General features: G+C 74.5%; 51 protein-coding genes (2 of these 51 running past the window's edge). 16 read left to right on the forward strand and 35 right to left on the reverse strand.

All coding sequences use genetic code 11. From position 1 onward, the window contains the following. The 13 genes from ACFVXH_RS03845 to ACFVXH_RS03905 all read right to left on the reverse strand — a co-directional run. A protein-coding gene (locus ACFVXH_RS03845) for a LysM peptidoglycan-binding domain-containing protein (RefSeq protein ID WP_387820009.1) crosses the window boundary here: on the reverse strand, positions 1–340 show its start. The gene continues 3716 nt to the left of window position 1, outside the view; only the first 340 of its 4056 coding nucleotides appear in the window; its start codon is at positions 338–340; its stop codon lies beyond the left edge, outside the window. After that, positions 340–789, reverse strand: a complete 450-nt coding sequence (locus ACFVXH_RS03850; protein WP_049658128.1) for a hypothetical protein — start codon at positions 787–789, stop codon at positions 340–342. Before ACFVXH_RS03850 ends, ACFVXH_RS03845 begins: the two co-directional genes overlap by 1 nt. Before the next feature lie 160 nt (positions 790–949). Continuing rightward, entirely contained in the window at positions 950–1327 is a 378-nt protein-coding gene (locus tag ACFVXH_RS03855) for a pilus assembly protein (RefSeq protein WP_143204636.1), read from the reverse strand. Between the two features lie 104 nt (positions 1328–1431). Further along, the gene (locus tag ACFVXH_RS03860; protein WP_234348625.1) at positions 1432–1806 is read right to left on the reverse strand and encodes a TadE/TadG family type IV pilus assembly protein; all 375 of its coding nucleotides are present in this window, start codon (positions 1804–1806) and stop codon (positions 1432–1434) included. 38 nt (positions 1807–1844) lie between these two features. Next, on the reverse strand, positions 1845–2144 hold the full coding sequence (locus ACFVXH_RS03865) for a hypothetical protein (RefSeq protein WP_049658132.1): 300 nt from the start codon (positions 2142–2144) through the stop codon (positions 1845–1847). Between the two features lie 59 nt (positions 2145–2203). Continuing rightward, positions 2204–3082, reverse strand: a complete 879-nt coding sequence (locus tag ACFVXH_RS03870) for a type II secretion system F family protein (protein ID WP_049658133.1) — start codon at positions 3080–3082, stop codon at positions 2204–2206. Continuing rightward, a complete protein-coding gene (locus ACFVXH_RS03875) occupies positions 3079–4044 on the reverse strand; it encodes a type II secretion system F family protein (RefSeq protein WP_387820569.1) in 966 nt (321 codons plus the stop codon). The genes ACFVXH_RS03870 and ACFVXH_RS03875 overlap by 4 nt, the downstream gene beginning before the upstream one ends. Then, positions 4044–5684, reverse strand: a complete 1641-nt coding sequence (locus tag ACFVXH_RS03880; RefSeq protein ID WP_387820013.1) for an ATPase, T2SS/T4P/T4SS family — start codon at positions 5682–5684, stop codon at positions 4044–4046. The genes ACFVXH_RS03875 and ACFVXH_RS03880 overlap by 1 nt, the downstream gene beginning before the upstream one ends. Next, on the reverse strand, positions 5674–7098 hold the full coding sequence (locus tag ACFVXH_RS03885; protein WP_387820015.1) for a hypothetical protein: 1425 nt from the start codon (positions 7096–7098) through the stop codon (positions 5674–5676). Before ACFVXH_RS03885 ends, ACFVXH_RS03880 begins: the two co-directional genes overlap by 11 nt. After that, on the reverse strand, positions 7098–7949 hold the full coding sequence (locus tag ACFVXH_RS03890) for an SAF domain-containing protein (protein ID WP_117492594.1): 852 nt from the start codon (positions 7947–7949) through the stop codon (positions 7098–7100). The genes ACFVXH_RS03885 and ACFVXH_RS03890 overlap by 1 nt, the downstream gene beginning before the upstream one ends. 100 nt (positions 7950–8049) lie before the next feature. Continuing rightward, positions 8050–8997: a hypothetical protein gene (locus ACFVXH_RS03895; protein WP_049658834.1), complete on the reverse strand. Its 948-nt coding sequence runs from the start codon at positions 8995–8997 to the stop codon at positions 8050–8052. Further along, positions 8991–9614 carry a hypothetical protein gene (locus ACFVXH_RS03900; protein WP_387820017.1) on the reverse strand — a complete coding sequence of 208 codons (624 nt, stop codon included), beginning with the start codon at positions 9612–9614 and terminating at the stop codon, positions 8991–8993. Before ACFVXH_RS03900 ends, ACFVXH_RS03895 begins: the two co-directional genes overlap by 7 nt. 137 nt (positions 9615–9751) lie before the next feature. Then, positions 9752–10642, reverse strand: a complete 891-nt coding sequence (locus ACFVXH_RS03905; RefSeq protein WP_387820019.1) for a hypothetical protein — start codon at positions 10640–10642, stop codon at positions 9752–9754. Positions 10643–10759: 117 nt separating this feature from the next. On the opposite strand from ACFVXH_RS03905, the gene ACFVXH_RS03910 reads away from it, so the two are divergent. The 3 genes from ACFVXH_RS03910 to ACFVXH_RS03920 all read left to right on the forward strand — a co-directional run bounded on the left by ACFVXH_RS03910 (position 10760) and on the right by ACFVXH_RS03920 (position 13364). Next, complete coding sequence (locus tag ACFVXH_RS03910; protein ID WP_387820021.1) at positions 10760–11275, forward strand: pyridoxamine 5'-phosphate oxidase family protein; 516 nt, start codon at positions 10760–10762, stop codon at positions 11273–11275. A 75-nt stretch (positions 11276–11350) separates the two neighbouring features. Continuing rightward, the gene (locus ACFVXH_RS03915; RefSeq protein ID WP_074004323.1) at positions 11351–11803 is read left to right on the forward strand and encodes a MaoC family dehydratase; all 453 of its coding nucleotides are present in this window, start codon (positions 11351–11353) and stop codon (positions 11801–11803) included. 352 nt (positions 11804–12155) lie between these two features. Then, positions 12156–13364 carry an MBL fold metallo-hydrolase gene (locus ACFVXH_RS03920; RefSeq protein WP_387820572.1) on the forward strand — a complete coding sequence of 403 codons (1209 nt, stop codon included), beginning with the start codon at positions 12156–12158 and terminating at the stop codon, positions 13362–13364. A gap of 98 nt (positions 13365–13462) precedes the next feature. Here the strand turns inward: ACFVXH_RS03920 and ACFVXH_RS03925 are convergent, their stop codons facing one another. Then, on the reverse strand, positions 13463–16183 hold the full coding sequence (locus ACFVXH_RS03925) for a DUF6493 family protein (RefSeq protein WP_387820024.1): 2721 nt from the start codon (positions 16181–16183) through the stop codon (positions 13463–13465). Then, positions 16180–17565 (reverse strand): SWIM zinc finger family protein, encoded by a 1386-nt coding sequence (locus tag ACFVXH_RS03930; protein WP_387820026.1) that lies wholly within the window; start codon positions 17563–17565, stop codon positions 16180–16182. Before ACFVXH_RS03930 ends, ACFVXH_RS03925 begins: the two co-directional genes overlap by 4 nt. A 218-nt stretch (positions 17566–17783) precedes the next feature. Between ACFVXH_RS03930 and ACFVXH_RS03935 the strand changes: the two genes are divergently transcribed. Further along, positions 17784–18692 carry an acyl-CoA thioesterase II gene (locus ACFVXH_RS03935; protein ID WP_074004321.1) on the forward strand — a complete coding sequence of 303 codons (909 nt, stop codon included), beginning with the start codon at positions 17784–17786 and terminating at the stop codon, positions 18690–18692. Positions 18693–18804: 112 nt separating this feature from the next. After that, positions 18805–19455 carry a TetR/AcrR family transcriptional regulator gene (locus tag ACFVXH_RS03940; RefSeq protein WP_063780393.1) on the forward strand — a complete coding sequence of 217 codons (651 nt, stop codon included), beginning with the start codon at positions 18805–18807 and terminating at the stop codon, positions 19453–19455. Between the two features lie 62 nt (positions 19456–19517). Here ACFVXH_RS03940 and ACFVXH_RS03945 read toward each other — a convergent pair whose 3' ends face one another. Continuing rightward, the gene (locus ACFVXH_RS03945) at positions 19518–20933 is read right to left on the reverse strand and encodes a sulfite oxidase (RefSeq protein ID WP_387820029.1); all 1416 of its coding nucleotides are present in this window, start codon (positions 20931–20933) and stop codon (positions 19518–19520) included. Positions 20934–21652: 719 nt separating this feature from the next. On the opposite strand from ACFVXH_RS03945, the gene ACFVXH_RS03950 reads away from it, so the two are divergent. The 3 genes from ACFVXH_RS03950 (at position 21653) to ACFVXH_RS03960 (ending at position 24150) form a co-directional block, all read left to right on the forward strand. Beyond that, positions 21653–22084 carry a MerR family transcriptional regulator gene (locus ACFVXH_RS03950; RefSeq protein ID WP_387820030.1) on the forward strand — a complete coding sequence of 144 codons (432 nt, stop codon included), beginning with the start codon at positions 21653–21655 and terminating at the stop codon, positions 22082–22084. 134 nt (positions 22085–22218) lie between these two features. Next, positions 22219–23850, forward strand: coding sequence for a BCCT family transporter (locus tag ACFVXH_RS03955; RefSeq protein ID WP_387820032.1), 1632 nt, complete (start codon positions 22219–22221; stop codon positions 23848–23850). A gap of 120 nt (positions 23851–23970) precedes the next feature. After that, a complete protein-coding gene (locus ACFVXH_RS03960) occupies positions 23971–24150 on the forward strand; it encodes a hypothetical protein (RefSeq protein ID WP_049659792.1) in 180 nt (59 codons plus the stop codon). 115 nt (positions 24151–24265) lie between these two features. Here the strand turns inward: ACFVXH_RS03960 and ACFVXH_RS03965 are convergent, their stop codons facing one another. Next, on the reverse strand, positions 24266–26026 hold the full coding sequence (locus ACFVXH_RS03965) for a DUF2398 family protein (protein ID WP_387820034.1): 1761 nt from the start codon (positions 26024–26026) through the stop codon (positions 24266–24268). Between the two features lie 225 nt (positions 26027–26251). On the opposite strand from ACFVXH_RS03965, the gene ACFVXH_RS03970 reads away from it, so the two are divergent. Beyond that, entirely contained in the window at positions 26252–26971 is a 720-nt protein-coding gene (locus ACFVXH_RS03970; protein ID WP_117492605.1) for a lysoplasmalogenase, read from the forward strand. Positions 26972–27095: 124 nt separating this feature from the next. On the opposite strand, the gene ACFVXH_RS03975 is transcribed toward ACFVXH_RS03970, so the two are convergent. From ACFVXH_RS03975 to ACFVXH_RS04005, 7 genes are all read right to left on the reverse strand, one after another. After that, positions 27096–27719, reverse strand: coding sequence for a hypothetical protein (locus ACFVXH_RS03975; RefSeq protein ID WP_049654489.1), 624 nt, complete (start codon positions 27717–27719; stop codon positions 27096–27098). Positions 27720–27929: 210 nt separating this feature from the next. Further along, positions 27930–28772 carry an exodeoxyribonuclease III gene (locus ACFVXH_RS03980; RefSeq protein WP_049654497.1) on the reverse strand — a complete coding sequence of 281 codons (843 nt, stop codon included), beginning with the start codon at positions 28770–28772 and terminating at the stop codon, positions 27930–27932. 87 nt (positions 28773–28859) lie between these two features. Next, a complete protein-coding gene (gene ggt / locus ACFVXH_RS03985) occupies positions 28860–30650 on the reverse strand; it encodes a gamma-glutamyltransferase (protein ID WP_387820037.1) in 1791 nt (596 codons plus the stop codon). A 139-nt stretch (positions 30651–30789) separates the two neighbouring features. After that, entirely contained in the window at positions 30790–31896 is a 1107-nt protein-coding gene (locus tag ACFVXH_RS03990; protein WP_049654486.1) for an ROK family glucokinase, read from the reverse strand. Beyond that, positions 31893–32795 (reverse strand): ATP-binding cassette domain-containing protein, encoded by a 903-nt coding sequence (locus ACFVXH_RS03995; RefSeq protein ID WP_234348494.1) that lies wholly within the window; start codon positions 32793–32795, stop codon positions 31893–31895. The genes ACFVXH_RS03990 and ACFVXH_RS03995 overlap by 4 nt, the downstream gene beginning before the upstream one ends. A gap of 38 nt (positions 32796–32833) precedes the next feature. Next, entirely contained in the window at positions 32834–33880 is a 1047-nt protein-coding gene (locus ACFVXH_RS04000) for an ABC transporter permease (RefSeq protein WP_049654484.1), read from the reverse strand. Then, on the reverse strand, positions 33877–34896 hold the full coding sequence (locus ACFVXH_RS04005; protein ID WP_049654482.1) for a sugar ABC transporter substrate-binding protein: 1020 nt from the start codon (positions 34894–34896) through the stop codon (positions 33877–33879). Before ACFVXH_RS04005 ends, ACFVXH_RS04000 begins: the two co-directional genes overlap by 4 nt. Before the next feature lie 311 nt (positions 34897–35207). Between ACFVXH_RS04005 and ACFVXH_RS04010 the strand changes: the two genes are divergently transcribed. Next, positions 35208–36341, forward strand: coding sequence for an esterase family protein (locus ACFVXH_RS04010; protein WP_049654481.1), 1134 nt, complete (start codon positions 35208–35210; stop codon positions 36339–36341). Positions 36342–36425: 84 nt separating this feature from the next. On the opposite strand, the gene ACFVXH_RS04015 is transcribed toward ACFVXH_RS04010, so the two are convergent. After that, on the reverse strand, positions 36426–38036 hold the full coding sequence (locus ACFVXH_RS04015; RefSeq protein WP_387820041.1) for a PucR family transcriptional regulator: 1611 nt from the start codon (positions 38034–38036) through the stop codon (positions 36426–36428). 299 nt (positions 38037–38335) lie between these two features. Here ACFVXH_RS04015 and ACFVXH_RS04020 point away from each other — a divergent pair, with 299 nt between their 5' ends. From ACFVXH_RS04020 to ACFVXH_RS04045, 6 genes are all read left to right on the forward strand, one after another. Further along, positions 38336–39223 carry a xanthine dehydrogenase family protein subunit M gene (locus tag ACFVXH_RS04020; protein WP_049654028.1) on the forward strand — a complete coding sequence of 296 codons (888 nt, stop codon included), beginning with the start codon at positions 38336–38338 and terminating at the stop codon, positions 39221–39223. Continuing rightward, positions 39220–39708, forward strand: coding sequence for a (2Fe-2S)-binding protein (locus tag ACFVXH_RS04025; RefSeq protein WP_049654030.1), 489 nt, complete (start codon positions 39220–39222; stop codon positions 39706–39708). The genes ACFVXH_RS04020 and ACFVXH_RS04025 overlap by 4 nt, the downstream gene beginning before the upstream one ends. Next, positions 39705–42071 (forward strand): xanthine dehydrogenase subunit D, encoded by a 2367-nt coding sequence (pucD, locus tag ACFVXH_RS04030; RefSeq protein WP_387820043.1) that lies wholly within the window; start codon positions 39705–39707, stop codon positions 42069–42071. The genes ACFVXH_RS04025 and pucD overlap by 4 nt, the downstream gene beginning before the upstream one ends. Before the next feature lie 282 nt (positions 42072–42353). Next, entirely contained in the window at positions 42354–43853 is a 1500-nt protein-coding gene (locus tag ACFVXH_RS04035; RefSeq protein WP_074004441.1) for an NCS2 family permease, read from the forward strand. 134 nt (positions 43854–43987) lie between these two features. Further along, positions 43988–45202 carry an XdhC family protein gene (locus ACFVXH_RS04040; RefSeq protein WP_375873457.1) on the forward strand — a complete coding sequence of 405 codons (1215 nt, stop codon included), beginning with the start codon at positions 43988–43990 and terminating at the stop codon, positions 45200–45202. 100 nt (positions 45203–45302) lie between these two features. Beyond that, positions 45303–45596, forward strand: coding sequence for a hypothetical protein (locus ACFVXH_RS04045; protein ID WP_049654035.1), 294 nt, complete (start codon positions 45303–45305; stop codon positions 45594–45596). A 19-nt stretch (positions 45597–45615) separates the two neighbouring features. Here ACFVXH_RS04045 and ACFVXH_RS04050 read toward each other — a convergent pair whose 3' ends face one another. The 10 genes from ACFVXH_RS04050 to allB form a co-directional block, all read right to left on the reverse strand. Beyond that, a complete protein-coding gene (locus ACFVXH_RS04050; RefSeq protein ID WP_117492615.1) occupies positions 45616–46236 on the reverse strand; it encodes a LysE family translocator in 621 nt (206 codons plus the stop codon). 94 nt (positions 46237–46330) lie between these two features. After that, positions 46331–46528: a type II toxin-antitoxin system VapB family antitoxin gene (locus ACFVXH_RS04055; RefSeq protein WP_049654040.1), complete on the reverse strand. Its 198-nt coding sequence runs from the start codon at positions 46526–46528 to the stop codon at positions 46331–46333. 97 nt (positions 46529–46625) lie between these two features. Continuing rightward, a complete protein-coding gene (locus ACFVXH_RS04060) occupies positions 46626–48380 on the reverse strand; it encodes an SDR family oxidoreductase (RefSeq protein ID WP_387820047.1) in 1755 nt (584 codons plus the stop codon). After that, the gene (locus ACFVXH_RS04065) at positions 48377–49276 is read right to left on the reverse strand and encodes a M24 family metallopeptidase (protein ID WP_387820049.1); all 900 of its coding nucleotides are present in this window, start codon (positions 49274–49276) and stop codon (positions 48377–48379) included. The genes ACFVXH_RS04060 and ACFVXH_RS04065 overlap by 4 nt, the downstream gene beginning before the upstream one ends. Before the next feature lie 13 nt (positions 49277–49289). Continuing rightward, on the reverse strand, positions 49290–50378 hold the full coding sequence (locus ACFVXH_RS04070; protein ID WP_387820050.1) for a PDR/VanB family oxidoreductase: 1089 nt from the start codon (positions 50376–50378) through the stop codon (positions 49290–49292). 47 nt (positions 50379–50425) lie between these two features. Further along, complete coding sequence (locus tag ACFVXH_RS04075; protein ID WP_387820052.1) at positions 50426–51343, reverse strand: metal-dependent hydrolase; 918 nt, start codon at positions 51341–51343, stop codon at positions 50426–50428. 254 nt (positions 51344–51597) lie between these two features. Next, on the reverse strand, positions 51598–52377 hold the full coding sequence (locus ACFVXH_RS04080) for an IclR family transcriptional regulator (RefSeq protein ID WP_074004310.1): 780 nt from the start codon (positions 52375–52377) through the stop codon (positions 51598–51600). 251 nt (positions 52378–52628) lie between these two features. Then, positions 52629–54089 carry a catalase gene (locus ACFVXH_RS04085; protein WP_049657798.1) on the reverse strand — a complete coding sequence of 487 codons (1461 nt, stop codon included), beginning with the start codon at positions 54087–54089 and terminating at the stop codon, positions 52629–52631. Positions 54090–54204: 115 nt separating this feature from the next. Next, a complete protein-coding gene (gene alc, locus ACFVXH_RS04090; protein WP_387820055.1) occupies positions 54205–55401 on the reverse strand; it encodes an allantoicase in 1197 nt (398 codons plus the stop codon). Positions 55402–55411: 10 nt separating this feature from the next. Continuing rightward, a protein-coding gene (allB, locus tag ACFVXH_RS04095) for an allantoinase AllB (RefSeq protein ID WP_387820057.1) crosses the window boundary here: on the reverse strand, positions 55412–55625 show its 3' end. The gene runs 1193 nt beyond the window's last position; 214 of the gene's 1407 nt are visible here — the last part of the coding sequence; the start codon falls outside the window, past its right edge — the gene reads right to left on this strand; its stop codon occupies positions 55412–55414.

Consider the following 55625-nt stretch of genomic DNA (forward strand, 5'->3'; position numbering starts at 1 on the left):
TCCAGCCGACCACCACCAGCGCCCAGAGGAACAGGCTTCCGTCGTCCGGACTGGTGAGCGCCTCGCCCACCCCGCCCGAGGCGACCTCGCCCATCCCGGCGACCGCGTCGGTGCCGTACAGCAGCAGCGCGGGGACGCCGAACAGCAGCGCGAGCAGGGCGACCAGCGCGCCGAGCGCGGTGATCACGGCACGGCCGCGGCCGCGGGGTGGTCGGGGCGCCGGGGCGGCGGGCCTTCGGGCACCGCCGGCCCGATGGGACGTCCCGGCCCGGCCGTTGGGGGCCTGGCCGTTTCGGGCCTGGGCGGTACGGGCCTGGTCCTTGGCACGTGGCGCGGCCATCAGTCGGTCTCCGCTTTCTCTACTCCGTGGACGAGGGTCGCACTGCCCTTGCCCGTAACCTTCCGCTCCCCGAGGGCGCCCAGCAGGACCGGGCGGTAGTCGGCCTGCACGGTGACGGTGACGACCCTGCCGTCACCGGAGAACTCGATGCCGCCCGCCCGCAGGCCGTACAGGCCCAGGTAGGCGTCGGCGGCGTCCCGCACGTACTTCTCCTGGACCTTGAAGCCCTTGCCCTGGAGGACGGCCGCCCGGTCGAGCTGCTGGCCGCCGACCCGCGCGGCCTCCAGGGCGTAGGCGTCGGTCCGCTCGGCGACCCGCAGCCGGCCGCCGGCGTCGATCACCAGGGCGATGACGAGCACGACGTAGGCCGCGCAGATCGCCACGAAGAGGGCCACCGCGCCCCGGTCGGACCGGCGCGCCGACAGCCGTCGCCGCAGACGGCTCACCACTTCCGTCCCCTCCCCCCACTTCGCACGACGCTCTCCCCACCGGCCCCCACCGGGCGCCGCTCGGTACCGTTCCGCCATCCCCCGAGCGCTCTCCGCTTGCGTCTCCCCCGCACGGGCCGTCTCCAATCCCCTGTCTTCCCGGTGACGGCGCCGCGCGCTGTCATGTGCCCCGGTAACGGTCCACCACCGAGGTGAACTCACCGACGAGGTGCTTCGTCACGGGTATCCCGGACGGTCCGCCGAGCAGGTCGGCCAGCTCCACGTCGCAGACCACCGTGACGGTGACGGTCGTGACCGGTCCGCCGGGCAGGTTCAGCTCCCCCTTGCCGACCCGCACGTCCCCGTCGCGGCACCACACGCCCTGCTGGCGCAGCGTCGCGAGGGCGGAGTCCCTGGCCGGCTGGTCCATCCCGTCCACGCTGCGCTGCAGGGAGGCGGTCCGGGCCCCGGCCCGGGCGGCGGCCTCCACGGTGCCGGCCGTGGTCTGCACCCGTCCGGCGGCGACGGCCAGCAGGACCAGCCCGACCACCCCCGGCACGACGATCGCCGCCTCGATCGCGATCCCGCCCCGGTCCGGCCTGCGCGGTCGCGACCGGAGCCCCGACCACCGCCGCCGTGGGCCCGGTGTCCGCAGCGCGTCCGTCACGGTGTCACCGCCGGCGGTACGAAGCGCTCGCGGGGCGCCTCGGCGAACTGGGTGATGTCGGGCGCCTTGAGCCCGGGTATCAGCAGCGGCGGGGTCAGCCGCACGGTGACCCGGATGGTCTGCGCCGTGCTGCCGTCGGTCCGCACCGTGTACCCGTGCACGCCCTGCCGGTCGAGGAAGTCGCGGGCCTGCCGCTGGGCCGCCTCGTTCTTCTCGCCGTCCGTCGCGCTGCCCTGCACCCGTCCGGCGTCCACGCCCTCGCGGGCGGCCGTGAGCGCGACCTGCCGGTCGTACCACCACAGCGCGGCCTGGACGACGAGCAGGACGAGCAGCAGGACGACCGGGAAGACGATGGCGAGGCTCACGCTCATCGACCCCCGGTCGCCCCTGCGGCGGAGAGCGGCACGCATCACGGGGTGGCGCCGCCCGCGCCGCCCGCGCCGCCCGCTCCCGGCATGTTCGGGTCCTGCTCGACCTTCTTGACGACCTTGTCCTTCAGCAGGTAGAGCGCGGTCGCCACGGCACCCGCGACGAAGACCAACGCGATGATGGCGAGGGCGAGTTCGATGCTGATCGCACCGCGGTCGCCGCGCGCGCGGGCGGCCCGCAGCCGGCCGAGCCGCAGGGTGAACAGCAGGAGTGCGAACTGGACCGGTAGCAGGACGGGGCGCAGTACCCGGTCTGCCAGTTGGACGAGTCGTACGGTCATCGGGTCTCTCCGGAGGGACGTGGCGGTGTGGTGTGGTGTCGGCTGCTCTGGGACGGCTGTCAGTTGAGCATCTGGTGCAGCGCGGGGAAGACGATCAGGACGGTCATCAGCAGGGTCAGGGCGGCCCCGGGCGCGACCATCCGCTCGCTGTCGGCGTTCGCGCGGGCGAGGTCCTCGGCGAGCAGTTCCCCGCGCAGGCCCTTGGCCCGGGCCCGCAGGGTGTCGTACACGGCGGCGCCGTCGTTGCCGGACAGCCGCATGATGTCGGCCACGTCCTGGAGCGGGCTGAGCCCCAACTCCTCGGCCAGCGCGTCGAGTCCGGCCCACGGCGGGAGCCGGTCGGTGGCCGCGCGCTCCAGCGCGTCGCGGATCCGCCGGAACACCGCGCCCCGCCCGACCGCGGCGGCCCGGCGCAGCGCCTCGGCGGGGCCGCAGTCGGCGGCCCGCTCCATCGCGACGAGCTCCAGGTAGGCGGCGATGCCGTGCAGGTACTCGGTGCGCGCCTCCTTGGCCTCGCCGCGCACGACGGCGTCCGGGACGAACCAGAGCAGTCCGGCCAGCAGCGGCCCGGCGACCAGCGGCAGGGCGAACGGCAGGCCGACGCCCATCAGCACGGCCATCGCGCCCAGGTAGGCGGGCAGCAGCAGGCCGAGCGCGGAGAACAGCAGCTTGTGCACCATGAACCGGGCCGGGGTGCGGCCGATCAGGGCGAGCTCGCGGCGCGGGACGGAGACCCCGCGCAGGTGGACGGACCGCTCACCGATCCGGTCGTACCAGCGGGGCCGCTCGTCCGGGTCCTGCTCGCGGTCGGCGGGGGTGGCGTGCAGCCGGTCCAGCGCCTGGCGCAGGTCCGGTGGCGCCGGCCGCAGTTCGGCGACCAGCAGGGCGAGGCCGCCGGCCGCGGCGGCGCCGGCCAGCACGGACCAGGGGGAGATCATCGGACCTCCCCGAGCTGCTCGGCCGGCTCCGGCCCGGTCGGCGCGGCGGTGGTCCGCCGTCCGCTCCTGCTGCGCCGGTCGGGCGTCAGCAGCCGGGGCACCGGCGGGTGGGAGGCCAGCGCCCGCATCCAGGCGATGATCGCCACGAACAGGGCGGCGACCACGGCGAGCACCACCTGGCCGAGGAAGGTCCCGTACGGCCGGGTGTACTCGGTGTTGAAGGAGCCGACGGTGACGACCAGCACGATGATGCCGACCAGCCAGCGGATGGTGGTCCGGTGCTTGGCCCGGTCGGCCTCGATGGCGCGGCGCTGGCGGACCTCCTCGCGCACCGAGTCGGCCATGTCGGAGAGCGTGCGGGCCAGGCCGGGGCCGCTGTCCCCGGCCCGCAGCACGAGCGCGGCGAGCACCTTGTCGGCGGTGGCGTCGGCGAGGCTGTCGGCGAAGGCGCGCAGCGCCTCCTCGGGCCGCCAGCGGGCCTGCAGCCGGGCGGCCAGCTCGCCGATCTCGTCCTCCAGGGCGGCCGGGGCGGTGCGCCGGCTGGTGACGATGGCCTGGTTGAGGCCGACCCCGAGCAGCAGCACGTCGGCGATCCGCTGGGTCCACTCGGAGAGCGCCTCCAGCCGCTCGATCCGGTGGGTGTCCGGGCGGGTGGTGTCGAACAGCCAGGGCAGGCCGAAGACGGCCAGCGGCACCAGCAGCGCGGTCAGCGGGATGCCGGTGAACAGCCAGGCCAGCGGCGCGCCGGCGAGCGCCAGCGGCAGTTGGACGCGGCGCAGCCGCACCATCCGGTGCCCGGCCGTCCCGGGCGCGCCGTACCAGAACACGTGGAGCCGGCCGGCCAGCGGGTTGACCGCCCGCTCGGCCTCGTCCTCCTCGACGGGCTCGCTGCCGCGGGCCCAGAGCGCCAGGGCGACCATGCCGCCCGCGACCGCCAGCCCGCACAGGGCGAAGAGCAGCATCACCGGGTGCCACCGCCGATCCGCAGCTGCAGCGGGGTGGCCCAACTCCCGTACCGGGAGCCGAGCAGCGAGGCGTCGAAGCCGGCCCGGCGCAGGTCGTCCAGGCACTGCGGCGGGGTGTGCGGGACGGCCCGCGGCTCGCCGAGGTCCGGCCGGGGGCCGAAGACGGTGTTCAGCGCGGGCCGGCCGCTCTCCCCGAGGCCGGTGACCTCCAGGACGTGGGAGACGAAGCGGTGCCGGCGGCCGCCGACGGCGGTCTCGTCGACCATGGTGACGTGCACGATGAGGTCCAGGGCGTTGGCGGTGAGCCGGTAGGCGAGTGAGTCGGTCATGTGCGAGCCGTACTCCAGGCAGAGTTCGGCGATGCGGTCGACGACCATGTGCGGGCCGCGGGCGTGCAGGGTGCACATCGAGCCGCCCTCGCCGTTGGTCATCACCCGCAGCATCGGGACGACCTCGCCGGAGCGGACCTCCCCGACGATGATCCGCGAGAGCGTCATCCGCAGCGCGGCCGGGATGAGGTCGCCGAGGGTCAACTCCCCGGCCAGGCGCCCCTCGACGCGCTCGCCGTTGCCCTCGCGGGCCTCCATCGGGACGACCTGGCGCAGGTGGCCGAGGGTGTGCAGCCAGAGTTCGAACTCCGACTCCAGGGTGCCGATCCGCTCGTCCGGCGGGATCTCGGCGGCCATCGCGCGCAGCAGGCTGGTCTTGCCGACGCCCTGGGTGCCGGTGATCATCACGTTCTTCCGGGCCCGGATCGCGGCGGCCAGGAAGGCGGCCAAGGTGGCGTCCAGAGTGCCGAGTTCGACCATCTCGGGGAGCGTCGCGGAGGCCACCCGGTGGCGCCGGATCGCCACGTACGGGCGGGGCGTCACCTCGGTGAGCGCCTGGAGGCGCATGCCGCCCTCCAGCCGCAGCGCGAGGGTCGGGCTGGCGGTGGACAGGCTGCGCTCGCCGCCGCCGTGCTGGCGGGCCAGGTCCTGGAGCAGTTCGACGAGTTCGGCGTCGCTGTCGGCCACCGGCGGTACCTGGCGCAGGGGTTGGTGCACCTTGGAGACCCAGACGTCGTCACAGCCGTTGATCAGGATGTTCTCGATCTCCGGGTCGTCCAGGTAGGGCTGGAGCCGGCCGGCCCGGAACAGCAGGTCGAAGACGGCCTCGGCGAGGGCGCGGTCCTGATCCCGGGTGGGCGGGATGCCGTGGGTCTGGGCGTACGCGTCGGACCACCGGGCGACGGCCTCCTCGATCAGCGCCCGGCCGCGCTGGCGGCGGGTGGCGCGGTCCGGCTCGGAGCCGGAGGAAAGCGTCAACCGGGTGATCTGCTGGTGCAGTTCGGCCGCGACCTGGCGCTTGAGCTCGCGGGCGACCTGCGGGTCCACGACGGGCCGGGTGGCGGAGCCGCGCAGGTCCAGCGAGGGCAGCTGGGAGGGCACGGCGGTGGGCCCGGCGGCCGCACCCGGCGGGACGGGCTGCGGCGCGACGGGCTGCGCCGGGCCGGGCTGGGGCGCGACCGGGCCGGGCTGGTACCCGTGCGCCGGGGCGACCGGACCGGTCACCGGCGCGGGCCCGGGCACCGGCCCCGCCCAGGGCAGCGCGGCCGGATCGGCGGTGGGACGCTGGTGCAGGGGGCTACCGCGCACGGAGCACCTCCCCGGGGTCGTGCGGGTACGGCCCGTTCACGTTGTCCTGACTGTCTGTCACAAATGGCTGCTGGAGCGGGTACTGGTCGTCCTGATCGCCGTACGGGGCGGACTGGACGTGCGCCGGGAACGGCGCCGGTGCGGCCGGCTGCGGCGCCAGGCCGGCCAGCGGCGCCACCGGTCCGGTGGTGATCACCGGCGGGACGGGCTGCGGCGGGGCGTACGAGGGCTGCTCGCCCTCGGCCGTCCCGTAGCCGGAGCGGCCGGGCCCGGAGCGGCCGTGGGCCGCCGCACCGTACGGGCCCGGCGGGTACGGTCCCTGCCCATGCGGGGTCTGCGGGTACGGGCCCTGCGCCTGCGGGCCCGGCGCGTACGGGGTCTGGCCGTGACCGCCCTGCCCGTACCCCGGCCGGCCGCCCGGACCGTACGCCGACTGCCCGTACGGGCCCGGCGCGGGCGCGGGCATCGACGGCTGCGGCGCCATCGGCACGGGCGGGGCCGGTATCGGCGGGGCCGGGGCCTGGGCCGCCGGCATCGGAGCGGCCGGGACCGGCGGCGTCGGCACCGCCGCCGCGACCGGGCCCGCCACCGGGCCGCCCGCCGTCAGCTGGGCGGGCGCCGCGCCCGGCGCGAGCCGCTGGCGCCGGCGGCGGACCAGCAGCTGCACCTCGTCCGCCGCCGAGCGCGCCGTGCGCATCAGCTCCGAGCGGATGAACCGCCGGTCGGTGGTGTCCCCGCCGTCGGAGAGCACCTTCGCCGTCCGGGGGGCGTGCGGCAGCACCCCGAGCACCGGCAGCCCGAGCTCCCGGGTCACCTCCGCCCGGGCGTACGGCCCCTCGGCGACCAGCAGCAGCCCGAGCGCGTCCGCGCCGGTGCCGGCGGCGGCCAGGTCCTCAGTCAGGGCGGCGAGCCGGGGCCGGACCGCACTCAGCCCGCGCAGCGTGGTGCGCACGGTCGCCACCACCGCGTCGGCGCGGCGGGCCAGCACCGCGCTGTGGCCGGTGGCGCCGGAGCGGCCGAGGTCCACGATGACGTCGTAGCCCTGCTGTTCCACGCCGTGCAGCAGTTCGGCGAGCGGCTCCCAGGTGTAGGCGAGGCCGGGCGCCTGGGTGGGGTCGGTCAGCCCGGGCAGCAGCAGCCGTTCGGCGTTGCCCTCGGGCGAGAGGTCGATCAGCTGCTCCCAGATGGTCTGCGCGAGCAGCCCGCGCCGGTCGGCGACGGCCAGGTTGCGCAGCCCGTACACCGCCTCGACCCGGCCCTCCAGGGCGCCGGCGAGCACCGCGCCGCCGTCCGGGTCGGCCTCGACCAGCAGGATCCGCCGACCGGGCGGCAGCGGCCAGGACAGCAGCAGTGCCAGGGCCGTGGTGGTGGCTCCCGGTGCGCCCGGGCCACCGACCACCGCGATCACGGCCATCAGGCGCCGCCCGTCGCGGCCGGTCCCCCGGACGTGGCGGCACCCGGCGTGGTCGCCCCGGGGGTAGGAGCGGCGGGGGCGGGGGCAGCCGAGGGCGCACCGCTCGGCGCCGGGTTCGGCGCGGCGCCGCCCGCCGCCCCGCCGCGCGGCGCGAGCAGCACCTGGATCCGCCCGCTCGCCACCCACTGCGCCAGCCGGGGCCCGTCGGCGGTGCCGACCGCCACGTCGATCACCTGGCTGCCGTCGGTGTCCACCCGGCCGACGGTGATCACCGTGGCGGGCAGCGAGTCGGCCCGGCCGTTGTCGGGGGTGAAGACGACGACCAGCTGCACGCCGGGCTGGAGCCGGCTGGCGGGCAGCTGGCTGCGCTTGGCCGACACCCCGACCACGATCTGCCCGGGCTGCACCGACAGCCCCTGCGCGAGGTCGGCCCCGGTGAGCATCGCGCCACGCTTGAGGTCGGTGGCGGCCCGCATGCCGACGGCCTTCGTCCGGTCCTGGGCCGCCAGCGGGTGCAGCGCCGGGTCCCCCGCGATCCGGGCGACCACCAGGTCGTCCTCGGTGATCACCTGCCCCCACGGCACGTCCCGGGCCAGCGCCAGCACCGCGACCCGCTGGCCGGTGCTGTTGTAGAGGACGGCCCCGCCCAACCCGCCGGCCGCGATCAGCGCGACCGCCATCGCCAGCACCGCCGGGCGCCGCCGCCGCGCCCGCATGGTCCGCCCGGGCGCGTGCGGCAGCCCCCGGCCCTTGCCCGGGCCGCCCTGCTCCGGCTGCTCCGGGAGCGCCACGGACGCCGCCGCGCCCGCGGAGGTGCCGGATCCCGGCGTCGCGAACGTACGGTTCTCCACCGGGTTCCGCCCTTCCCTCGTTCGTCTCTGGCTCGTCCGGCTCGTCCGGCCGGTCTGGCTCTTCTGGCTGGTCAGTGCGCGGATCGCCGCGCCGGAGCGCTCAGTTGAGCACCTGCATCTCGGCGACCTTGAGCTCGAAGGGCTTGCTGCTCTGGTTGATGCCCGGGATGGTGAACTTCCGCGGGTTCGGCCCGCCGGTGACCACCACGGCGGCCTCCCAGTGCATCGTCACCGTGGCGCTGAAGACGCCGTTCTTCTCACGGGCCGAGCTGGTCCTGAACTCGTAGCCGCAGTCCGGGGACTTCGCGTCGCCGTACGCGGGGACGTACGGCGTGCCGGGCGTGGTGCAGGAGGTCTGGAGGTGGTCGCCGAAGCTCCAGTCCGCCTTCACCAGCCGGGGCGTGACGGTGACCGAGATGCCCGCGACCGACGCGTTGCCCGGTGCGGGCAGCGCGGCGTCGTCCGCCCAGAGCCAGACCGGGGCGTTGACCACCGCCGTTTTCTGGGGCGCGGCCCGGCCCACCGGGGGCCGGAAGCGGACCCGGTCGTAGGCCGTCTGGATGGCCGTGGCCTCCGCGTTGACGTTCTGCCCGTCCGGCGAGGTGGGCTCGAAGACGACCTCGGCGCCGCCCAGGCCCCCGTCGGTCTGCGGGCAGACCTTCGTGTAGAGCGAGCCGTCCTTCGGGTCGTGGCCGCCCCAGGCCGGGTCGCCGGCGGCCGGCGGGTTGTCCAGCGGGCGGAAGTAGCAGCCCTTGTCGCTGCTGAACCAGCCCAACTGGGGGTCGTGGCAGGCCCAGGGGACGTCGTGGTAGCTGCACAGCTGCGGGCCGGTGCCCGAACCTCCGCCACCGCCGGGCTTCGATCCGCCGGGCGTCGTGGTCGTCCCCCCGGAATTGACGTCCACGCAGATCACGTTCGGGTAGCACTGCTCGGCCCCGCCGCTCGGCGGTTCGTCCGCGGTCGCACCCACCGCCGAGGACAGCAGCAACCCGGCCGACATCGACGCGACGACCGAGATTCGCCGGGCCGGTTTCCGCGCGTTCAGCATGTCCGATCCACCTCCCGTTTGAAGTCGTAGATCAACCAATGTGCTTGGAACCAGCGCAGGGAAGCGGTTCCGACGTACCGGTTCAGGCGTGCTCCGGGATCCTTGGCGGCCCCGGTGACGGCATCGACGCGGTGCCAGCCGGACAGGTCGACGCAGTCCTCGATCACGGCGGCCTGCGGATCGGCTTTCAGGTCGACGGTCTTGACCACCGCGGAATTGCGCGGCGTTCCGGTCATCACCACTTTGGCGTCGCGCAGTTGCCGGAGGCTGACCAGACTGTCGGACAGCGCCCGACCGGAGGAGTACTGCTCCAGTCCGTAACCGTCCGAATCCGACCGTCCGAACACCTCGGCCTGGGCCTGCCACCAGTCCTGATACGCCTTCAGGGCCAGCCGTGCCATGGCCCCTTCCGGACCGCTGGTCGGCGCGATCGAATCGTTTGCCGAACCACTCGAAGGAGTTAGCGGGTTCACTCCCGCGACGGTGGGCGCGGCCGACCCGATGCGATCGACGGAACCGCCCGCACCACCGCCCGCACAAGCACCGAGCAGCAACACCAGAACCGCCCCACCGACCCCAACCGCCCCAGGGCGCAACACATTTCCGCGCTGCCGCATGGCCCCACCTCATTGCGACCGACCTGATCCGTGATCCACGGCCGCCAGGAGAATTCCGCCGTCCCACCGGTGTTTCCGCTGGGGATCGATTCTTCGCCAACCCACCCCATCACGGCAACACCTCAGGCCCCCTGACCTTACGCGGAAGGCGGTTCCGTCGGGGCACTTTCCCGCCACAGAACGGCCAACAGTTCTTCGGAAAGCGACAATCCGGCCAATGCGCCCCGAACCGCGGCCCGATTGCGCATCAGGAGCCGCCCGGCGTGCGGCGGAACGAGCAGGCGCGCGCCAGGCGCACCCGAACTACCGGCCGGTTCCCCGCCGTCCGTCAGCGCGGCCACGGCCGGCTGGAGATCGAGCGGGGAGACGGCCGCGGGGGCACCCGGGACGCCCTCGCGCAGGACGGTGGTCAGGGCCCGGCTGAACGAACCCTCCCCGCCCGGCAGGACGGCGTCCCGGCCGCGTCTGCCCGGGGCGTAGCGGCTGCCCGGGCTGTAGCGGCCGATCCGGCCCCACAGCGGGACCCTCGAGTAGCTCAGCAGTTCGCCCGCGCCGTCCTCGCCGCGCTCCAGCGCCGCCCAGGCGTCCCGGTCGACCGCCGCGTCGACCAGCAGCAGCGCCTCCTCCTGGTCCCCGTGCACCATCGCGCTGACCACCCAGTCCCAGGCCAGGCCCCGGCGGTAGGCGTTGTCGGCGGTGCTGCCGGCGGTGACCAGGGCGAGCCGGCGTCCGCGCGGATCGGCCACCAGCTGGCCGACCAGGCAGACCAGCAGCCAGCGGCCGGGGTGCAGGGCGGCGTCCCGGACGGCGGTGAGCATCACGTTGGCGTCCGCGTCCGGCGGCACCGTGGTGACCCGGCAGCCGGCCGTGCCGGTGTCGAAGCACATCCCGGGCAGCACCTCGGCGAGCAGCCGGGCACCGTCCGGCGCGAGCGCCGCACCCCCGAAGGCCCGGTCGGGCCCGCCGTCCGCCCCGATCACCACCAGATCGACCCCGCCCGCCATCCGGCCGTCCCCCTCCTGCACCATTTCTCCACCCGCCGGGCAGGCTACCGCCCCGGACGGCCGCCGACGGGGCTCCCGGCCCGTCCGCTCAGGGACCATGGGCCCTATCGATGCGGGCACCGACCGAGGACGATCGGACGCATGGAGCGTGAGGACCGTGTGGAGACCCTGAGCGAGGCCGAGTGCCTGCGGCTGCTCAGCACCGTGCCCGTCGGGCGCGTGGTGTACACCGAGCACGCGCTGCCGGCCGTCCTGCCGGTCTCCTTCGAGGTCCTGGACGGGCGGCTGGTGCTCGCCGTACGCCGGGGAAGTGCCACCGCGCGCGGGCTGGACGGCACGGTGGTGGCCTTCCAGGCTGATCTGCTGGACCCGGTCACCCGCACCGGGTGGAGCGTACTGGTGCACGGGCGGGCCGACGTGGTGAGCGACCCCGAGCAGGTCAGGCGGGTGCTGCGCTCCGGCCTGCGGCCGTGGGTGGGCGATCCGGAGCCGCTGTTCGTGGCGCTGGTGCCGGAGCTGGTGAGCGGCCGCCGGCTGTTCCCGACCGGACCGGGCACCCCGGGACTCCAGACGCGACGGCCGACGGGCGCGGGGCCGACGAGCGCGGGGCCCGTGAGGACCGGCCCCGTGAACACCGGTTTCCCGCTCGGCTCCTGACAGATACCGATGGGTAGGCATACGCTTCCGGCGTCCTGATCCCTCCCCGGGTCCGTCCCCCACCAGGAGCGCACCGTGACGACCTTCGCCTCCCTCGCCGAGCTGACCGCCGCCGTCGGCACCGAGCTGGGCACCAGCCAGTGGCACACCATCGAGCAGCGGCAGATCGACCTGTTCGCCGAGGCGACCGGTGACCACCAGTGGATCCACGTGGACCCGGAGCGGGCCAAGGAGAGCCAGTTCGGCTCGACCATCGCGCACGGCTACCTGACCCAGTCGATGATCCCGGTGCTGGCGAAGGAGTGCTACGCCGTCGAAGGCGTGCGGATGGCGCTGAACTACGGCTCCGACAAGGTGCGCTTCCCCGCGCCGGTACCGGTGGGCACGGCGGTCCGGGCCACCGCCGAGCTGCTCTCGGCGACCGAGGTGCCGGGCGGGGTCCAGGCGGTGGTGCGGTTCACCGTGACCAGTGAGCGGAGCGCCAAGCCGCACTGCGTCGCGGAGACGATCACCCGCTTCTACGCCTGACGGAGGGCGGACCGACGGGCGCTCGGGCCCGCGCTCCACTCGGCGCGGGCCCGCGCCGGGCCGAACCCGGGCACCGGCCCGGGCCGCCCTCCCCCGGGTACGCCGATTGGACCGCGCGGGGCTCTCCACCAGGTCCGGACGGCCCACGGCGAGTAATCTCCGACGAGATGGTTGTCGTATCGCAGCAGCCCCACCCGCCGCTGTGCTGCGCGCCCCGGCACGCCCGGTAGCCGTGACCGTCCCTGGAGGAGCCGTGCCCCGCCCCGCCCCGTGGTTCTCCCGCCTCGCCGGTCTGACGTCGCAGCTCGCCCCGCCGTCCGCCGGCCCCGCGGCCGAGCGCGCCGTCCCCGGGCTGGCCGGACTGCCCCGGTCCGCCTGGCACCGGATCCGGACCGACGCCTTCGGCGCCGAGCCCCGGGGCGAACGGCTGGCCCGCATCCGCCGCTCCCCGCACTTCACCGACGGCGCCTTCCGCAACCCGGTGCCGACCCGCCGCCTGGTGTACGAGCGCAGCCCGCTGGAGATCCCCCGGGCCCAGCTGACCGGGGACAAGACCCGCCGGACGCCGACCGCCGCCGTCCCGGTGCACCGGCTGCTCCCCGTCGACCTGGCCGCGCCGCCCCGGTCCGGGCTGCGGCTGACCTGGCTGGGGCACGCCACGGTCCTGGCCGAGATCGACGGACGGCGGGTGCTGCTCGACCCGGTCTGGGGAGAGCGCTGCTCCCCCTTCTCCTGGACCGGCCCCAAGCGGCTGCACCCGGTGCCGCTGCCGCTGTCCGAACTCGGGCCGGTGGACGTGGTCGTGATCTCCCACGACCACTACGACCACCTCGACATGGGCACCGTCCGGGCACTGATCGGGACGGGCGCGGCGTTCGCCGTCCCGCTCGGGGTCGGGGCGCACCTGGAGCACTGGGGCGTACCGGCCGAGCGGATCGTCGAACTGGACTGGTGGGAGTCGGCCGAGGTCGCCGGGCTGACCCTGACCGCCACCCCGGCCCGCCACTACTGCAGCCGGGGGCCGCGCACCAGCACGCTGTTCCTGTGGGCGTCCTGGGTGGTGGCCGGCGGCGGACGGCGGATCTTCCACAGCGGGGACACCGGCTACTTCCCCGGCTTCGCCGAGATCGGCCGCCGGCTCGGCCCGTTCGACGCGACGATGATGCAGGTCGGCGCGTACAGCGACTTCTGGCCCGAGGTGCACATGACCCCCGAGGAGGGCGTGCGGGCGCACCTGGACCTGGGCGGCGAGCTGCTGCTGCCGATCCACTGGTGCACCTTCAACCTCGCGCCGCACCCCTGGGAGGAGCCCGCCGAGCGGGTGGTCACCGCCGCCCAGACGCTCGGCGCCCGGCTCGCGGTGCCCCGCCCCGGCAAGCCCTTCGAACCGGCCGCCCCGCCCGCCCTGCGACTGTGGTGGCGCGCCGTCGCCGCCGGCCCGCACGGCGTCCCGCCGCTGGTCGGCGAGCGGCCGGAGGAGGCGGTGGCCGGCCCGGGGGCGGCCGGGGCGCGCGAACAGGCGACGACTTTCAGCGAACAGATTTCAAAATCTGTTCGCTGAAAGTTGTCTTCTGAAAGTTGTTCGCTGAAAGCTGTTCGCCGAAAACCGTCGACTGAGAGCTGTCAGCCGCAAGCCGCCACCCGGCCCGCGCCGCCCCCTCAGCCCGCGAGGACATCCCGCAGCGCCCGGGCCTCCTTGACCACCCGGCCCGAGCCTCCGCGTTCGGCCGCCGCTGTCACCTCGGCGACCGGCCCGCGGGCCCCGGTGCGCCGGGCGCAGTCGGCGGCCAGCGCGATCAGGTCGCCCAGCCCGCGCGCCGACTGGTCGGCCTCGCCCAGCAGGCCCGGCAGGGCCGCCCCGAGCACCGACCAGACCGTCGCCCGGGCACCGGTCTCCGCCGCCGTGGTGAGCGCCGCCCCCAGCCGGCCGGCCATCACCGTGCCGCAGGCCACCAGGGCGCCGAGCTCGCGGCCGAGCAGCGCGCCGTCCAGGTCGCCGCGCGCGGCGAGCACCAGCAGGGCGTCCACCGCCGCCGTCCGGTCCTCGGCGTGCCGGGAGCCCAGGCCGTACGCCAGCGCGAGGTGCAGCGCGAGCCCGGCCGGGCCGCCGGCCTCGGCGAGCAGCGGGAGGTAGCGGGCGGCGCCGCGCTCGTCCTGGTCGGCGCCCCCGGCGAAGGGGTCGAGCCAGCGCGCGGCCAACTCCTCCCGGTGCCAGGGGAGCATCGCGAACCAGTGCGCGACGGGCCGCCACGTCCAGCCGTACACCGTGCGGGCCCGGGCGACGCTGGGCTCGGTGCCGTCCAGCAGGGCCCGCGGCTCGGCCGGGAGCCGCTCGCCGCCCGGCCCCTTCGGTCCGGCGCCGATGCCCGGCTGGGCGACGGCGATCCGCTCGACCTCCTCCCACCAGCGGTCCCCGTGCATGTTGGTGTGCCGCACCCCCTTGCCGGGCGCGAACACCACCCGCTCGGAGGGCTGCCCGGGCAGGCCGCCGGTGCGCAGCCAGTGCGCCAGCCACCGCCCCGCCGGGGAGGTGAGCGCCCCGGCGGCCTTCAGCACCGCCTCCTGGGCCCGCACGTCGACCCGCAGCAGGGCCTGGGACAGGTCGGCCTTCCCCGGCTTGACGCCCGCCGCCTCGTACCCGGCGAGCCGCTCGACCAGTTCGGCCGCGTCCAGTGCGCCGGTGGCGTCGGTCGGGGTGGCGAGCAGGTACGGCAGCCCGGCGTGGTGGACCTGCCAGGCGGCCTCCTCCAGGCGGGCGGCGAGGACGGCCCCGTGCACGGTGGTGTGCGCCCCGCGCAGCACGGAGCGGCCCTTGCGGCCGAGGTAGTCCCAGACCTTCCACGGCGGCGTCTCCCCGGCCACCGCGGCCACCACGTAGAGGATCTCCCGGGGCGTGCAGTCGCCCACGCTGTTGGTGCCGCGCCACGGGTGCACCCGGCGGACCGGCTCCACCGCCTCGGCCAGCGCCTTCCGGTCCAGGCGGGTGAGCCGGACCAGCCCGTCCAGCACCCGCTCGAAGTCCGCCACGGCGGGCTCCTCCGAGGCGAGCAGGGCGGACAGCTCCTCCGCGAGTTCCACCGCCGAGCCGATCGGGGCGCCGAGCGGGCGCGGTTCGGGGGCCGGCGGGAGGAGGGCGTTCCACCCGGTGTCCGGGTCGTCCCCGTCGCCGCCGACCGGCGCGCCGAGCAGTTCGCCCGCGCGCTGGTGGTGGGCCGGGTTCAGCCCCTCGGCGGCGGTCCGCAGCTCCGCCACCACCGCCTCCCCCGCCGCCTTCAGGTGCCGGGCCACCACGTTCAGCGCCCGTTCCTGGAGGGCCGCGTCGGGGTGCCCGAAGGCCTCGGCCGCGGCCAGTACCACCGGGCCGGAGCGCCCGGGCGCGCGCCGGGCGGCCTTGTCCAGCCAGGCCAGCTGGGCGCGGACCAGCTTCTTCTCGGTCCGGAACAGCACCACCGCCGAGGCCTCGGCGAGCACCTCGGGCTCGATCAGGCCGGCCTCGTCCAGCCCGGCGAGCACCTCCTGGGCGTGCCCGGCGAGCACCGACTGGCCGTCCAGCAGCGCCACCAGGTCGCGCACCCGGGCCGCGTACTCGGCCGGTGTCGGGCCGAGCGCCCGCAGCACCTCCAGGAGGGCCCGCTGGTCGGCCGGCTTGCCGCCGCGCAGCAGCCGGGCCAGGCAGCGGTCGAGCAGCTCGGCCCGGTCGACCAGGCCGGCCGCGGCCAGTTCGCCGATCGCCTCGGTCCAGACGTCGCCGGGGCGCGGGCTGTGCCGGTGCGTCAGCTGCCAGCCGATGTCCGCGAGTTCGAGCAGCTCGGGCAGCAGCACCGGGGTGAAGGCGTCCTGGCGCAGCTTCTCGGCCAGCGTGGGACGCGCGCCGCGGCTGCCGAAGTCGCTCACGCGGTCCGTCCAGCCCCGGACGAAGGTCTCGCCGCGCGGCACCTCGCAGCCGGTGCGCCGGACCACGGCCTCCATCACCGGGTACATCGACCAGCCCTGGTTGCGCACCGGCCGGACGGCGAGCCGGGCGACCACCTCGACCTGCCACTCCACCGGCTGCGCCTCGACGACCTGGTGCAGCACGGAGTTCCGGGCCCAGTCACGGACGCCGAAGTCGCTGCCGGCCAGCCAGGTGGCGGCGGCGGCCGGGCCGGAGTGGCAGCCGGCCCCGGCCACCAGCAGGCGGCCCCTGGTCTCGGTCGCCTCCCGGGACCACTCCTGGCGCAGCTCCTTGCGCAGCGCCTTGAGCGCGGTCAGGGCGGCCCGCCGCTGGGCCGCGTCCAGCCCGGCCAGCAGCTCCGGTATCCGTGCCAGCCGCCCGGACCGGACGGTCGTCAGCAGTTCGTCGACCGGCCCCTGCCGGTCGGCCCCCTCCACCGTGCTCACGCTCCGGCCCCCTTCGTCCCCGCCGCCCCGGCTGCCGTCTCCCGCACCATGCCGACCGCGAGCGCGTGCTTGCACGGCCCGCGTCCGCCCCGGTACTTGCCCCACCACAGGCAGGTGCAGCTCAGCCGCCCCGACTCGTCCGTCCGCACCCGCTGGATGTGCTCGTCCACCGTGACGACGGCCGTCGCCCCGCCCTCCTCCAGCCGTACGGCGCCCGCCTCGACCAGTGCCCGGGCGGCCCGCAGCCGGGGGTTGGCCGCCTCGGCCCGCCCGGCGTCGTACGGGAGCTGCCGGTGGAAGTACGCGGCCTCGGCGGTGTCGTAGCCGATCTGCCCGGCGGTGCCCAGCCGGGTGAGCGCGGCGCGGACCCGCTCGGGGCTCAGCCCGGACTGGGCGGCGAGGTCCCCGACCTCGATCCGGGGCTCCCAGGCGAGCAGCACCGCGATCAGTTCGGCGTCCTGTTCGGCCGTGCCGGTGGCGAGCGCGTCGAGCACCCCGCCCTCGCCGGAGAAGCCCCGGGCGGCGTTGGGCGACAGCGTCAGGGTCAGCCGCATGCCGGGCAGCACCGCCTCCCAGGCGGAGGCGGTCGGCTCCCCGGCCGCGACCGGCCCGTAGACCCGCAGGGCGAGCGCGTGCCGCAGCACCCGCTGGAGCGCCACCAGCCGGTCGGGCCCGGGCAGGCAGACCGCGCCGGGCACCGGCCGGGTGGTCGGCCGCAGCGTCGTCCCGGCCGGGACGACCCAGCCGACGCCGGCCCGCCCGCCGCGCGGCAGCGAGCGCAGGAACCGCACCGCCTCGGCGGCGGGCAGCTCGGCGCGCGGTTCGAAACCGGCGGCGACCACCTGGGTCTCGGCGAAGCCGCGCAGCCAGCGCTCCGGCAGCGGCACCTTCTTCTCGACCAGCGGGCCGTCGAAGGTGGTGACCTCCAGCGCGTCCGGCCCGACCGCGAGGTGCAGCGGGTCGGCCGGGCCGATCCTGGTCAGCGCCTCGCGCAGCGGATTGTTGACGTCCACGTTGGTGGTGCCGTGGCCGATCTCGTCCCCGTCGAGCCCGGCCCCGAGCACATCGAGCCGGGCGTAGACGCCGCAGCAGCCCGAGAAGGACTCGAAGCGCAGCCGGTCCCCGTTCGCGGTGACCACCGGGTCGAGCGAGGCGCGCAGCCGCGGCTGGTAGTAGCGCGCGGCGGCGACGTCCGCGACCGCGAGCAGCGCGGCGGCGGCCGGCGCCGGATCGGCCAGGAAGCCCGCGAAGAAGCGCGGGTTGGCGGCGGCGCCGAGCGGGGTGGCGCCGCCGGAGGTGGCCAGGTCGAGGTGCCGGCCGTCGGCGCCGTCCAGGACGGCCGACGGGCGCAGATAGGCGTACGCGTGTGCGGATTGCGTCATGTCGAGCACGCTAGGTGAGGGCACTGACAATCCGTCGGGACGGCCTCGGGGCGGCCTCGGGACGGCCTCGCGAGGGCGCCGGGAGGGCCCCGACCCGGCCGGGCGCGGGGCCGGAGCCGGGGATCGGACTGGAACGTGTTCTATGTCATCACGCGAGCCCGCGGGCGGCGTTACCCAGGTCACACCACCACACGGTTGGCTTCTGCCACTATGGCCTCGTGACCGACCTCACCGAACCGCACGTCCGGGCCGAACGGCGCGCCGTGCCGGCCGCCCCGTTCGCCGAGCTGCTGGAGATCGAGCGGCTGGACGAGAACACGTTCCGGGGCTGCTGCCACGCCGGCGCCCCGATGCGCGCCTTCGGCGGCCATGTCGCCGCACAGGCGCTCGTCGCCGCCGGGCGCACCTGCGAGGACGAGCGCCCGGTGCACTCGCTGCACGGCTACTTCCTGCTGCCGGGCACCCCGGGCCACCCGATCGACTACCTGGTCGAGCGGGTCCGCGAGGGCCTGTCGTACACCACCCGCCGGGTGACGGCGCTCCAGCGGGGGAACGAGATCTTCACCCTCTCGGTCTCCTTCAAGCACCCCGAGCCGGCCGCCGACCGCCAGCGCCGGATCCCGCCGCTGCCGCACCCGGAGTCGCTGCCGAACGCCGTCGCCCTCCTGCCCGAGGAGGTCCGCCGGGGCTTCGCCGCGTCCGGCGGCTTCCGCGACCTCGACCTGCGGTTCGTCCCGGCGGACACCCCGGGTCTGCCGCCGGCCGTCCCCGGGCTGCTCCAGCAGTTCGTCTGGATGCGCACCGCCTCCCCGCTGCCGGACGGCGACCCGCTGCTGCACGCCGGCGCGCTCGCCTACCTGTCCGACCTCACCCTGGCCTCCACCGTCGGGCTGGACGTGCAGTCGAACTTCTTCCAGCGCACCGAGCCGCCCCGACTGCTGATGGCCTCGCTGGACCACGCGATGTGGTTCCACCGCCCCTTCCGGGCCGACGAGTGGCTGCTGTTCGCCCAGCGCAGCCCGTCCTCCTCGGACGGCCGGGGCCTGGCGCTCGGCGAGTTCTACGACCTGGACGGCCGGCTGGTCGCCTCCGCCGTCCAGGAGGCGCTGGTCCGCGACCCGTCGTGACGCCCGAGGGCCCCCTCGTCACACCTCCGGTACCCCGGTGACCGCCGGACGAACGGAAGGGGGCCGGACGGCGTCATACTCCTGAGCGGCCCCGGCCCGTATCATGGTGCGGGTGACCAAGGTTGACCTGTCACCACGGCCGGTGGAGGCGATGTCTCCGCGTCAGCTCGAACGCCGCGAAAGCCTGATCGCGGCCGCGCTCGCCCTGGTGAACGAGATCGGCGTCGAGCGTATGCAGATGAAACAAGTCTGCGAGCGGTCCGGAGTCGCCCTGGGGACGGCGTACCGCTACTTCTCCTCCAAGGACCACCTCCTGGCTGCGGCGATCGCCGAATGGCACCGCCTGCTGCTGGCCGACCTGGTGGCCGAGCTGCGCGGACCGAGGGCCGGGCTCGGGGCCACCGACCGGGCCGTCCGGTTCGTCCGGGGCGGGATGCGGGCCTACCAGCGGCAGCCCGAACTCGCCCGGCTACGGGTGGCCGTGGCCGCCTCCACCGATCCCTTCGCCAGCGAGGCCCTGCAGGGCATGGCCCGGGCCGACAGCACCGCCCTGCAAGCGGTGACGGCCGAGGTGCCGGCCGCCGCGAGCGACCTGGTGCGGCACATCGTGGCCCACGCCTGGCAGGGCGAGCTGACCGCCTGGGTGACCGGCCGCACCACCCTCGGGGACGCCCGGCGGCGCCTGGAGGACGTGGTGCGGCTGGTGCTGACCCCGTACGAGACGCGCTACCCGGCCCCGTACGAGGTCCAGTCCACCGGCTGAGCCGCGCCGCGCCACGGGCCCCGCCGCCGGGGCTCCTGGCGCGGCTCGGACCGGCGCTCGGCTCAGACCACCGTCACCGGGTGGGCCACCACGGCACCGAACAGGTAGCCCTCCCGGTTGAACAGCGCCCGCTCGGGCTGGGTGTTCCCCCGGCGGTCCGTCGCGCGGGCGCGCAGCTCGTACGGGCCGGGCCGCCCGGGGCGCCAGTCGAAGCTCCAGCGCGTCCAGCCGTCGGCCCGCGGCTCGTCGCGCAGCTCGGCGCGCCGCCAGGTCCGGCCGCCGTCCGTGCTGACCTCGACCCGGCGCACCGCCGCCACGCCGGACCACGAGCGCCCGTGCAGCCGGTGCTCGCGGTCCGCCGCCAGCCGCGCGCCCGCGGCCAGCTCGAAGCCGCTCTTGACCACCTGGACGGTGAGCGGGTCGCCCCCGCCGGGCGGGTAGTCCGGGCCGAACATCCGGTAGAAGTCGGTGTTCCACGGCGAGTACAGCGGGTGGTCGGCGACCTCCACGCTGCCCACCCACTTGATCGAGGCGATGCCCACCCAGCCGGGCACCACCAGCCGGGCCGGGGCGCCGTGGTCCGGGGTCAGCGGCTCGCCGTTCATCTCGTACGCGAGCAGCACGTCGTCCAGCGCCTTGGCGATCGGCAGCGGGCGGCGCACCGGGCCGTAGTTGGTGCCGCCCGCGACGAAGTCCGGGTCCAGGCCGGTGGGCAGCACGTCCACCGCCGCCCCGGTCAGCCCGGCGGCCCGCAGCACCTCGGCCAGCCGGACGCCCCGCCAGCTCGCCGAGCCGACGCCGCCGAGCGTCCACGGCGTGCCCGGGACGGGCTGGCCCTGCTGGCCGGAGTAGTAGCTGCGGCCGTTGCCGGCGCACTCGATCAGCGCGCTGATCCGGGTGGACGGCAGCTCCCGCAGGTCGTCCAGGCCGAACTCGACCGGGCGCCCGGCCGTCGGGGCGCCGCGCAGGCCGCTGCCGAAGAGCCTGAGGCTCCAGGTGTCCGGGTCGATCAGCGGGGTGCTGGTGTGGTTGCGGACGAAGAACCGCTCCACCGGCACGTGGCGGCCGATGGCGGCGCCGCCGTCGGCGCCGCGGAAGGTGTCCCAGCGCGTCTCCGCGTTGGTGCCGTGCGGCACGAACCACTCGGCGGGCAGCGGTTTGACGATCCCGGGCACGGGCCCGGACGAGGCCCCGGACACCGCCCCGGGCACCGGCCCGGACACCTCCTCGGCGGCCGCCCGGCCTGCGGTGACCAGCGGCGCGGCCGGGACCGGCGCGGCGAGCGCCCCGGCGGCGGAGGCCGCCCGCAGCAGCGTCCGGCGGTCCACGCCGTCGGCACGCGCGCCGTCCCGGGCGGCCCGCGTCGGCTCGGCCCGCCTCCGATCGATCTGCCTCCGGTCGGTCTGCCTCCGGTCGGCGGGCGTCGGATCGGCCGGTGTCGGGACTGCTTCGTTCGGGGTGCGGACCTCGTCGTCCATGAACGGCGTTCCTTCCGTTTCAGCGTGGTCGGTTTCGGCGCCGCGCGCGACCGCGGCCGCCGCCGGGGCCCGCGGGCCGTCCTGGACGGGCTTCCGCTCCCCGGTCTGACCTACTCACCGGTGTGGACTCCTACCGTTCCCATTGTGTCGGCGAAACCCCGCCCCGCAGCGGAGCACCCCATGTCAGCCACCCCGCCCGCCCGGATCGTCCGGGGTCCCGGCCCGGAACCGCCGCTCGCCCACGGGGCCGGGGCCGGCGCCCGGACACCTTCGATCTGGCCGGATACCCGCTCGGCGCCGCCGTCGCCGTCCGGATCGCCACCCGCCGCCCCGGGCGGGCCCGCTCGCTGCCACTGCTCGCCGGCGTGGCCGGGGCCCGGCCCGGTTGCGGACGCTCTCCGAGCTGTTCATCGACCTGGCCGACCAGCCGGACGAGCTCGCCCCGCTGCGGGAACATCCCAAGTCCCCGGTGCCGGACGGCTTCCGGCAGCGGTTCCGGCCCGCCGCCCGGACCGACGTCCGCGCCGAACCGGCCGCGACAGCCGTCCCCGCCCTGGTCGCCGGCCGGGCTGATCCCCGGCACACGCCTGGCCGAACTCCCCAGCGGGCGCCTGCCGGTGGCCGGGTTCCTGCCCGAACTGCGCGACGTACCACCGGAGTTCCTCAGGAGCCGAGCCTCCCGGGGGAACACCCCGGCAGGCGGCGGCGTTCGCCCGGTCATGCGCATCGGAGAACTCGCCCGCCTGACCGGGGTGTCCACCCGCCTGCTCCGCTACTACGAGGAGCAGGGCCTGCTCCGACCGGACCGCACGGCGGCCGGCCACCGCGAGTACGGCGAGGAGGACACCGTCCGGGTGTGGCAGGTCCGCAGCCTGCTCGCGGCCGGTCTGAGCACCCGGGTGATCGCCGAGCTGCTGCCCTGCGCCACCGGTCCGGTCCCCGTCCTGGAGGCCTGCCCGGAGCTGCTCGCCATCCTGCGCGGCGAACTCGCCGACCTGGACTCCCGGATCGAGGACCTCAGCCGCAGCCGCCGGGCGCTCTCCCACTACCTCGCCACCGCGCGCGACTCCGGGCCCGACCACGGACGGCAGCACGGGCCCGGGCACCGGCACGACGACGGGCACGACTACGGCGAGGAGCAGGCGGCCTGACGGGACGTAGGTCCCGACCCCGCGCTTCCCCGGCGCGCCGTCCCTCCGCTCACGGAGCGGACTGGACATAGTGCGACATACAGCTTGAATCCGAGCGTGCCGACGCACGCCGAGTATGTCGAGGGGTCCATCCGATGAGCAGCCAGCCGCCCCAGTCCGACCAGCCCGTGGAGGAGCCCGACGAACCCGCCGCGACCCTTCCGGCCGACCGGGCGGTGTTCGGCATCGGCGCCGTCCTGGTCCTGGCGGTGGTCGCCTGGGGCGTCTTCGCCGAGGACTCGCTCGGCCGCACCTCCGACACCGCGCTCGGCTGGGTGCTGCACAACTTCGGCTGGCTGTTCGTGGTGGCCGCCGACGTCTTCCTGGCACTCAGCGTGCTGCTCGCGTTCAGCCGCTTCGGCCGGATCCGGCTCGGCCGCGACGACGACGAGCCCGAGTTCTCCACCCTCGCCTGGATCGCCATGATGTTCAGCGCCGGGATGGGCATCGGCCTGATGTTCTACGGCGTCGGCGAGCCGCTCCAGCTCTTCGCCACCCCGCAGCCGGGCTCCGGCCTGGAGCCGCAGAGCGCGGCCGCCGCCCAGCAGGCCCTGGAGTTCTCGCTCTTCCACTGGACCCTGCACCCGTGGGCGATCTACGCGGTCGGCGGCCTGGCCCTCGCCTACACCACCTTCCGCAAGGGCCGGGGCAACCGGGTCTCCGCCGCCTTCGTCCCGCTGATCGGCCAGCGCGGCGCGGACGGCTGGGCCGGGCGGACGATCGACCTGCTGGCCGTGTTCGCGACCGTCTTCGGCTCCGCGACCAGCCTGGGCCTCGGCGCGCTCCAGGTCGCCGACGGGCTCGGCTACATCACCTCCGTCCGCAACACCCAGAACGCCCAGCTGATCATCATCGGCTCGCTGACGGCCGCGTTCGTGGTCTCCGCGTTCTCCGGGGTGCACAAGGGCGTGAAGTGGCTCTCCACGGCGAACGTCGTGCTGGCCTCGCTGATCATGGTCTTCGTCTTCGTGGTCGGCCCGACGGTCTTCGCCCTGGACGCGATCCCCTCCTCGGTCGGCGGCTACCTCTCCGACCTGCTCGGGATGTCCACCCAGACCGGCGCCTTCACCGACGAGAGCTGGCTCGGCTCCTGGACGATCTTCTACTGGGCCTGGTGGCTCTCCTGGGCGCCCTTCGTCGGCACCTTCATCGCGCGGATCTCGCGCGGCCGCACCATCCGGCAGTTCCTGCTCGGCGTGCTGCTGGTGCCCAGCGGGGCGACGGTCATCTGGTTCTGCGTGATGGGCGGCACCGCGATCCGGCTGTCCACCACCGGCGCGGCCGACCTGGTCGCGACCATCCCGCAGGGCCCGGAGGCCTCGCTGTTCGAGATGCTGCGCGCGCTGCCGCTCGGCTCGGTGACCAGCGTGGTCGCGGTGCTGCTGGTGATGACCTTCTTCATCACCAGCGCCGACTCGGCCTCGCTGGTGCTGGGCTCCCTCTCCAGCCGGGGCTCGCTGCACCCGCGCACCTGGCTGGTGGTGGTCTGGGGCGTGCTGATGGGCGGGGTCGCGGCGGCCCTGCTGCTGGCCGGCGGGCTCACCGCGCTCCAGAACGCGACGATCCTGGTCGCGCTGCCGTTCGTGGTCGTGATGCTGCTGCTGTGCGTCTCGCTGGTGAAGGAGCTCCGCGAGGACCCGGCCGCCGCCCCCGCCCGCTTCCACCCTCCGCACGGCCTGCGGGACGCCGTCCGGGAGGTCGTCGGCGAGTCGGGCAGACGCCGCTGACCTGCGCGTACGCCCCGCCCGGTGACGGGTGGGGCGTACGCGGCCAACCGACGCCCAACCCCCGTCCGGACTTCACCCGCACGTACCGACCGTTCACGCCGCCCTGGAAACCTCCCTGTCATGAACGCCAGCCCTCAGGCGCCCTACCAGGAACCGCGCTTCCCCCTGCCCCAACGGCACCGCCGGCTGCTCGCCGTCACCGCCGTACTCACCTCCATCGCCCTCGGCACCCTGGGCGTCGGCGCCACCGTGGAAACAGTCGAACACGGCCCCCTCGCGAGCGCCTCCGCCAGCAAGTAGCCTCTGCTCCACCCAGCACCGCGGTCCCGTTCCGGGCCCGGTGCTTCTTGCTTTCCGCTCACCGGCGGCGGAGCCGGGGCGGCGCGGTGGGCGCCGCCGCCCCGGCGGCGGTCCGCTACGCCGGCTGTCCGGGGCGGGAGTGGCGGCCGGTGCCGGGGGTGGGGTGGAGGTCGGGGGCCGGGGCGTAGCGCGCGGCCGGGGGGCGCAGGCGCCAGGCCGGGGGGCGGGTGGGGTGGGGGGTGGGGGTGATCAGGGCGAGGCGGTGGAGCACGTCGAGGGCGTCCCGCCGCAGGGCGGTGCGGTCGGCGAGGTAGCGGGCGGGGAGGCCGAACTCGTCCGCGATGTCGCCGAGGACGCCGTCTATCAGCGCGTCCGGGATCGGGACGTCGCCGGCCACCGGCTCGTCGGGCAGCGGGCGGACCTCCTCGACCAGGCGCTCGACCAGCAGCAGGGCGGCCTGGGTGAGGGTGCCCCCGCCGGGGAGGGCGAGGTCGGTGAGTTCGGCGGCCGGGTCGAGCAGCGCGACGCCCTCGGCCCGCAGTTCGGCCTCCAGTCCGAGGAACTCGGCGAGCGCCGCCGGTCCGCTGAGCCGGTGCTCGTCCAGCCAGGCGCGGTGGTCCTCGGGGAGGTCGGCGGCCAGGACGGCGGGCGTCTCGGCGAGCAGGCGGCGGACGGCGGTGGCGGGCTCGGCCTCGGCGGCGCGGCGGATCAGGTCGGCGGCGTCGTCGGCGAGGGCGGGCGGGCCGGCCGGGACGGCCCGGGCGAGTTCGCGGTCCACGGTCAGCACGAAGGAGTCGTCGGCCGGGCCCTCGGCCGGCAGCTCGCCGAGCACCTGCCAGCCGGCCAGCGCGGCCAGCGCCATGGCGAGGTCGGCCGGTTCGGCGGTGAGTTCGGGGGCGGCGGTGTTCATCGCGTCGAGCAGCCGCCGGTAGCCGAGCTCCTCCGGGGCGTCGACCAACAGGGCGAGCGCGAGGGCGAGTTGGGCGTACCCGGCCGGGGTGAACGGAGTGCCGGTGACGGGGTGTTCGAGGCGGCGCGCGGCGCCGGGGCCCAGGCCGGCCTTGCAGAGCCGGGCGTGCCAGGGGCCGACCACGAGGCGGTAGCCGAGCAGGGTGTCGAAGCGCTCGGCGAGCCAGTCGCGGTGACGGCGGATCAGCGGGAAGCCGTCGGCGTGCGGGCCGGAGGCGGTGACCAGCGGGTGGGCGAGCAACAGCCGGGCGGCGATTCGGCGTTCGGCCGCCGGGAGCTCCTCGCCGGAACGATCCTGCGCCACGACGGTGGGCGGTGCCACCCGCGTGCGTTCGGGCCTGCGGTGCCGGCCCGGCCGGCCCGTCTTGGCCCCCGACCGCACGACGGGCAGGGCGGCGTCGTCGCGCCGGGCGCGGCGCAGTCCGCCCTCGGTGCGGTCCTCGCGGGGGCGTACGGGCGTGGCCAAGTGCGCGGTGGGGCCGTGCCACCAGCTGACGCCGGGATCGGCGGCTGGCTCGGCGGCGGTGCCGAGGTGGCGGGCGGGGTAGAGGCCGAAGGAGGCGGTGCAGAGGTCGTCGGCGGTGCCGGGGGTGGCGGCGGCGAACCAGTGGGCCAGGCGCAGCAGCCCCGGGTCGGGCGAGAGCGTCGTGTCGACGGCCGGAGCGGCCGACGCCTGCGGGCCGTCAGCACCGCTCCCCATGGCCGCCCCCGGCGCCCTGTCAGCGGGACCGGAGGAGCGGCCCGCGTCGGAACCGGAGGCACCACCGGCGTCGGGACCAGCCTCGGGACCGGCTTCGCGTACGGCGAGGACGGCGGCGGCGGTTCCCCGCCCTGCCCCGCCCGTGCGTCCGTCCGGCCTGCCGGCGGCCACCCGGGTGGCGCCGACCGCGTAGTCCTGCTGATCCATGTCGGGGTCCAGACTAGACGGTGCCCGGGCCACCCGACCGCAGCAACCGCCCTCCTGAGGAACTCTCCGCAAGAGCCCTCGAAGCGGCCGCCCGCGCTCCGCTCACCGGCCGCCCCGTCATCCGCCGCACCCCGCCCGGGTTACGCACCGGTAACCGACCCTTCCACCGCCGGTCCGGCTCCTCTAGGGTCGGTCCGAAGCAGCGGATCACCGAGAGGCGCACGCATGACCGTCCGTACCACCACCCGCGTCGGCCTCGGGGCGCGCCTGCGCTCGGCCACCGGCCTGCTGGGCGGCTTCGCGGCCACCTCGGCGGCACACCTGGGCGCGATCGCCTCCGGCGCCTCGGTGCTCCAGAACGCCACCAAGCCGGCCCTGATGCCGCTGCTGGCCGCGCACAGCGTGGCCGCGGCCGCGAAGGCCGGGCGGGAGGCGCCGAAACTGCTGGCACCGGCGCTGCTGCTGAGCGCGGGCGGCGACGTGCTGCTCCAGCTGAAGAACGACCCCGCGTTCCTCGCGGGCATGGGCTCGTTCGCGGCGGCGCACGTCTGCTACGTGACGATGTTCGTCCAGCGCGGCGCGCTCACCGACCGCCGCCGGGCCCTGGTGGTCGCGGCCGCGTACGCGACGGCCTGGGTGGCCCTGGTCGGGCAGCTCTGGCCGGACCTCGGGGACCTGCGCGTCCCGGTGGCCGGCTACAGCCTGCTGCTCGCCTCGACGGCCGTCACCTCGGCCGGGCTGGGCTGGCGGACCGGGCTGGGCGGGGCGCTGTTCCTGCTCTCCGACACGCTGATCGCCACCCAGCTGGCGAAGTGGCGGGAGCTGCCGGGCCATCAGTTCTGGATCATGGCGACCTATGTGCTGGCCCAGTACCTGCTGGCCGACGGTACCCTCCGCCACCAGGACCGGCTGCACCGCGAGGACGCCGAACCGCGGACCGCCTGACGCACCGGCGCACCGGCGCACCGGCGCACCGGAGAACCGACACACCGTCCCGACACGCCGCCGCGCCGCCGATCCCGTCGGGATCCAGCGGCGCGGCGCAGGGGCGCAGTGGGGCGCGAGGCCTTCAGGCACCGCGCCTCCGCAGCAGCCAGAATCCGCCGACACCGCCCGCGACCAGCGCGAGGCCGCCGGCCAGCTCCCCCGGGTTCGCCGCGACCGAACCGCCGAGGCCGGTCTGCACGGCGCCGTGCGGGGCGACCTGCTGGTTGCCGGCGCCGGACTGCCCGAGCGAACCGGCCCACTCCCCCGCGGCCTCGCCCCACTCGCCGAGACCCGGGTTCTTCTGGGGGTTCTTGTCGCCGCCCTTGTCACCGCCCCTGTCGGGCACGGCCACGGTGGTGACCGTGACGCTGGTGGCGAAGGCCCCGCCGTCCGGGCAGGTGCCGTCGACCTTGCTGTCCCCGGCGTGCTGGCCGGCCAGCCGGGCGGAGCCGCTGTGCTTGCCGTCGGGGCCCAGGGTGAGGGTCGCCGGGCCTCCCTCGAAGGCGGCGGAGCGGGCGGTGATGGTCTTGGCGTCGGGCTTGTCCGACTTCTCGCAGGAGACCGTGACCGTCACGGTCTGGCCCGGTGCGGCCTGGGACGGGCTGACCGACGCGGAACCGTCCCTGGCGGATGCGAGGGGGGCCGTCAGGCCGGTCAGCGCCGTCGCGCCGATCAGGGCGGCGGCGGCCGTACGCATGGGGCGCATACCGGAACCTCCGGGATTCTCGGGCGCAGCCGGGGACTCCCATGTCCACGTGGTCGAGCAACTGCACCCGGTCATTCACCGACGGTAGGGACGCGCCCCACGCTCGGCCAGCGCTCACGACCGTTCGGGTTACGACCCGTGACCCGTCGTGACGCCCGCGGCGGGGCTCACGCGTGGCGCTCACGCGGAGTGGCGCTCACGCGGTGCGGCTCAGAGGTCGAGGTCCACCACGACCGGCGCGTGGTCCGAGGTGCCCTTGCCCTTGCGGGCCTCGCGGTCCACGTAGCTGTCGGTGACGGCCTCGACGAAGGGCTTGTTGGCGTAGGTGAGGTCGATCCGCATGCCCCGGTTCTTGGGGAAGGCCAGCTGGCGGTAGTCCCAGTAGGTGTACGGGTGGTCGTACTTGAGCGGGCGGGGCAGCACGTCCTGGAGGCCGATCCCGTCGAGGGCCGCCAGTGCGGCGCGCTCGACCGGGGTGACGTGGGTGAGGCCCTCGAAGGCGGCGGCGTCGAAGACGTCGTCGTCGGTCGGGGCGATGTTGAAGTCCCCGAGGACGGCGAACGGGCGGGGGCCGGCGGCGTCCTCGGTGGCGGCCTTGCGCAGCGCCTCCAGCCACTCCAGCTTGTACTGGTAGTGCGCGTGGCCGACCTCGCGGCCGTTCGGCACGTAGACCGACCAGACCCGGACCGGGCCGCAGGTGGCGGCGATGGCGCGCGGCTCGACCTCGGGCAGCAGGGCGCCGTCGGCGAAGTAGCCGGGCTGGTCGGGGAGGCCGCGCACGACGTCGTCCAGGCCGATCCGGGAGACGATCGCGACGCCGTTCCAGCGGCCGTTGCCGTGCGCGGCCGTCTCGTAGCCGAGCTCGCGGACCGCCTCGTACGGGAAGGCGTCGGCCGCGCACTTGAGCTCCTGGAGGCAGAGCACGTCGGGCTTGGCGCTCTCCAGCCACTCCAGGAGCTTGGGCAGCCGCGCGGTGACGGAGTTGATGTTCCAGGTGGCGATGCGGACGGTCACGGCGGGCGGCCTTCCCGGTGGTTCGGTGCGGACGGACATGCAGTCGGGCATACGGACGGGGTGGGCCGCCCCTCGTGCGGGAGGCCCACCCCGAACATACCGCCCGGCACCGACAGGCCGGCCCGGTCAGCCCGCGGGCCGGACCACCGCGGCCGAGCCGCCGCCGCGCCGCACCGGCTCGGCGGCGGCCACCCAGCGGCCGTCCGGCAGCCGTTCCACGCCGGTGGCGGCACCGATCTCGCCGCCGTTGACGAAACTGTGTCCGAGGCCCTCCAGCGCGGCCCGCTCGGGCAGCGCCAGGAAGGCGGGCTCGGCCTGGGTGGTGGCGCTGTTGCGCTGGCTGGCGCGCGGGGCGGCGATGGCCTGCTCCAGGCTCAGGCCCCGGTCGAGCCGGCCGAGCAGCACCTGGAGGGTGGTGGTGATGATGGTCGCGCCGCCGGGGCTGCCGGTGGCCAGCAGCGGCTCGCCGTCGCGCAGCACGACGGTCGGGGACATCGAGGAGCGCGGCCGCTTGCCCGGGCCCGGCAGGTTGGGGTCGGGGACGCCCGGGGCGAGCGGGGTGAAGTCGAAGTCGGTCAGCTCGTTGTTGAGCAGGAAGCCCCGGCCGGGGACGGTGATGCCGCTGCCGCCGGTCTGCTCGATGGTGAGCGTGTAGGAGACGATGTTGCCCCAGCGGTCGGCGACCGTCAGGTGGGTGGTGTTGGGGCCCTCGTACGGTTCGGGGACGGCCTGGCCGGTGTCGGCGCAGGGGGCCGGGTGGCGCGGGTCGCCGGGGGCGAGCGGGCTGGTCAGCGCGTGGTCCGGGCTGATCAGGCAGGCCCGGGAGGCGGCGTAGCGCTCGGAGAGCAGTTCCCTGGTGGGGACGTCGTTGAAGGCCGGGTCGCCGACCCAGCGGTTGCGGTCGGCGAAGGAGATCCGGGAGGCCTCCAGGAAGTGGTGGTAGTACTGGGTGCCGCTGTACGTGGAGACGTCGCCGCCGTCCTCCAGGATGTTGAGCGCCTCGCCGACGGTGGTGCCGCCGGAGCTGGAGGGGGCCATCGCGTAGACGTCGTAGGCGCCGTGGGAGACGTGGGTGGGCGCCTGGTCGCGGACCCGGTAGTCGGCGAGGTCGGTGGTGTCGACCCTGCCGGGGCGGGCGGTGCGGCCGGACGCCGGGTCGACCGGCGGGTGCTGCACGGTGTCGACGATGTCCTTGGCCAACTCGCCCTGGTAGAAGGCCTTGACGCCGTCCTTGGCGAGCAGCCGGTAGGTGGCGGCGAGGTCGGGGTTGCGCAGCACGCTGCCGGTCTCGGGGGGCTTGCCGTTCGGCAGGTAGAGCGCGGCGGTGGCCGGGAAGTCCTTGAACCGGGCGTAGTTGTCGGCGGTCTGGCCGCGGAAGGTGTCGTCGACGACGAAGCCGTGGTCGGCGATCCGCTCGGCCGGTTCGAGGTTCTGGGCGAGCGAGCGGGTGCCCCACTTGCGCAGTGCGGCGTCCCAGGTGGCGGGGGTGCCGGGGACTCCGACGGACAGGCCGCTGGTGACGGCGTCGGCGAAGGCCAGCGGTTTGCCGTCCTCCAGGAACAGCCCGCTGTCGGCGGTGCGCCCGGCCGTCTCCCGGCCGTCGATGGTGTGCACCCGGCCGGTGGCGTGGTCGTAGTAGACGAAGTACCCGCCGCCGCCGACACCGGAGGAGTACGGCTCGGTGACCCCGAGGGCCGCGGCGGCGGCGACGGCCGCGTCCACCGCGTTGCCGCCCTTGCGCAGCACCTCGATGCCGGCGGCGGTGGCGTCGGCGTCGACGGTGGCGACCGCTCCGCCCCGGCCCACCGCCTCGGGCGCCTTCGTCGGCGGGGTCGCGGCGCCGGCCGGTCCGACGCCGGACCAGACCAGCGCGGTGGCGAGCAGCAGTGGTGGTGCGAGACGGGTCAGAGCCCTCATCCGAATCCTCCTGAGTCTGCGTCAACTCAGTTGTTCCACAGGAGGGATGATCCGACAACCACACCGCGCCGCTACCAACGGGTAGTTGGCGGGGCGGGCGGGGGCGCCAGGAGAACAGCCGGCAGGCGCCCCCACCCCGCTACAGCGCGCTGCGCTCCACCCGCCGCCGCTTGATCGTGCGGAAGCGCCGCGCCACCTGCCGGGCCAGGTCGGCCGCGCCGACCAGGCCGGCCTCGTTGCCGAGGGCGGCGTGCACGATGGCGGCCTCCGGGCGGAAACCGCGCCCGGTGAGGGTGCGGCGGAAGGTGTCCCGGGCCGGACCGAGCAGCAGGTCACCGGCCTCGGAGACCCCGCCGCCGATCACGAAGCGGCCCGGGTCCAGCGCGGCGGCCAGGTTGGCGATGCCGACACCGAGCCAGGTGCCGACCTCGTAGAGCAGCTCGGTCGCGACCGGGTCGCCCTCCTGGGCGGCCTCGGTGACCAGCGGCCCGGTGATGCCCTCGACCGTGCCGCCCGCCCGGGCCAGCAGCGGCTGCACCACCGGCGACTCCTCGGCGACCAGCTCGCGCGCGTCGCGCACCAGGGCGTTGCCGGAGGAGTACTGCTCCCAGCAGCCCCGGTTGCCGCACGGGCAGCGGTGGCCGCCGGGCAGCACCTGCATGTGCCCGAACTCGCCCGCCAGGCCGTACTTGCCGCGGTCCACGTAGCCGTCCCGGACCACCGCGCCGCCGATGCCGGTGCCCAGGGTGAGCATCACCATGTGGTCCTCGCCGCGCCCGGCGCCGAAGCGCCACTCGGCCCAGGCGGCCGCGTTGGCGTCGTTCTCCACGATCACCGGGAACCGCAGCCGCTCGCTGAGCGCCTCCCGGAGCGGCTCGTTGCGCCAGTTGAGGTGCGGGGCGAACAGCACCTTGGAGCGGTCGGCGTCGACCCAGCCGGCCGCGCCGATGCCCACGGCGTGGACGTCGTGCCGGTCGGCGAGCTGGAGCACCAGCTCGACGATGACGTCCTCGACCACCTTGGGGCTCTTGCTCTTGTGCGGCGTGTCCGTGCGCAGCTTCTCCAGCACCTTGCCCTCGCCGTCCACCACCCCGGCGACCACCTTGGTGCCGCCGATGTCGACACCGATCGTGGGCAGCCGCAGTATCCCGGCGGGCAGGGCGCGCCGGCGGCGCTCGGCGCGCGGGCCGAGGCCGAGCAGGGTCGGCAGGACGGGTGGCCGGGTGCTGCCTTGGGAGCCGGTCACGGCTGCGGACGCTCCTCACGGGTGTCGGGTTCTCGGGGGTCGGATTCTCCGGAAGCCGATTCTCCGCCACCGGGGAGCCCGGTGCCGGAGCCGCCGGGGGCGGAGCCACGGGGGTCGGAGAGCGACGGTCGGGCCAGCTCGTGCGAGAGCTCGGCGAGGTCGGAGCCGCCGGCCATCTCGGTGGTGAGCTGTTCGAGGCTGATCTCGGCACGCGGATGGCTGCCCGCCATCCGGCCCCGCCGGAGCAGGGTGAAGTGGTCGCCGACCAGGTACGCGTGGTGCGGGTTGTGGGTGATCAGCACGACCCCGAGCCCGGCGTCGCGGGCGGCGGTGACGTACTTGAGCACCACCCCGGACTGCTTGACGCCGAGCGCGGCGGTGGGCTCGTCCAGGATCAGCACCTTGGCGCCGAAGTGCACCGCGCGGGCGATCGCCACGCACTGGCGCTGCCCGCCGGAGAGGGTGCCGATCGGCCGGTCGACGTCGTACAGGTCGATGCCCATCCGCGCGAGCGCGTCGCGGGTGGTGGCGCGCATCCCCTCGGCATCCAGCCGCAGGCCGCCCCAGCGGCGCATGCCCTGCTCGGAGCCGAGGAAGAAGTTGCGCCAGACCGGCATCAGCGGGACGACCGCGAGGTCCTGGTAGACGGTGGCGATGCCGCGGTCCAGGGCCTGGCGCGGGGAGTCGAAGCGGACCGCCTCGCCGCCGACGGTGACGGTGCCCTCGTCGTGCTGGTGCAGCCCGGAGATGATCTTGATCAGGGTGGACTTGCCGGCCCCGTTGTCGCCGAGCACGCAGCTGATCTCGCCGGCCCGCAGGGTCAGCGAGACGTCCTGGAGCGCCCGGACGGTGCCGTAGCTCTTGCCGACGCCGTCGAGGGAGAGCAGTTCGGTACCCATGGCTTCCGTGTTCGTCGCGGCCCCCGTGAGGTCCGTGTTCATCGCGGCCCCCGCTCGGCCCGGCGCTTGACGTAGGCGTTCAGCAGCGCGGCCAGCAGCAGCATCGCGCCGAGGAAGAACTTGAACCAGTCCGGGTTCCACTGGGCGTAGATGATCCCCTTGCTGGCCATGCCGAAGATCAGCGCGCCGAGCGCGGAGCCGACCACCGAGCCGTAGCCGCCGGTGATCAGGCAGCCGCCGATGACCGCCGCGACGATGTAGATCAGCTCGTTGCCGACGCCCTCGCCGGACTGCACGGTGTCGAAGGAGAACAGCAGGTGCTGGCCGAGCACCCAGGCGCCGAAGCCGACACCCAGGTACAGCAGGGTCTTCGTCCGGGCGACCGGCACGCCGACCGCGCGGGCCGCGTCCGCGTCGCCGCCGACCGCGAAGATCCAGTTGCCGAAGCGGGTGCGCAGCAGCACCCAGCTGCCGACCACGAGCAGGCCGAGCCACCACCAGACGGTGGCCTTGACGGTCAGCCCGCCGACGGTCACCTCGGAGGCGAACAGCCAGCGGCAGGCGGCGAAGCCCTCCATGTCGGAGATCGACTTGGTGGAGACGGTGCCGGAGATCGCCTTGGTGACGCCCAGGTTGGCGCCGGTCAGCATCAGGAAGGTGCCGAGCGTGACGATGAAGCTGGGCAGCCTGGTGCGGCCGAGCATCCAGCCGTTGAACCCGCCGATGGCCAGCGTGGTCGCCAGCGAGACCAGCACGCCGACCCAGGTCACCGCGGTGAACTGGTACGAGACCATCGAGGAGGTCAGCGCGGCGGTGGTGACCAGCACGCCGGCCGACAGGTCGAACTCGCCGCCGATCATCAGCAGCGAGACCGGCACCGCCATGATCCCGATGGTGGAGGCCGCGTACAGCACGGTGCCCAGCGAGGAGACCCGCAGGAACGGTTCGGCGACGACGGCGAAGACCGTGAAGACCGCGACGGCGGCGATCAGCGAGCCCAGCTCGGGGCGGGCGAGGAGCCGCCGCAGGGCCGGCGGACGGCCGTCGACCAGGCCGTCGTGGGCGAGGAGGTCGGGGGTGCTCACCTGGTCCCCCTCGCGACGTACTCGGCGAGCGCGTCGGCGTTGTCCTTGGTCAGGATCTGCGGACCGGTCTCGACGGGCTTGCCGCCGCCGAGCATGTTCAGGTTGTACTTGTACAGCCAGACCAGGTCGACGCCGGTGTAGCCCTGGAGGTAGGGCTGCTGGTCGACGGCGAAGCCGACGCTGCCGGACTTGAGCCCGGACACCACCTGCGTGCCCAGGTCGAAGGTGTCCAGTTCGACGGTGCGGTGGGCGTCCTGGACGGCCTGGAGGCCGGTGGCGGCCATCGGGCCGGAGAGGGTCAGCACGGTGTCGATGGACGGGTCGGCCTGCAGCTTGGCGGAGATCGCGGCGCGGGCGTCGGGCATGTCGACGCCGTTGACGTAGAGCACCTGGAAGGCCCCGCCGGACTTGGACTGGGCGCCGGAGCAGCGCTGCTCCTGGCCGACGTTGCCCTGCTCGTGGATCACGCAGAGCACGTTCTTGCGGCCGCGCGAGGCCAGCTCGGTACCGGCCGCCTGGCCGGCGGTGGACTCGTCCTGACCGATGTGGGTCAGCGCGCCGAACTTCTGCGAGTACTCCTGGCCGGAGTTGATCGTGATCACGGGGATGCCGGCGGCCTTGGCCTTGCCGAGGACGTCCGCCATGGCGTCGCCCTTGGCGAGGGTGACCAGCAGGCCGTCGACCTTCTGGTCGATGGCGGCCTGAACGAGCTGGACCTGGTTCTGGGTCTGCGCGTCGTTGGAGTACAGGAAGGTGATGTTGTCCTTGGCGGCGGCCTGCTCGGCGCCCTTGCGCACAGTGTCCCAGAAGGCGTCGCCGGCTCCGGCGTGGGTCACCATGGCGACCTTCCAGCGCGGAGTCGAGACGGCGCCGCCGCCGGTGGCCGCGGCCTTGGCGCGGGCCTCCTCGGCGCGTCTGCCTCCAGTACTGCTGCAACCGGCCACGGCGACCGCGAGTGCCAGGACGGCACACGCGGGCCAGAGGCGGTGGGACGGGCGAAAGCGGGTGATGCTCATCCCCATAGTCTCCCTGCCCGTGCCGCGCGGTATCGCACCGCCTCGCCCGGCAGCGCGAACGGCCTGGGAGGTAAGGTGCCCCGGGGGACCTTTCCTGGTAGTTCGCTGAACATCTGGTCCGGACGACGTCCGTTCGGGTGGCAGACTAGGCGCCGATCCGAAGGCGGTTCATCACAAGAAAGTGATGTTCCTCTCAGGTTCCGCACAGATTCGGACGGCAACCGATCACCGGTCCATCGCCGTCTGATGCCATTGACGTGCGTTCGGGCGAGTGGGCCCCGGGCGGCGTGCGACCCGGATACGAGAACTCGATGGAACTGACAGGTACGCCATTCTTCCTCCTCACCGTCATCCTGGTGCCGGTGTCCATCACAGTGGCGTTGCTGTTCTGGGGGAAGGTCGGCGGCCCGCAGCCGGTACGCTACCTCACCCGGATCGTCATGATCATGTTCTGCCAGGTCACGGCCGTCCTGATGGTCTTCGTGATGGTCAACAACGCCAACCTGATCTACGGCAACTGGGACGACCTGCTCGGCACCGGCAACCACGTCCGCGCGGTGCCCGTGGTGGCGCCGGTCGACCCGGCCGCGGCCGCCGCCGGCGGCCAGGGCGCCGAGCCCGCCAAGGAGCCGCAGAAGGTCAAGCAGAGCTTCGGCGGCGTGAACGACCCGCTCGTCCCGAACGACGTGCAGCGGACCGAGCTCAAGGGCCAGGTGTCCGGGGTCGACGGCGAGGTGCTGGTCTGGCTGCCGCCGCAGTACAACGACCCTGCGTTCAAGGACAAGAAGTTCCCCGTGGTCGAGCTGATCCCGGGCTACCCCGGCTCCTCCTCCACCTGGTACGGCACCCTCAAGGTCTCCGAGCAGCTCAAGCCGCTGATGCAGCAGGGCAAGGTCGCCCCGTTCATCCTGGTCTCGCCCCGCACGAAGCTGCTGAACAACCAGGACGCCGGCTGCACCGACATCCCCGGCAAGATCAACGCCGACGCCTGGGTCACCCGCGACGTCCCGCAGATGGTGCTGGACAACTTCCGCGCGGACCCGTCCGCGGACCGCTGGGCGATCGCCGGCTACTCGGCCGGCGCGCACTGCGCGGCCAAGCTGTCGCTGGCCCACCCCAACCGGTACCGGGCCGCCATCGCGATGTCCGGCTACAACGACCCGGCCCAGGAGCCGGACTCCCTGGTCGGCAAGGACGCCAAGCTGCGCGAGGCCAACAACCCGGTCAACATCCTGAAGACCGCCCCGCAGCCGCCGAAGGTCGCCCTGCTGGTCAGCGGCTCCAAGGGCGACGGCTACGAGGACGGCGAGGCGATCCGCGCCGCGGCCAAGGCCCCGACCACCGTCCAGGTCGAGGAGGGCACCGGCCCGCACACCACCGAGCAGTGGAAGAAGATGGTCCCGGCCGCCTTCCAGTGGCTGACCTCGGTCATCCCGGTCCAGTAGGCCGGCCGGCAACAGCGAACCGTACGGGAAGGGCCCGCCGCGACCGAGGTCGCGGCGGGCCCTTGCGCATGTCCGGACGCGGCGTCAGGCCAGCTCCAGCGCCAGGTAGAAGTCCACCCGGTCCTCCAGCCGGGAGAGGTCACGCCCGGTCAGCTCCTCGATCCGGCCGATCCGGTACCGCAGGGTGTTCACGTGGACGTGCAGTTGGGCGGCGCAGCGGGTCCAGGAGCCGTCCGAGCGCAGGAAGGCCTCCAGGGTGCGGACCAGGTCCGCCTGGTGCTCGATGTCGTACGCGATCACCGTGTCCAGCAGCCGGCTGCGGAAGGCGCGGCGCACCTCGTCCGGGACGGCGGCCAGCAGCAGGACGTGCGAGGCGAGCTCCTCGGGGCCCGCGACACAGACCCGGCCGACCCGGGAGGCGGCGATCCGGCGGGCGTGCCGGGCCTCCTCCAGGGCGCCGCGCAGGCCGCCGGCCCCGGCGGCGGGGGCGGAGACGCCGAGGGTGATCCGGCCCTCCGAGCCGAGCCCGGCCTCCAGCGGGGCGAGCAGTTCGCGCAGGGCGTCGGCGGGCACCGGGGCGTCCAGGACGGGCAGCACCACCACGGCGCCGGTGCCCGTCCCGGCGACCAGGGCGCGGTCGAAGGCGCCGCCGAGCGCCTCCTCCAGCACCGCCCGTACGGCGCCCTCCGGCAGGCCGGTGCCCTCGGCGCTGAGCACCAGCCAGGAGCCGTCCTCCGCCTGGGACTTGGCCCCGGGGCCCTCGTAGCGGGCGGCCATCGCCGAGGAGGCGTACAGGGCGCGGCCGACCTCGGCCGGGTCGGCGTCGCGGCGCAGCAGGGCGAGCAGTTCGTCGGCGAGGCGGCGGCGCAGCCGGCGGCCCTCGTCGCGGCGGTGGCGCTCGGCGGCGACCAGCCGGGCCAGGTTCTCGGCGAGCTGCTGGCGCTTGGTGGTCCACTCGGTGACGTCGCCGGCCACCGCGAGCACCCAGTCGGCCAGCAGGCCGCCGCCGGCCGGCGGCTCGTCGTGCTCGGCGGAGGCCGGGGCGGGCAGCAGCGAGAAGGAGCCGGCGGCCAGTCGGGCCCGGTGCGGGGGGCGGCGGCGCTGGCGCTGGGCGGCGAGGTGGGCGCGGACCAGCTGGTCGCGGTCCTGGGCGGAGAGCCGGTCGGCGGGGCCGGCGATCACCGCGCCGGTCGGGGTGAGCACCCAGCAGTCCAGGTCGAGGTCGCCGCCGAGCAGGTCGAGCACCGCGTCCAGTCCGCCGCCGCCGGCCGCCGAGACCAGCAGGCGGTGCCGGTCGACCAGGGCGGCGAGGTCGGCGGCGCGGTCGGCGGAGACCTGGCGGCCGATGAACTCGGTGACGGTGCCGAAGGCGATGTCGTCGGGGACGGCGAGCAGCGGCATCCGGTGCCGGCGGCAGGCCTCGACCAGGTCCTCGGGCACCGGGCCGACCTCGGCCTCGCCGGCCGCCAGGGCCACCGCGCCGCCGGCCGCGAGGGTGCGGACGAAGCGCTCGGAGTCGGCCGGGACGGTGCGCCAGAGCATGCCGGTGAGCACCAGTTCACCGCCGTGCAGGTAGCGGCCCGGGTCCTGGAGGTCCGTCGTCATCACACCGCTGACCTGCCGGTCCAGCTCTTCCTCGGCCGCGAGCAGGCGCAGTCGCGGGGCGCCGGGGGCGAGCAGGTCACGGACGCGCATCCGCGGACTCCTTAACGGGGGCTTGGGGGGAGGGTGAAGGGGTAACGATAGGGCCTGTCCGGCCGGGCGTCCGCCCGGGTCCGTAGCCCGCGCGTCACGGCCGGATTACGGTCGTAGGTAGCACCCGGCGGACACCTGGGCTGCGAGGTTCTCCTCCTTAGAGGAACGTACAGGATGCCGGGCGGGCTCACAGCCGGGGCTTCATGCCATCGGTGACTGCCAGCGGGCCGCGTCGCGGCGGTTCACTGGGCGACACGCCGCCGGGCACCCGGCGGGCGACGACTTGAGGAGACACCCGCATGGAGTTCCTTCGGCCCGCCACCTGGGACGAGGCACTCGCGGCGAAGGCCGAGTACCCGACCGCGCTGCCCGTTTCGGGCGGCACGGACGTCATGGTCGAGCTGAACTTCGACGTGCACCGGCCATCCGCGATTCTCGACCTGAACCGCATCACCGAACTCGCCGAATGGTCGAACGACGGCGAGGTGGTGAGGCTCGGCGCCGCGGTCCCGTACGCCCGGATCATCGCGGAGCTGTCCGGTCCGCTGCCCGGGCTGGCCCTGGCGGCCCACACCGTCGGCTCGCCGCAGATCCGCAACCGCGGCAGCGTCGGCGGCAACCTCGGCGCGGCCTCCCCGGCCGGCGACTCGCACCCGGCGCTGCTCGCGGCCGGGCGGGACGTGTTCGTCGAGGCGGCCTCGGTGCGCGGCACCCGGCTGATCCCGATCGACGACTTCTACGTCGGGGTGAAGCGCAACCTGCTGGAGGCCGACGAGCTGATCCGGGCCGTGCTCATCCCGGTGGCGGACGGGCCGCAGCAGTTCTCGAAGATCGGCACCCGCAACGCCATGGTGATCGCGGTCTGCGCGTTCGGCTTCGCCCTGCACCCGCGGAACGGGACCGTCGGCACCGGCATCGGTTCGGCCGCCCCCACACCGCGCCGCGCCGTCGAGGCCGAGGAGTACCTCCAGGGCGTGCTCGCCGAGCGCGGGCTGTGGGAGTCCGGGGAGCTGCTGGGCGCCGAGGTGGTCCAGCGCTTCGGCGAGCTGGTGAAGGCCGCGGCCTCGCCGATCGACGACGTCCGCGGCACCGCCGACTACCGCCGGCACGCGCTCGCCGTGATGGCCCGCCGCACCCTCACCTGGACCTGGAACGACTACGGCAAGCAGATCAGGAGCGCGGCATGAAGGTCACTTTCACCGCCAACGGCAGGCCCGTCGAGGCCGACGACGTGTGGGAGGGCGAGAGCCTGCTGTACGTGCTGCGCGAGCGGGTCGGCCTGCCCGGCTCGAAGAACGCCTGCGAGCAGGGCGAGTGCGGCTCCTGCACCGTCTACCTGGACGGCCTCCCGGTCTGCTCCTGCCTGGTCGCGGCCGGCCAGGTGCAGGACCGCGAGGTGCGCACGGTCGAGGGCCTGGGCACGGAGGACGGCGAACTGGGCCTGGTCCAGCAGGCGTTCGTCGACGCCGGCGCCGTCCAGTGCGGCTTCTGCACCCCCGGCCTGCTGGTGCAGACCGACGCGCTGCTGGCCGAGGACCCGCAGCCGAGCGACGACGACATCCGCGAGGCGCTGTCCGGCAACCTGTGCCGCTGCACCGGCTACGAGAAGATCATGGACGCGGTGCGGCTGGCTTCGGCCCGCACGTGCGCGGGGACGGAGGGCGCGGCATGAGCGCGCGGACCATCCAGGGGCAGAAGAACCTGCAGAACATCAACCAGGCGGCCAAGGACGGCATCGGCGGCTCGCCGCTGCGCCCGGACGGCAACCTGAAGGTCCGGGGCGAGTTCGCCTACTCCTCCGACCTGTGGCACGAGGACATGCTCTGGGGCACGGCGCTGCGCTCGCCGCACCCCCGGGCGAACATCCTCTCGGTGGACGTCTCCGAGGCGCTCAAGGTGCCCGGGGTGTACGCGGTGCTGACGCACGAGGACATCCCCGGCTCGAAGTACTACGGCCTGGAGATCCAGGACCAGCCGGTCCTGGCCATCGACCGGATCCGCTACCACGGCGAGGCGATCGCGCTGGTCGCCGCCGACCACCCGGAGACGGCCCGCCGGGCGGTGAAGAAGATCGCGGTCGAGTACGAGGTGCTCACCCCGATCGTCACCGAGGAGCAGTGCCTCGACCCGGAGACGTACGGGTACGTGCACGAGCCGCACGAGTACAAGTCCCACGCGTACGGCAACATCTGCCACGAGCAGCAGCTGGTCTCCGGCCGCGGCGTGACCGACGAGGTGCGGGCGCTGGCGGACGTGGTCGTCAGCGGCGACTACGAGGTCGGCATGCAGGACCAGGCCTTCCTCGGCCCGGAGTCCGGCCTCGCGGTGCCCGCCGAGGACGGCGGCATCGACCTCTACATCGCCACCCAGTGGCTGCACGTCGACCGCCAGCAGATGGCGCCGGTGCTGGACCTGCCGGAGGAGAAGGTCCGGCTGACCCTGGCCGGCGTGGGCGGCGCGTTCGGCGGCCGCGAGGACCTGTCGATGCAGATCCACGCCTGCCTGCTGGCCCAGCACACCGGCAAGCCGGTCAAGATCGTCTACTCCCGGGACGAGTCCTTCTTCGGCCACGTCCACCGCCACCCGGCGCGGATGCACTACGAGCACGGCGCCACCCGGGACGGCCGGCTGGTCTACGCCGACTGCCGGATCGTGCTGGACGGCGGCGCGTACGCCTCCGCCTCCCCCGCCGTGGTCGGCAACGCGGCCTCGCTCGGGCACGGCCCGTACGTGATCCCCAACGTGCGGATGCACGCCATCGCGCTGTACAGCAACAACCCGTCCTGCGGGGCGATGCGCGGCTTCGGCGCGGTGCAGGCGGCGTTCGGCTACGAGTCGCAGATGGACAGGCTGGCCGCTGCCCTGGGCATGGACCCGGTGGAACTGCGGCAGCTCAACGCGATGTCCGAGGGCGACTTCATGCCCACCGGCCAGCGGATCGACTCCCCCGCGCCGGTGGCCGAACTGCTGCGGCGGGCCAAGGAGATGCCGCTGCCGCCGCCGCTGGACACCGAGCACCTCGACGTCCGCCGGCTGCCCGGCGCGCTGTCCAACACCTCGCACGGCGAGGGGATCGTCCGCGGCGTCGGCTACTCGGTCGGCATCAAGAACGTCGGCTTCTCCGAGGGCTTCGACGACTACTCCACCGCCCGGGTGCGGCTGGAGGTGATCGGCGGCGAGCCGGTCGCCATGGTGCACACCGCGGCGGCCGAGGTCGGCCAGGGCGGCGTCACGGTGCACGCCCAGATCGCCCGCACCGAGCTGGGCGTCGAGCAGGTCACCATCCACCCGGCCAACACCGAGGTGGGGTCGGCCGGTTCGACCTCCGCCTCGCGCCAGACGTACATGACCGGCGGGGCGGTGAAGCTGGCCGCCGAGGCGGTCCGCCGGGAGCTGTTCGACAAGGGGCGCCGACGCTACGGCTGGACCCACGACGACCTGGTGCTGGCCGACGGCAAGGTGGTGTCGAAGAGCGCCGGCGCGCTGGTCTCCATCGTCGACCTGCTCGGCGACGAGGCCGTCGAGCAGACCCGCGAGCACCACCACCGGCCCACCCAGGCCTTCGACAAGGAGACCGGCCAGGGCTTCGGCCACGTCCAGTACACCTTCTGCGCCAACCGCGCGGTGGTGGACGTGGACGTGGAGCTGGGCCTGGTCAAGGTGGTCGAGCTCACCGCCGTCCAGGACGTCGGCAAGGCGCTCAACCCGCTCTCCGTGGTCGGCCAGATCCAGGGCGGCTGCACCCAGGCGCTGGGCCTCGCGGTGATGGAGGAGATCATCGTGCGGGAGGGCAAGGTGCGCAACGCCTCCTTCACCGACTACCTGATCCCCACCATCCTGGACACCCCGCCGATCCCGGTGGAGGTGCTCGAACTGCCCGACCCCAACGCCCCGTACGGGCTGCGCGGGGTCGGCGAGGCGCCGACCGTCTCGGCGACGCCGTCCATCGTGGCCGCCATCCGCGACGCCACCGGGCTGGCGCTCAACCGGATCCCGGTCCGGCCGGAGCACCTGACCACCGAACGGCCGCTCTGACGGCCCGAGTTCGTCCTCCCCGGGGCGGCGACCGTCTTCCCCGCCGCCCCGGGGACACCTCCCACCGCCCGGAGGCGTCCCGTACACCCGCTGCCCTGCCCACGCCGGGGCCCGCAGCGGTGCGCACCACCCTCTGATGCACCACACCCTCTGATGCACCGCGGGCACTCCCCCGCTGCTCATGAGTGCCCCCGTGAGTCGATACGTCCCCCTACGCCGCTTCGTTGACCGGCGGTCAGGTCGGCTCGCCCACCCCAACCCCCTTTGACACTTGGGATGGACATGACCAGAATCCCCACGGAGCCCGGCACCACCGAAGACAGACCCGCCGAGGACGGACCCGCCGGGAACGAACCCGGCACGTCGCCCCAGGAAGCCCCGCGCCCCACCGGCGCACTGGACGCCTACTTCAAGATCTCGGCCCGGGGATCGACCCTCGCCAACGAACTCCGCGGTGGGGTCACCACCTTCATGGCGATGGCGTACATCATCCTGCTCAACCCGCTCATCCTGAGCGGCGCGGACGCCACCGGCGCCAAACTGGACCCCGCCGCGCTGACCACCGCCACCGCGCTGGCCGCCGCCGTCACCACCGTCCTGATGGGCCTGGTCGGCAACGTGCCGCTCGCCCTCGCCGCCGGGCTCTCCGTCTCCGGCGCGGTCTCCGCGCTGGTCGTCCCGCACACCACCTGGGCGCAGGCCATGGGCCTGTGCGTGATCTACGGCCTGCTGATCGTGCTGCTGGTCGTCTCCGGGCTGCGCGAGCGGATCATGAACGGCATCCCGCTGCCGCTCAAGCACGCCATCACCATCGGCATCGGCCTGTTCGTCACGGTGATCGGCCTCTACAAGGCCGGGTTCATGCACACCGGCGGCCCCACCCCGCTCTCGCTCGGCCCGACCGGCGAGCTGTCCGGCTGGCCGGTGCTGGTCTTCTGCGTCACCCTGCTGGCGATCTTCGTGCTGATGGCGCGCGGTGTCCGCGGCGCGATCCTGCTCGGCATCGCCGGGGGCACCGTGCTCGCGGTGATCGTCAACCGGGCCGCCCACGTGCCCGCCGGGGCCTGGCGGAACTCGGTGCCGGTCTGGCCCGGCAGCCCCGTCTCCGCGCCGGACTTCGGCCTGTTCGGCCACGTCGACCTGTTCGGCGCGTTCGGCGGCCACGGCATGGGCGCGATCAGCGCCTCGGTCGCGGTGTTCACCCTGGTGCTGGCCGGCTTCTTCGACGCGATGGCCACCATCATCGGCGTCGGCACCGAGGCCGGACTGGCCGACCGGCGCGGCCGGATGCCCGGACTGTCCAAGGCGCTGTTCATCGACGGCGCGGGCGGCGCGGTCGGCGGCCTGGCGGGCGCCTCCGGGCAGACCGTCTTCGTCGAGTCCGCCACCGGCGTCGGCGACGGCGCCCGCACCGGACTCGCCTCCACCGTCACCGGCGCCCTGTTCGCGCTGATGCTGTTCTTCTCGCCGATCGCCGGGATCGTCCCGGTCGAGGTGGCCTCGGCCGCCCTGGTCGTGATCGGCTCGATGATGATGAGCCAGGCCCGGCACATCGACTGGTCCGACCGCGAGGTGGCCGTCCCGGCCTTCCTCACCTGCGTGCTGATGCCGTTCACGTACAGCATCACCGCGGGCGTCGCGGCCGGCGTCATCTCGTACACCGTCATCAAGGCCGGGCTGGGGCGCTGGCGCGAGCCCGGGGTGCTGATGTGGATCCTCACCGCGGTGTTCGTGGTGTACTTCGCGATCACCCCGGTCAAGTCCTGGCTGGGCGTGCACTAGGCACCCGGGCGCCTTCGCCCTGTTCGCGCCCGCGTCGGGCAGGACCGCCTCGGGTGCCACCGCCGCCGTACGGGATCGTTTCCCGTACGGCGGCGTCTCCCGCTACTGTCGAAACCGTGTAAGGAGCCTCCCCCATGCAGGACATCGCCGAGCAGCTGCGGGCCTGGCACGCGTCCGGGCGCTCCTTCGCCGTGGCCACCGTGGTCGGCGTCTCCGGCAGCGCTCCGCGCGACCCCGGGGCGGCGCTGGCCGTGGACGCGGACGGCGAGGCGGTCGGCAGCGTCTCCGGCGGGTGCGTCGAGGGCGCGGTGTACGAGCTGTGCCGGGCCGCCCTGGCGAGCGGCGAGCCGGTGCTGGAACGCTTCGGGTACAGCGACGAGGACGCCTTCGCGGTGGGTCTGACCTGCGGCGGCGTCCTGGACGTGTTCGTCCAGCCGGTGGTGCCGGGGGCCGATGCCGGGCTGGACACCGGGATCGCGCACATCGCGGCCGGCACACCGGTGGCCCTGGTCCGGGTGATCGCCGGACCGGGCGGGGCGGGCGGGCTGGTCGGGGCCACCCTGGCGGTCACCGCGGACGGCGTGGCCGGCGCGCTCTCGCCCACCCCCTCGACGGTCGGTGCCCTGGAGCGGGCGATCGTCGTGCGGGCCCGGGCGATGCTGGAGGCCGGACGCACCGGCCGGCTGGTGCTCGGCCTGGACGGCCGCCCCTGCGACGAACACGGCCGGGGCACCGTCACCTGCTTCGTCGAGTCGTACGTGCCCGCGCCGCGGATGCTGGTGTTCGGGGCGATCGACTTCGCGGCCGCGGTGGTGCGGATCGGCAAGTTCCTCGGCTACCACGTGACCGTCTGCGACGCCCGGCCGGTCTTCGCCACCGCCCGTCGCTTCCCGGAGGCCGACGAGGTGGTGGTCGACTGGCCGCACCGCTACCTGGACTCCCAACTCGGCCGGATCGACGGACGCACCGTGCTCTGCGTGCTCACCCACGACGCCAAGTTCGACATCCCGCTGCTGGAACGCGCCCTGCGGCTGCCGGTCGGCTACGTCGGCGCGATGGGATCGCGCCGCACCCACCGGGACCGCGCCGCCCGGCTCCGCGAGGCGGGGCTCACCGAGGCCGAACTGGCCCGGCTGCGCTCCCCGATCGGCCTGGACCTCGGCTCCCGCACCCCGGAGGAGACGGCGGTCTCGGTCGCCGCCGAGATCGTCGCCCACCGGCGCGGCGGCAGCTGCCTGCCACTGAGCGCCTCGGACGGGCCGATCCACCACGACCTGTCGCGCACGGGGACGGAGGGTGACGGGGGCGGCGCGGCCGGCGGCCCGGCACCCCGCACCCACGCGGCCTGAGCCGTGAGCGGCTCCGGCACCGCTCACGTTGCGTGGCCACCGGCGCGGCGGGAGGCTGGAGTTGCGGACTCGCCCCGAGCCCGGGGAAGGAGCGGGCACCATGCGCGCCCTGCTGGAGGTCGAAATCGACACCGCGGCCTCGAACAAGCTGATCAGCGACGGAACGATGGCCGAAGGGGTCCAGCGCATACTGGCCCAACTGAAGCCGGAGGCGGCCTACTTCCTCAACCGCAACGGGAGCCGCGGCATGGTCATGGTCGTCGACGTCCCGGACGAGGCCTCGCTGCCGTCCATCGCCGAGCCGTTCTGGACCCAGCTGAACGCCACCGTCGACCTGCACATCTGCATGAACGCGGACGAACTCATGGAAGGACTGAAGCGTCTCGGCCGCTGAGCGGCCGGGCCGTCCCGCCTCAGTCGGTCAGCGCCAGCTTCACACCGAAGCCCACCACCACCGCGCCGGTCACCCGGTCCATCAGCCGCCGGGCGGCCGGCCGGCGCAGCCAGCCGCGCAGCACCCGGGCGAAACCCACCAGGACGGTCGACCAGAGCAGGCCCTCCACGACGTGCACGCAGGTCAGCGCCACACCGGCGGCGAAGTGCGGGACGCCGACCGGGATGAACTGCGGCAGCACGGCCACGTAGAAGACCCCGACCTTGGGGTTCAGCAGATTGGTCAGCGTGCCCCGCCGCCAGCCGTGCGCGAACCCGCCGTCCTCCGGCTCCTCCTCGGCCGCCGCCTCACCGCCCCGGTTGCGCAGCATCCCGATGCCCATCCACACCAGGTACGCCGCGCCCGCCCATCGCAGGACCTCGTACGCCACCTGCGAGGCGGTGAGCAGCGCCGTCACCCCGGCCGAGGTCAGCGTCCCCCAGATCAGCGTCCCGGTCTGGATCCCCAGCACGACGCCCCACGCCTGCCGGCGCCGCCCCAACGCGGAGGTCCGCAGGACCAGCGCCGTGTCGAGCCCGGGCGTGAGCGTGAGCAGCCCGACGACGAGGGCGAAGGACCACAGGGCCGTTGTCATCTCCATGGGCCTCGATGCTCTCACAGCCCCGGAGGGACCTCGTCAAGCGGCCGTCGCTCAGTCCGCCGACCCCGGCGGGACGACCCACTCGGTGGAGCGCTCACTCACCCTTTTCCACCGGCCCGGTGAGATCGGGCAGCCCACCGTCCTCGAGCCAGGTCGTGAAGACCTGGCGCTTGCGACGCTTCACCGCATCCTCGAGAGCGGCGTTGACGGTGGCGGTCTTGGTCGTCGTACCGAAGATCTCCGCAGCCTCGGCCAGCAGGTCGTCGTTGATGTCCATCACGGTACGGGCCATGACCAACCTCCCGAGCGAAGCGGGGTCTGCGATATCGGGTTCGACCGTATCCGATATCGCAGGCCCCACGGGGCCCGATCGGCCGTTGTTCACCCGGTCAGGTGACGTTGAGGCGGGCGGCGAGGCGCAGCAGGCCGGGGCTGAGGCGGGAGAGGAAGCGGGCGGCCTTGGCCTCGGGGGTGACGGGGACGACGGGCCTGCCGGTGCGGACGGCGGTCACGATCGCGGTGGCGACCTTCTCCGGGGGGAAGCCGCGGCGGGCGTAGAGCTTCGCGGCGCGGGCCTGCTTGGCAGCCTGCTCGGTGGAGGTGGTGGCGGAGAAGGTGGAGGTGCGGGTGATGTTGGTGTTGACGATGCCGGGGCAGATGGTGGAGACGCCGATGCCGTGGCCGACGAACTCGGCGCGCAGGCAGTCGGAGAGCATGAACACCGCGGCCTTGCTGGTGGCGTAGGCGGTGAGCGCCTTGGACGGCAGGTAGGCGGCGGCGGAGGAGACGTTGACGATGTGGCCGCCCTGGCCGCGGTCGGCCATCAGGGTGCCGAAGGCGCGGCAGCCGTGGATCACGCCCCAGAGGTTGACGTCCAGGACCCGCTGCCACTCCTTCTCGGTGGTCTGCAGGAACGTCCCGGAGTGCCCGATGCCCGCGTTGTTGACCATGACGTCGGGCACCCCGTGCTCGGCCGCGACGGTCTGCGCGAAGGCGTCCACCGCGGCGCCGTCGGAGACGTCCACCCGGTAGGCGTGCGCCGGCGGGCCGATCAGCGAGGCCAGTTCGGCGGTGCGCTCGGCGGCCGCGAGGTCGAGGTCGCAGACCACCACCCGGGCGCCGTCCTCGGCGAAGGCGAGCGCGGTGGCCCGGCCGATGCCGCTGCCGCCGCCGGTGACCACGACCAGCCGGCCGTCGCCCTCCTCGGGGCGGGCCCGGCCCTCGTCGGTGCGGGTGGTGAACTCGCGGACCAGTCCGGCCACGGTGGCTCCCTTCTCCAGCAGCGCCGACCAGTGGCCGGCGTGCAGCGTCCTGCGGGTCAGGTTCGGCGCCCAGCGCTCCAGCCCCTCGGAGAGGTAGGTGCCGACGTACCGGTCCCGGGTGAGGGTGATCAGCTGGACCGGCACCTCGGTCGGCCGCTCGCGCGGACTGCCCAGGGTGGGGCGGAAGTTGGCCCGGTACAGCTCGATGCCGCGGACCGCGTCGCGGCGCAGGGTGGGCTGCGGGTGGTCGGCGCGCGGGGTGACGTGCTCCAGGTCGCGCAGCACCCTCGGCCAGGCCCGGGCCAGGCCGAGGCGCCAGACGCCGGGGGCGAGGTAGGGGAGGTGGAAGGCGGTGATGTACCAGGAGTGCAGGCCCTGGTGGAGCAGCTGCCCCAGGTGGCGGGGGGTGGGGCGGCGCAGCCGGTGGCGCAGCCAGTGGCCCATGTGGTCCAGGCTGGGGCCGGACAGGGTGGTGTACGAGGCGATCCGGCGCTCGGCGCCGGGTGCGGTGACGGCCTCCCAGGACTGGATCGAGCCCCAGTCGTGGGCGAGCAGGTGCACCGGTCGGTCGGGGCTGACGGCGTCGGCGACGGCGAACAGGTCCTCGGCGAGGTGCTCCAGGCGGTAGCCGGACCGGTCGGCGGGGGCGGCCGACTCCCCGGCGCCGCGCACGTCGTAGCGGACCACGTGGTGGTCGCGGGCGAGGTCGGCGGCGATGTCGTCCCAGACGGTGTGGGTGTCGGGGTAGCCGTGCACGAGGAGGACGGTGGGGGCGGCCGGGTCGCCCTGCTCGAAGACGGCGAGCGGGAGGCCGCCGGAGTGGACGGTCCGGCGGCGGACCGGGGGCTTCGTCCGCGCCTGGGGCTTCGTCGGGAACGTCATCGGGTGGCCTCCAGGGTGGTCGGCTCGGCGGCGGTCTGCTCGGCGGCGGTCTGCTCCGCGGTGGCGGCGGCGGTCCAGCGGCGGACGTGCGGCAGGTCGTCGTCGAGCCAGTAGGCGTCGTCCTCGGTGACCACCAGCAGTTCCTCGAACTTGATGCCCACGCCCCGGAAGCCGATGTGCGGCTCGACCGCCCACAGCCCCGGGGTGGGCGCGTGCCGGGACGACCGCCCGTCGGCCCAGAGCGGCGAACGGCCGTGCAGCCGCTCGGTGACGAGCTCGCGGCCGAGGGTCTGGAGGGTGCGCACACCGAAGCCGAAGACGCTCACCCCGGCCGGTCCGCGCGCGGTGTTGCGGGTGACCTGGTGGCCGATCACCCGGCCCGGGTAGACCTGGTGGCGGTTGTCGTAGCCGTGCGCGGCGATCTGGGCGTCCACCGCGGCGTACACCTCGGCGAGCGGCCTGCGGGCCCGCACCTCGGCGAGGATCAGCTCGCGGTAGACCTTCAGGTCGGCGGCCAGCCGGTCCCAGACCCGGTTCTCGCCGACCTTGCCGCCGTAGCCGATGTCGGCGGTGTAGCCGTCCACCACGGGCGCGCAGTCCAGCACGTACGGCATGCCCTCCTCCAGCCGGCGGTTGCCGGCGAAGAACTGGAGCGGGGTGTGGAAGTGCCGGAACGCCGTCCGGTCGCCGAACCAGGCGAAGGGGACGTGGAAGAAGTCCTGCACCCCGGCGGCGACCAGGCGGCGGCGCAGCTCGGCGGTGGTCTGCCGCTCGGTGACGCCGGGTTCGATCCAGGCGGCGACCTGTTCGGCGCAGTGGTAGGCGAGCTGCTGGGTCTCGCGGAAGCGGGCGAGGTCGCGCTCGGTGTAGCGGAAGGCGGGGGTCGCTTTCGCCATGGCGGAGCTCCTTCTAGAGGTCGAGCACGAGGGTCTCACCCTCGGCGGCCCGGGAGACGCAGGGCAGCAGGGCGCCGGCGGCGCGCTGCTCGGGGGTGAGCCTGCGGTCCCGGTGGTCGGGCGAGCCGGCCAGCAGGCGGACCTCGCAGGTGCCGCAGAAGCCCTGGTGGCAGGAGTACGGGAGGTCCGGACGGGCCTCGCGCAGCACGTCCAGGGCGGAGCGGTCGGCGGGGACGTCGAGGGTCGGGCCGTCGGTGCCGAGTCGGACGGCGAACGGTTCGCCGTCGGTGACCGGGGCGGCGCCGAAGCGCTCGAAGTGCAGGGAGGCGGCCGGGGAGCCGTCCAGGGCGCGCTGCACGGCGGAGAGCATCGGGGCCGGGCCGCAGCAGTAGACGGCGGCGCCGCGCGGGGCGTGGGCGAGCAGTTCGGCGCCGGTGGGGACGCCGCCGTGCTCGTCGTCGGTGCGCAGCACCACCCGGTGCGGGTCGAGGGCGCGCAGCTCGTCCGTGTACGGGAGGGTGTCGGCGCTGCGGCCGACGTGCACCAGGCGCCAGTCCAGGCTGTGCCGCTGCGCCTCGCGGGCCATCGGGAGCAGCGGGGTGATGCCGATGCCGCCGGCCAGCAGGAGGACGGCGGGCTCGGCGCAGAAGGCGAAGCCGTTGCGCGGGCGGCGGGCGGTGAGCCGGGTGCCGGGGTGCAGGGCGTCGTGGACCTCGACGGACCCGCCGCCGCCCTCGGGCAGCCGTCGGACGGCGATGCGGTAGGCGGTGCGGTCGGCCGGGTCGCCGCTGAGGGAGTAGTGGCGCTCGCGGCCGGAGGGCAGGACGAGGCGCAGGTGGGCGCCGGGCTGCCAGCCGGGCAGCGGGCCGCCGGAGGGGTCGGCGAGTCGCAACTCGACGACGTCGGCGGCCGGTCGGCGGCGTTCGGCGACGACCAGCTGGAGCGGCGGGGTGGGGCGGCTGAGCGGGCGCCGGGGGTTGCGGCGCAGCAGGGGGCTGCCGAGGGCCGGGGAGTAGCGGTCGCCGAAGGCGGTGAGCCGGCGCATGAAGCCGTCGGCGCGGGGGCGGCCGTAGAGGTCGGGGGGCGGGGCGAGCGGGTCCATCCGGCGGGGTCCTTGGGGTGAGGGGGGAGAGGGGGCTGTCGCCCGCGTCAGCCGCGCCCGGCGGCCGCGCGGGCGGCCGGGGAGGCGGCGAGGTAGCCCAGCGCCTGGCTGGACGAGCCCTCCTGGGTCGGGTGGTAGCCCGGCCGCAGGTAGCGCAGCCCGGAGCGGACCGACGTGACCGGGTCCGGCAGCAGTCCGCGCTTGGCGATCCGGCCGGCCTCCCGCCAGGTGGGCTTGAGCCGCCCCGCCAGGGTGGGGTCGGCGGCGAGCAGGAACCGGGCGCCGCGCACCCAGAGGTGGACCAGCAGCGGCCCGGAGACGGCCATTCCGCGCACCCGGCGGAGGTAGCCCGGGTCCAGGTGGACCATCAGGTCGTAGGCGACGCTGCGGTGCTCGACCTCCTCCGCGCCGTGCCAGCGCAGCAGGTCCAGCATCGTCGGGTCCGCCTTGGCGCGGTCCAGGCCCGGGGAGTTGAGCGCCCAGTTGCCGAGGAAGGCGGTGAAGTGCTCGATCGCCGCGATGAAGGCGACCCGCTCGATGACGTTCTCGCGCTGCCGGGCCGGCGACAGCCCCGGCTTGTCGCCGAGGACGCGCTGGAACAGCCAGGAGATCTGCCGGACGTACGGCCGCGGGTCGAGCCCCTGGCCGAGCAGGTGGTCCAGGACCTCCTGGTGCGCCTCGGCGTGGATGGCCTCCTGGCCGATGAACCCGAGGACCTCCTCGCGCAGTTGCTCGTCCCGGATGAGCGGCAGCGCCTCCTTGAACACCTTGACGAACCACCGCTCGCCCTCGGGCAGCAGCAGGTGCAGCACGTTGATGACGTGGGTGGCCATCGGCTCGTCCGGGATCCAGTGCAGCGGCAGCCGGGACCAGTCGAAGCGGACGTCCCGGGGCTCCAGCACGAGGCTCTCGTGCACGCGTGCGGCGGGCGCGGCGAGGGCGGGGACGGGGGTGGAACGGGGCATGGCAGGCCCTCCTGACCTGGGGGCGGCGGCTCGGCTCCAGGGAAACGTACTCGCGGGTAGCCATCGGGACAAGGGGTTCGGCACCCCTTATCGACATCGAGTCTAATAAGTGACGCGCGCCGTCGGGCGACGCGCACGGCCGGACGCCGCCGGACGACACCGGACACCGTGGGGAAACGCGGGAAACGCGGGAGGCCCCACCGGTCTCCCGGCAGGGCCTCCCCGACGTCACGCGCGCGACGGCCGCCCCGCCGTCAGACCGCCATCGCCAGCATCAGCGGCGCCGCCCGGGCCGCCAACAGCTCGGCGGCGGCCTTCAGCTTGTGGATGTTGTCCGCCGGCATCGAGGTGGCCAGGCAGCCGACCGTGCTGCCCGCCGTGATCGGCACGGCCGCGCACACCGTGCCCAGCGCGTACTCCTGGATGTCCAGCACCGGCACCGTGGCCGGCTGCCGCTCCAGCCGGTGCATCAGCTGGTCGGCGTCGACGACGGTGCGGGAGGTGAGCCGGGCGACCGGGTGCCGGGAGAGGTGGTCGCGCCGGGCGTCCGCGTCCAGCTGGCCGAGCAGGCACTTGCCGATCGCACTGGCGTGCGCGGTGGCCCGGAAGTCCACCCACTCCTGCACGGCCGGGGCGTAGTCGGCGGCCGAGACCGCCTCCACCGACAACTCCCCGTCGTGGTACCGGGTGAAGTACACGGCGGCGCCCAACTCGTCCCGGAGTTCGGCGAGCTTGCGGTTGAGCCGGGCCTTCACCAGCTGCTCCCGGTTGTGCTGGCCGAGCAGGGCGAAGGTGCCGCCCAGCAGCCAACCGCCGTCCTGGCACTGGAGGTAGCCCTCGACCTCCAGGATCTCGGCGAGCCGGCGCACGGTCGGCAGCCCGAGCGAGGTCTCCCGGGCGAGGGCCACCAGGGTGGCTCCGTCGGAGTGGCGGTCGACCGCCTCCAGCAGTCTGAGGGCGTGCTGCAGGGAGGTGAACGGGCCCGTCGGACCCTGGTCAAGCGCGGCGTGACGACCCGGGGCTGGTGTCGACATGTCGTCCCCTTCCGATGTCCCCCCACGGAGCGACCGCGGGCGCACACCAGCCTATCGACCCGGCGGCTCCGACGACTGCCGTCCGTACATATCCGTGGACAATCCGTGCAGGCCCACCGGCCGACCTGGGCGGACGCGACGGGCCCCTCCCCCACTGCCCGGGAGGAGGGGCCCGTTCCGCGGCCGCCGGGTACGGGCCCGGCGGCCGCGAGGGTGGCGGTGCGGAGGGCGGTGCGGGCGGCGCGGGCGGGTCAGCCCTCGTCGCCCGCGCGCAACTTGGCGACGGCGGCGGCCAGTCGGGCGCCGTACTCCTCGTCGGCGGCGTGGAAGTGGGCGAGGTTCCGCTCCACCACGTCGTCGCGCGAGACCTGCGCCAGGAAGCCCGCGATGTTGCCGACCAGGCGGGTCTTCTCGCCGTCCGACATCAGCCGGTACAGCTCGCCGGCCTGGAAGAAGTCGTCGTCCTTGGTGTGCGCCGGGGTGGTGTAGGTGCCGGTGTGGCCGCTCACCTTGACCGGCGCGGCCGTCGCGTCGCCGGTCTGGACCGGACCGTCGTACGAGTTGGGCTCGTAGTTCCTGCCGCGGCCGGCGCTGTTGGCGGCCATCTGGCCGTCCCGGCCGTAGTTGGCGGCCTCGGTGGCGCGCGGGGCGTTCACCGGCAGCTGGGTGTGGTTGACGCCGAGGCGGTAGCGCTGGGCGTCCGCGTAGGCGAACAGGCGGCCCTGGAGCATCTTGTCCGGGGACGGGCCGATGCCGGGCACGAAGTTGTTCGGCGAGAACGCGGCCTGCTCGACCTCGGCGAAGACGTTCTCCGGGTTCCGGTTGAGCACCAGGCGGCCGACCTTGACCAGCGGGTAGTCGGCGTGCGGCCACACCTTGGTGAGGTCGAAGGGGTTGAAGCGGTAGTCCGCGGCCTCGGCGACCGGCATCAGCTGGACGTAGAGGGTCCAGGACGGGAACACCCCGCGCTCGATGGCCTGGTGGAGGTCGCGCTGGTGCGAGTCGGCGTCGCCGCCGACCACCTCGGCGGCCTGGTCGCCGTCCAGGCAGCGGATGCCCTGGTTGGTCTTGAAGTGGTACTTCACCCAGTAGGCGTCGCCGTCGGCGTTGACCCACTGGTAGGTGTGCGAGCCGTAGCCGTTCATGTGACGGTAGGAGGCCGGGATGCCCCGGTCGCCGAACAGCCAGGTGATCTGGTGGGTCGAGGCCGGCGAGTGGGCCCAGAAGTCCCAGACGTTGTCCGCCTCCTGCACGCCGGTGTACGGGTCGCGCTTCTGCGAGTGGATGAAGTCGGGGAACTTGATCGGGTCCTTGATGAAGAACACCGGGGTGTTGTTGCCGACGAGGTCGTAATTGCCCTCCTCGGTATAGAACTTGAGCGCGAAGCCGCGCGGGTCGCGCACCGCGTCGCTGGCGCCCAGGTTGCCGGCCACGGTGGAGAAGCGCAGGAAGACCTCGGTGCGCTTGCCGACCTCGGAGAGGAAGCCCGCCCGGGTGTACCGCGCGACCTCGTCGGTGACCTCGAAGTAGCCGTACGCGCCGGAGCCTCGGGCGTGCACCACCCGCTCCGGGATGCGCTCGCGGTTGAACCGGGCCAGCTTCTCCAGCAGGTGCTGGTCCTGGATCAGCAGCGGACCGTACTCGCCGGCCGAGGCCGAGTTCTGGTTGTCGGCGACCGGGGCGCCGGACTCCGTGGTCAGGATCTTGGGCATGGAGGGTCCTTCAGGTGTCGATAAGCGCGGTGCGTGGAGAGTGAGGTGACGGATCGTCAGATCCGTTCGCCGGAAAGGTTCCCTGGGGTTCCCGACGAGCGGATCCGACGGATCGTCAGTTTCCGAGCAGGCTCCGGACGACGGTCGCGGCCGCGGCCGGGTCGGCCGCCGGGCGGGCGGCGGTCAGCGCGGCGGCCTCGTCGGCGGTGAGACCGGCCCCGGTGAGGGCCTCGACGGCCTCGGCGGCCGGGAGGGCGTTGAACCAGCGCAGCGCGAGGGCCGCGCGGCCGGCCCCGGTGAGGCGGCCGGTGAGCCGGAGGCGGGCGAGGCCGCCGTCCGGGTGGACGTTGATGCGCACGTGGGTCACCGGGCGGCCGGCGGCGAGCCGGAAGCGGTGCCGGGTGTCGGGCTGGAGCCGCGTGCGGGGCAGGAGTTCGAACCACTCGCCGTCGGCCGGGTCGGCCCCGGTCGAGGCGTCGAAGCCGATCAGGTCGGCCCAGCCGGGGGCATTGGCGACGAAGTAGGAGGTGTCCACTTCGGCGGCCAGGACCTCACCGCCCCCGGCCAGGGCGATCTGCACCCAGTCGTTGGCCTTGTCGCGCCGACGCCGGGTCTCCCAGCCGTCGCCCATGACGGAGGCGCGGCCGGGAGCGTTCAGGTTGTGCGGGGAGGAGAAGTAGCGGTCGGAGGCCGCCTCGGCCACGCCGCCGTACTCCTGGGCGGCCAGGTCGAAGGTGAGGCCGTCCAGTTCGCGCGGATCGGGCAGCACCTCGCCGTGCACCCGCAGCCGGGCGACCCCGCCGTCCGGGAAGATGTTCAGCCGTACGTGGGTGTAGCGGGTGCCGTCCGTGACGGCGAACTCGTGGGCGGTGTCGCCGTCGAGCGCGGTGCGCTGCACGATCGTGGCCCACTCGGCGTCCTGGAGCTCCTCGGGCGAGGGGTGGCCGGGGACGGACGCGGCCTCGACCGAGGCGGTCTCCGGGTAGTTGCCCGTGAAGTGGGCGGTGTCCACGATCACGCCGCGGACCACCCCGGCGGCGCCGAGCCGGACGATCGCCCAGTCGTGGTCCTCGTCGGTGGGGTGCGGCTGGTCGGCGGAGACGCCGCGGCGGCGCTTGGACTCCCAGCCGTCCATGATCTGGCCCTTGTGGCCGAAGGTGTGCGGGCGGAACTCGGCCGGCTTGGCGACCAGCAGGTTCTCGGCGTCCGCGAAGGTGTCCTCGTTGGTGGCGACGACGCCCGCCCCGAGCAGTCGGGAGGCCAGGTCGACCAGCTCGGTGAAGGGAGCACTCGGGGTGTCGGCAGTGGTCACTGACTCTCCTTTAGGCGCGTTCGGACGGGATGGGGGTGGCGGTGGTGAAGCGGGTGGGGTCGGCCTGCGGCCGGGCGAGCTGCCGGCCGAAGGGGCGGGCCGCCGGGTCCACCTCGCGGCCGCGCAGCCAGGTGGCGCGCACCGCGCCGGTGAGGGTCCGGCCCGCGTACGGGGTCACCGGGTTGCGGTGGTGCAGCCCGCTCGCACGGACGGCGAACCCGCCG

Origin of the sequence: Kitasatospora sp. NPDC058184 (assembly GCF_042883725.1) — a bacterium.
GTDB lineage: Bacteria > Actinomycetota > Actinomycetes > Streptomycetales > Streptomycetaceae > Kitasatospora.

Excerpts from the sequence above, each read along its gene's own strand:
- ACFVXH_RS03870 (WP_049658133.1), bottom strand. The coding sequence starts at position 3,082 with ATGATCTCCCCCTGGTCCGTGCTGGCCGGCGCCGCCGCGGCCGGCGGC.
- ACFVXH_RS04055 (WP_049654040.1), bottom strand. The coding sequence starts at position 46,528 with ATGGCCCGTACCGTGATGGACATCAACGACGACCTGCTGGCCGAGGCT.
- ACFVXH_RS04060 (WP_387820047.1), bottom strand. The coding sequence starts at position 48,380 with ATGACGTTCCCGACGAAGCCCCAGGCGCGGACGAAGCCCCCGGTCCGC.
- ACFVXH_RS03980 (WP_049654497.1), bottom strand. The coding sequence starts at position 28,772 with ATGTCCGTCCGCACCGAACCACCGGGAAGGCCGCCCGCCGTGACCGTC.
- ACFVXH_RS03970 (WP_117492605.1), top strand. The coding sequence starts at position 26,252 with ATGACCGTCCGTACCACCACCCGCGTCGGCCTCGGGGCGCGCCTGCGC.
- ACFVXH_RS03875 (WP_387820569.1), bottom strand. The coding sequence starts at position 4,044 with ATGCTGCTCTTCGCCCTGTGCGGGCTGGCGGTCGCGGGCGGCATGGTC.
- ggt (WP_387820037.1), bottom strand. The coding sequence starts at position 30,650 with ATGAGGGCTCTGACCCGTCTCGCACCACCACTGCTGCTCGCCACCGCG.
- ACFVXH_RS03900 (WP_387820017.1), bottom strand. The coding sequence starts at position 9,614 with ATGCGGCAGCGCGGAAATGTGTTGCGCCCTGGGGCGGTTGGGGTCGGT.
- ACFVXH_RS03975 (WP_049654489.1), bottom strand. The coding sequence starts at position 27,719 with ATGCGCCCCATGCGTACGGCCGCCGCCGCCCTGATCGGCGCGACGGCG.
- pucD (WP_387820043.1), top strand. The coding sequence starts at position 39,705 with ATGAGCGCGCGGACCATCCAGGGGCAGAAGAACCTGCAGAACATCAAC.
- ACFVXH_RS03945 (WP_387820029.1), bottom strand. The coding sequence starts at position 20,933 with ATGGACGACGAGGTCCGCACCCCGAACGAAGCAGTCCCGACACCGGCC.
- ACFVXH_RS04075 (WP_387820052.1), bottom strand. The coding sequence starts at position 51,343 with ATGCCCCGTTCCACCCCCGTCCCCGCCCTCGCCGCGCCCGCCGCACGC.
- ACFVXH_RS04010 (WP_049654481.1), top strand. The coding sequence starts at position 35,208 with ATGGAACTGACAGGTACGCCATTCTTCCTCCTCACCGTCATCCTGGTG.
- ACFVXH_RS03930 (WP_387820026.1), bottom strand. The coding sequence starts at position 17,565 with ATGACGCAATCCGCACACGCGTACGCCTATCTGCGCCCGTCGGCCGTC.
- ACFVXH_RS03865 (WP_049658132.1), bottom strand. The coding sequence starts at position 2,144 with ATGACCGTACGACTCGTCCAACTGGCAGACCGGGTACTGCGCCCCGTC.
- ACFVXH_RS03895 (WP_049658834.1), bottom strand. The coding sequence starts at position 8,997 with ATGCTGAACGCGCGGAAACCGGCCCGGCGAATCTCGGTCGTCGCGTCG.
- ACFVXH_RS04020 (WP_049654028.1), top strand. The coding sequence starts at position 38,336 with ATGGAGTTCCTTCGGCCCGCCACCTGGGACGAGGCACTCGCGGCGAAG.
- ACFVXH_RS04025 (WP_049654030.1), top strand. The coding sequence starts at position 39,220 with ATGAAGGTCACTTTCACCGCCAACGGCAGGCCCGTCGAGGCCGACGAC.
- ACFVXH_RS03950 (WP_387820030.1), top strand. The coding sequence starts at position 21,653 with ATGCGCATCGGAGAACTCGCCCGCCTGACCGGGGTGTCCACCCGCCTG.
- ACFVXH_RS04005 (WP_049654482.1), bottom strand. The coding sequence starts at position 34,896 with ATGAGCATCACCCGCTTTCGCCCGTCCCACCGCCTCTGGCCCGCGTGT.
- ACFVXH_RS03905 (WP_387820019.1), bottom strand. The coding sequence starts at position 10,642 with ATGGTGCAGGAGGGGGACGGCCGGATGGCGGGCGGGGTCGATCTGGTG.
- ACFVXH_RS03885 (WP_387820015.1), bottom strand. The coding sequence starts at position 7,098 with ATGGCCGTGATCGCGGTGGTCGGTGGCCCGGGCGCACCGGGAGCCACC.
- ACFVXH_RS03960 (WP_049659792.1), top strand. The coding sequence starts at position 23,971 with ATGAACGCCAGCCCTCAGGCGCCCTACCAGGAACCGCGCTTCCCCCTG.
- ACFVXH_RS04015 (WP_387820041.1), bottom strand. The coding sequence starts at position 38,036 with ATGCGCGTCCGTGACCTGCTCGCCCCCGGCGCCCCGCGACTGCGCCTG.
- ACFVXH_RS03860 (WP_234348625.1), bottom strand. The coding sequence starts at position 1,806 with ATGAGCGTGAGCCTCGCCATCGTCTTCCCGGTCGTCCTGCTGCTCGTC.
- ACFVXH_RS04035 (WP_074004441.1), top strand. The coding sequence starts at position 42,354 with ATGACCAGAATCCCCACGGAGCCCGGCACCACCGAAGACAGACCCGCC.
- ACFVXH_RS04080 (WP_074004310.1), bottom strand. The coding sequence starts at position 52,377 with ATGTCGACACCAGCCCCGGGTCGTCACGCCGCGCTTGACCAGGGTCCG.
- ACFVXH_RS04065 (WP_387820049.1), bottom strand. The coding sequence starts at position 49,276 with ATGGCGAAAGCGACCCCCGCCTTCCGCTACACCGAGCGCGACCTCGCC.
- ACFVXH_RS04045 (WP_049654035.1), top strand. The coding sequence starts at position 45,303 with ATGCGCGCCCTGCTGGAGGTCGAAATCGACACCGCGGCCTCGAACAAG.
- ACFVXH_RS03965 (WP_387820034.1), bottom strand. The coding sequence starts at position 26,026 with ATGGATCAGCAGGACTACGCGGTCGGCGCCACCCGGGTGGCCGCCGGC.
- ACFVXH_RS04050 (WP_117492615.1), bottom strand. The coding sequence starts at position 46,236 with ATGGAGATGACAACGGCCCTGTGGTCCTTCGCCCTCGTCGTCGGGCTG.
- ACFVXH_RS04040 (WP_375873457.1), top strand. The coding sequence starts at position 43,988 with ATGCAGGACATCGCCGAGCAGCTGCGGGCCTGGCACGCGTCCGGGCGC.
- ACFVXH_RS04070 (WP_387820050.1), bottom strand. The coding sequence starts at position 50,378 with ATGGACCCGCTCGCCCCGCCCCCCGACCTCTACGGCCGCCCCCGCGCC.
- ACFVXH_RS04085 (WP_049657798.1), bottom strand. The coding sequence starts at position 54,089 with ATGCCCAAGATCCTGACCACGGAGTCCGGCGCCCCGGTCGCCGACAAC.
- ACFVXH_RS03995 (WP_234348494.1), bottom strand. The coding sequence starts at position 32,795 with ATGGGTACCGAACTGCTCTCCCTCGACGGCGTCGGCAAGAGCTACGGC.
- ACFVXH_RS03910 (WP_387820021.1), top strand. The coding sequence starts at position 10,760 with ATGGAGCGTGAGGACCGTGTGGAGACCCTGAGCGAGGCCGAGTGCCTG.
- ACFVXH_RS03955 (WP_387820032.1), top strand. The coding sequence starts at position 22,219 with ATGAGCAGCCAGCCGCCCCAGTCCGACCAGCCCGTGGAGGAGCCCGAC.